The sequence below is a fragment of the Faecalibacterium sp. AF28-13AC genome (genome assembly GCF_003478405.1).
In the GTDB taxonomy this organism is placed as follows: Bacteria; Bacillota; Clostridia; order Oscillospirales; family Ruminococcaceae; genus Faecalibacterium; species Faecalibacterium prausnitzii_E.
In genome coordinates this window covers 1-57,671 of the sequence record NZ_QUFG01000010.1, presented here as the reverse complement: position 1 = coordinate 57,671, position 57,671 = coordinate 1, and the positions used below count along the sequence as shown (strand labels likewise).

At 61.0% G+C, this 57,671-nt stretch carries 49 protein-coding genes and 3 tRNA genes (1 of these 52 running past the window's edge); 28 read left to right on the top strand and 24 right to left on the bottom strand.

The genetic code is table 11. From position 1 onward, the window contains the following. From gyrA to dnaA, 7 genes are all read right to left on the bottom strand, one after another. Positions 1-2,334 carry the 5' portion of a DNA gyrase subunit A gene (gene gyrA / locus DWY95_RS13525; RefSeq protein ID WP_118553901.1) on the bottom strand. It extends 240 nt beyond the left edge of the window, so the window shows 2,334 of its 2,574 coding nt (coding positions 1-2,334); the start codon lies at positions 2,332-2,334; its stop codon lies off the left edge, out of view. A 155-nt stretch (positions 2,335-2,489) separates the two neighbouring features. Then, a complete protein-coding gene (gene gyrB / locus DWY95_RS13520; protein WP_097791272.1) occupies positions 2,490-4,484 on the bottom strand; it encodes a DNA topoisomerase (ATP-hydrolyzing) subunit B in 1,995 nt (664 codons plus the stop codon). 144 nt (positions 4,485-4,628) lie between these two features. Continuing rightward, positions 4,629-4,880 carry a DUF370 domain-containing protein gene (locus DWY95_RS13515; protein ID WP_118553900.1) on the bottom strand — a complete coding sequence of 84 codons (252 nt, stop codon included), beginning with the start codon at positions 4,878-4,880 and terminating at the stop codon, positions 4,629-4,631. Between the two features lie 45 nt (positions 4,881-4,925). After that, a complete protein-coding gene (locus DWY95_RS13510) occupies positions 4,926-6,047 on the bottom strand; it encodes a DNA replication/repair protein RecF (protein WP_118553899.1) in 1,122 nt (373 codons plus the stop codon). Between the two features lie 3 nt (positions 6,048-6,050). After that, positions 6,051-6,266, bottom strand: coding sequence for an RNA-binding S4 domain-containing protein (locus DWY95_RS13505; RefSeq protein WP_097791275.1), 216 nt, complete (start codon positions 6,264-6,266; stop codon positions 6,051-6,053). A 10-nt stretch (positions 6,267-6,276) separates the two neighbouring features. Further along, positions 6,277-7,383, bottom strand: coding sequence for a DNA polymerase III subunit beta (gene dnaN, locus DWY95_RS13500; protein WP_097791276.1), 1,107 nt, complete (start codon positions 7,381-7,383; stop codon positions 6,277-6,279). 401 nt (positions 7,384-7,784) lie between these two features. Then, positions 7,785-9,107 carry a chromosomal replication initiator protein DnaA gene (gene dnaA / locus DWY95_RS13495; RefSeq protein WP_005929139.1) on the bottom strand — a complete coding sequence of 441 codons (1,323 nt, stop codon included), beginning with the start codon at positions 9,105-9,107 and terminating at the stop codon, positions 7,785-7,787. Positions 9,108-9,485: 378 nt separating this feature from the next. Here dnaA and rpmH point away from each other — a divergent pair, with 378 nt between their 5' ends. From rpmH to serS, 12 genes are all read left to right on the top strand, one after another. Next, positions 9,486-9,620, top strand: a complete 135-nt coding sequence (gene rpmH, locus DWY95_RS13490; RefSeq protein ID WP_005924258.1) for a 50S ribosomal protein L34 — start codon at positions 9,486-9,488, stop codon at positions 9,618-9,620. Between the two features lie 241 nt (positions 9,621-9,861). Continuing rightward, positions 9,862-10,263 carry a ribonuclease P protein component gene (gene rnpA, locus DWY95_RS13485; RefSeq protein ID WP_118553898.1) on the top strand — a complete coding sequence of 134 codons (402 nt, stop codon included), beginning with the start codon at positions 9,862-9,864 and terminating at the stop codon, positions 10,261-10,263. Beyond that, entirely contained in the window at positions 10,260-10,565 is a 306-nt protein-coding gene (yidD, locus tag DWY95_RS13480) for a membrane protein insertion efficiency factor YidD (protein WP_097791278.1), read from the top strand. The genes rnpA and yidD overlap by 4 nt, the downstream gene beginning before the upstream one ends. 87 nt (positions 10,566-10,652) lie before the next feature. Further along, on the top strand, positions 10,653-11,735 hold the full coding sequence (locus tag DWY95_RS13475; RefSeq protein WP_118553897.1) for a YidC/Oxa1 family membrane protein insertase: 1,083 nt from the start codon (positions 10,653-10,655) through the stop codon (positions 11,733-11,735). Positions 11,736-11,740: 5 nt separating this feature from the next. Beyond that, positions 11,741-12,865 carry an RNA-binding cell elongation regulator Jag/EloR gene (gene jag / locus DWY95_RS13470; protein ID WP_118553896.1) on the top strand — a complete coding sequence of 375 codons (1,125 nt, stop codon included), beginning with the start codon at positions 11,741-11,743 and terminating at the stop codon, positions 12,863-12,865. Positions 12,866-13,023: 158 nt separating this feature from the next. Next, the gene (gene mnmE, locus DWY95_RS13465) at positions 13,024-14,394 is read left to right on the top strand and encodes a tRNA uridine-5-carboxymethylaminomethyl(34) synthesis GTPase MnmE (RefSeq protein WP_118553895.1); all 1,371 of its coding nucleotides are present in this window, start codon (positions 13,024-13,026) and stop codon (positions 14,392-14,394) included. A 2-nt stretch (positions 14,395-14,396) separates the two neighbouring features. Continuing rightward, positions 14,397-16,274, top strand: a complete 1,878-nt coding sequence (gene mnmG, locus DWY95_RS13460) for a tRNA uridine-5-carboxymethylaminomethyl(34) synthesis enzyme MnmG (protein ID WP_118553894.1) — start codon at positions 14,397-14,399, stop codon at positions 16,272-16,274. Between the two features lie 163 nt (positions 16,275-16,437). Next, positions 16,438-17,145, top strand: a complete 708-nt coding sequence (gene rsmG, locus DWY95_RS13455) for a 16S rRNA (guanine(527)-N(7))-methyltransferase RsmG (protein WP_118553893.1) — start codon at positions 16,438-16,440, stop codon at positions 17,143-17,145. Between the two features lie 157 nt (positions 17,146-17,302). Beyond that, complete coding sequence (locus tag DWY95_RS13450; protein WP_118553892.1) at positions 17,303-18,097, top strand: ParB/RepB/Spo0J family partition protein; 795 nt, start codon at positions 17,303-17,305, stop codon at positions 18,095-18,097. A gap of 271 nt (positions 18,098-18,368) precedes the next feature. Further along, positions 18,369-19,220: a ParA family protein gene (locus DWY95_RS13445; RefSeq protein WP_118553891.1), complete on the top strand. Its 852-nt coding sequence runs from the start codon at positions 18,369-18,371 to the stop codon at positions 19,218-19,220. A 4-nt stretch (positions 19,221-19,224) separates the two neighbouring features. Further along, the gene (locus tag DWY95_RS13440) at positions 19,225-20,100 is read left to right on the top strand and encodes a ParB/RepB/Spo0J family partition protein (protein WP_118553890.1); all 876 of its coding nucleotides are present in this window, start codon (positions 19,225-19,227) and stop codon (positions 20,098-20,100) included. Positions 20,101-20,176: 76 nt separating this feature from the next. Beyond that, positions 20,177-21,508 carry a serine--tRNA ligase gene (serS, locus tag DWY95_RS13435; protein ID WP_097791287.1) on the top strand — a complete coding sequence of 444 codons (1,332 nt, stop codon included), beginning with the start codon at positions 20,177-20,179 and terminating at the stop codon, positions 21,506-21,508. A gap of 276 nt (positions 21,509-21,784) precedes the next feature. Here serS and DWY95_RS13430 read toward each other — a convergent pair. From DWY95_RS13430 to DWY95_RS13395, 8 genes are all read right to left on the bottom strand, one after another. Beyond that, positions 21,785-21,856 (bottom strand) — tRNA-Glu (locus DWY95_RS13430). Positions 21,857-21,947: 91 nt separating this feature from the next. Continuing rightward, positions 21,948-22,024 (bottom strand) — tRNA-Met (locus DWY95_RS13425). A gap of 170 nt (positions 22,025-22,194) precedes the next feature. After that, positions 22,195-22,863 carry a hydrolase gene (locus tag DWY95_RS13420; protein ID WP_118553889.1) on the bottom strand — a complete coding sequence of 223 codons (669 nt, stop codon included), beginning with the start codon at positions 22,861-22,863 and terminating at the stop codon, positions 22,195-22,197. A gap of 108 nt (positions 22,864-22,971) precedes the next feature. Beyond that, positions 22,972-23,628, bottom strand: a complete 657-nt coding sequence (locus DWY95_RS13415; RefSeq protein ID WP_118553888.1) for an HAD family hydrolase — start codon at positions 23,626-23,628, stop codon at positions 22,972-22,974. Continuing rightward, positions 23,625-25,004 carry a PH domain-containing protein gene (locus tag DWY95_RS13410; RefSeq protein WP_118553887.1) on the bottom strand — a complete coding sequence of 460 codons (1,380 nt, stop codon included), beginning with the start codon at positions 25,002-25,004 and terminating at the stop codon, positions 23,625-23,627. Before DWY95_RS13410 ends, DWY95_RS13415 begins: the two co-directional genes overlap by 4 nt. Continuing rightward, positions 25,001-25,432, bottom strand: a complete 432-nt coding sequence (locus DWY95_RS13405; RefSeq protein WP_118553886.1) for a PH domain-containing protein — start codon at positions 25,430-25,432, stop codon at positions 25,001-25,003. Before DWY95_RS13405 ends, DWY95_RS13410 begins: the two co-directional genes overlap by 4 nt. Continuing rightward, on the bottom strand, positions 25,429-26,094 hold the full coding sequence (locus DWY95_RS13400; RefSeq protein ID WP_118553885.1) for a TrkA family potassium uptake protein: 666 nt from the start codon (positions 26,092-26,094) through the stop codon (positions 25,429-25,431). Before DWY95_RS13400 ends, DWY95_RS13405 begins: the two co-directional genes overlap by 4 nt. Before the next feature lie 61 nt (positions 26,095-26,155). Beyond that, entirely contained in the window at positions 26,156-26,569 is a 414-nt protein-coding gene (locus DWY95_RS13395) for a TrkA family potassium uptake protein (protein WP_118553884.1), read from the bottom strand. 248 nt (positions 26,570-26,817) lie between these two features. Between DWY95_RS13395 and DWY95_RS13390 the strand changes: the two genes are divergently transcribed. Together DWY95_RS13390 and DWY95_RS13385 are read left to right on the top strand one after the other, a co-directional pair. Further along, positions 26,818-27,648, top strand: coding sequence for an undecaprenyl-diphosphate phosphatase (locus tag DWY95_RS13390; RefSeq protein WP_097791294.1), 831 nt, complete (start codon positions 26,818-26,820; stop codon positions 27,646-27,648). Between the two features lie 162 nt (positions 27,649-27,810). Beyond that, entirely contained in the window at positions 27,811-28,935 is a 1,125-nt protein-coding gene (locus DWY95_RS13385) for a DUF362 domain-containing protein (protein ID WP_118553883.1), read from the top strand. Positions 28,936-28,988: 53 nt separating this feature from the next. Here DWY95_RS13385 and DWY95_RS17430 read toward each other — a convergent pair whose 3' ends face one another. Next, complete coding sequence (locus DWY95_RS17430) at positions 28,989-29,591, bottom strand: hypothetical protein (protein WP_243082788.1); 603 nt, start codon at positions 29,589-29,591, stop codon at positions 28,989-28,991. 257 nt (positions 29,592-29,848) lie between these two features. Between DWY95_RS17430 and DWY95_RS13375 the strand changes: the two genes are divergently transcribed. The 3 genes from DWY95_RS13375 (at position 29,849) to gluQRS (ending at position 33,892) form a co-directional block, all read left to right on the top strand. Then, positions 29,849-31,390, top strand: coding sequence for a PTS transporter subunit EIIC (locus DWY95_RS13375; RefSeq protein ID WP_243082785.1), 1,542 nt, complete (start codon positions 29,849-29,851; stop codon positions 31,388-31,390). Between the two features lie 250 nt (positions 31,391-31,640). Continuing rightward, the gene (locus DWY95_RS13370; protein ID WP_118553881.1) at positions 31,641-32,951 is read left to right on the top strand and encodes a M18 family aminopeptidase; all 1,311 of its coding nucleotides are present in this window, start codon (positions 31,641-31,643) and stop codon (positions 32,949-32,951) included. Next, positions 32,948-33,892: a tRNA glutamyl-Q(34) synthetase GluQRS gene (gluQRS, locus tag DWY95_RS13365; RefSeq protein WP_118553880.1), complete on the top strand. Its 945-nt coding sequence runs from the start codon at positions 32,948-32,950 to the stop codon at positions 33,890-33,892. The genes DWY95_RS13370 and gluQRS overlap by 4 nt, the downstream gene beginning before the upstream one ends. A gap of 50 nt (positions 33,893-33,942) precedes the next feature. Here gluQRS and DWY95_RS13360 read toward each other — a convergent pair whose 3' ends face one another. The 3 genes from DWY95_RS13360 to DWY95_RS13350 form a co-directional block, all read right to left on the bottom strand. Next, a complete protein-coding gene (locus DWY95_RS13360) occupies positions 33,943-34,596 on the bottom strand; it encodes a phosphatase PAP2 family protein (protein ID WP_243082783.1) in 654 nt (217 codons plus the stop codon). 274 nt (positions 34,597-34,870) lie between these two features. Then, the gene (locus tag DWY95_RS13355) at positions 34,871-35,647 is read right to left on the bottom strand and encodes a hypothetical protein (RefSeq protein ID WP_118553879.1); all 777 of its coding nucleotides are present in this window, start codon (positions 35,645-35,647) and stop codon (positions 34,871-34,873) included. 83 nt (positions 35,648-35,730) lie between these two features. Beyond that, on the bottom strand, positions 35,731-37,086 hold the full coding sequence (locus DWY95_RS13350; RefSeq protein WP_118553878.1) for an MATE family efflux transporter: 1,356 nt from the start codon (positions 37,084-37,086) through the stop codon (positions 35,731-35,733). Between the two features lie 220 nt (positions 37,087-37,306). On the opposite strand from DWY95_RS13350, the gene DWY95_RS13345 reads away from it, so the two are divergent. The 6 genes from DWY95_RS13345 to DWY95_RS13320 all read left to right on the top strand — a co-directional run bounded on the left by DWY95_RS13345 (position 37,307) and on the right by DWY95_RS13320 (position 46,182). Further along, positions 37,307-38,962 (top strand): putative manganese-dependent inorganic diphosphatase, encoded by a 1,656-nt coding sequence (locus DWY95_RS13345; protein ID WP_118553877.1) that lies wholly within the window; start codon positions 37,307-37,309, stop codon positions 38,960-38,962. 269 nt (positions 38,963-39,231) lie between these two features. After that, positions 39,232-40,662 carry a Wadjet anti-phage system protein JetA family protein gene (locus tag DWY95_RS13340; protein ID WP_118553876.1) on the top strand — a complete coding sequence of 477 codons (1,431 nt, stop codon included), beginning with the start codon at positions 39,232-39,234 and terminating at the stop codon, positions 40,660-40,662. Next, positions 40,646-41,251, top strand: a complete 606-nt coding sequence (locus DWY95_RS13335) for a DUF4194 domain-containing protein (RefSeq protein WP_118553875.1) — start codon at positions 40,646-40,648, stop codon at positions 41,249-41,251. The genes DWY95_RS13340 and DWY95_RS13335 overlap by 17 nt, the downstream gene beginning before the upstream one ends. Further along, positions 41,248-44,583: an SbcC/MukB-like Walker B domain-containing protein gene (locus tag DWY95_RS13330; RefSeq protein WP_118553874.1), complete on the top strand. Its 3,336-nt coding sequence runs from the start codon at positions 41,248-41,250 to the stop codon at positions 44,581-44,583. Before DWY95_RS13335 ends, DWY95_RS13330 begins: the two co-directional genes overlap by 4 nt. Then, a complete protein-coding gene (locus tag DWY95_RS13325; protein WP_118553873.1) occupies positions 44,580-44,819 on the top strand; it encodes a hypothetical protein in 240 nt (79 codons plus the stop codon). Before DWY95_RS13330 ends, DWY95_RS13325 begins: the two co-directional genes overlap by 4 nt. 13 nt (positions 44,820-44,832) lie before the next feature. Next, the gene (locus DWY95_RS13320; RefSeq protein WP_118553872.1) at positions 44,833-46,182 is read left to right on the top strand and encodes an MATE family efflux transporter; all 1,350 of its coding nucleotides are present in this window, start codon (positions 44,833-44,835) and stop codon (positions 46,180-46,182) included. Positions 46,183-46,228: 46 nt separating this feature from the next. Here the strand turns inward: DWY95_RS13320 and DWY95_RS13315 are convergent, their stop codons facing one another. Next, positions 46,229-46,768 (bottom strand): histidine phosphatase family protein, encoded by a 540-nt coding sequence (locus DWY95_RS13315; protein ID WP_118553871.1) that lies wholly within the window; start codon positions 46,766-46,768, stop codon positions 46,229-46,231. 10 nt (positions 46,769-46,778) lie between these two features. Continuing rightward, complete coding sequence (locus DWY95_RS13310; protein ID WP_118553870.1) at positions 46,779-46,985, bottom strand: hypothetical protein; 207 nt, start codon at positions 46,983-46,985, stop codon at positions 46,779-46,781. Between the two features lie 176 nt (positions 46,986-47,161). Here DWY95_RS13310 and DWY95_RS13305 point away from each other — a divergent pair, with 176 nt between their 5' ends. The 4 genes from DWY95_RS13305 to DWY95_RS13290 all read left to right on the top strand — a co-directional run bounded on the left by DWY95_RS13305 (position 47,162) and on the right by DWY95_RS13290 (position 52,999). Beyond that, complete coding sequence (locus DWY95_RS13305; protein ID WP_118553869.1) at positions 47,162-48,082, top strand: LysR family transcriptional regulator; 921 nt, start codon at positions 47,162-47,164, stop codon at positions 48,080-48,082. Positions 48,083-48,379: 297 nt separating this feature from the next. After that, the gene (locus DWY95_RS13300) at positions 48,380-49,885 is read left to right on the top strand and encodes a carbon starvation CstA family protein (RefSeq protein WP_118553868.1); all 1,506 of its coding nucleotides are present in this window, start codon (positions 48,380-48,382) and stop codon (positions 49,883-49,885) included. 434 nt (positions 49,886-50,319) lie between these two features. Beyond that, positions 50,320-51,825 carry a carbon starvation CstA family protein gene (locus tag DWY95_RS13295; RefSeq protein WP_118553940.1) on the top strand — a complete coding sequence of 502 codons (1,506 nt, stop codon included), beginning with the start codon at positions 50,320-50,322 and terminating at the stop codon, positions 51,823-51,825. A 157-nt stretch (positions 51,826-51,982) separates the two neighbouring features. Beyond that, positions 51,983-52,999, top strand: coding sequence for an ATPase P (locus DWY95_RS13290; protein WP_097791313.1), 1,017 nt, complete (start codon positions 51,983-51,985; stop codon positions 52,997-52,999). Positions 53,000-53,191: 192 nt separating this feature from the next. Here DWY95_RS13290 and DWY95_RS13285 read toward each other — a convergent pair whose 3' ends face one another. Beyond that, entirely contained in the window at positions 53,192-54,559 is a 1,368-nt protein-coding gene (locus tag DWY95_RS13285) for an MATE family efflux transporter (protein WP_118553867.1), read from the bottom strand. 255 nt (positions 54,560-54,814) lie between these two features. Between DWY95_RS13285 and DWY95_RS13280 the strand changes: the two genes are divergently transcribed. Continuing rightward, positions 54,815-54,888 (top strand) — tRNA-Arg (locus DWY95_RS13280). A 191-nt stretch (positions 54,889-55,079) separates the two neighbouring features. Here the strand turns inward: DWY95_RS13280 and DWY95_RS13275 are convergent. Then, a complete protein-coding gene (locus tag DWY95_RS13275) occupies positions 55,080-56,477 on the bottom strand; it encodes a S41 family peptidase (protein WP_118553866.1) in 1,398 nt (465 codons plus the stop codon). 27 nt (positions 56,478-56,504) lie between these two features. After that, positions 56,505-57,281: a type III pantothenate kinase gene (locus DWY95_RS13270; protein ID WP_118553865.1), complete on the bottom strand. Its 777-nt coding sequence runs from the start codon at positions 57,279-57,281 to the stop codon at positions 56,505-56,507. Positions 57,282-57,671 lie beyond the last annotated feature (390 nt).

Below are 57,671 nucleotides of genomic sequence, written 5' to 3'. Positions count from 1 at the left end.
GATGATGATGCCCTCCTGACTGCTCAGCAGGATATCGTCCACATCATCGACGATCTTGACGGCTGCGACCTTATCCTTGGAGGCATCGTAGTTGCGGATGCCCTTGCCGCCGCGGGCCGTGATGCGATAGGTGTCGATCTCGGAGCGGCGGCCCTTGCCGTTTTCGGTCACGGTCAGGACAGTCGCGCCCTCGCGGCAGATGCAGACGCCGACGACCTCGTCGCCCTCGGCCAGCTTGATGGCTCGGACGCCGTGGCCGCTGCGGCCCATCGGGCGGGCATCCTCCTCGTTGAAGCGGATGGCCTGGCCGTTGCGGGTGGCAACGATGAGCATATCGTGGCCGGTGGTCAGGCGGGTCCAGGCCAGCGCATCGCCCTCGTTCAGGGCAATGCCGATCAGGCCGGAACGGCGGATGTTGGCATACTGTTCCAGCGGGGTGCGCTTGATGAGGCCCTGCTTGGTGACCATCGTCACGAAGCCGCCCTCCTGTTCTGCGTCCTTGCTCTGGCAGATCATGTTCGTGACTTTTTCGCCTTCCGCCAGCTGCAGCAGGTTCACGATGTTGGTGCCCTTGCTGGTGCGGCTGCCCTCGGCGATGGTGTAGCCCTTGATGCGGAACAGACGGCCCCGGTCGGTGACGAACAGGACATAATCGTGGGTGGAACCGACGAACATCTCCTGCACGATGTCTTCTTCCTTGCGGGTCATGCCGGAAATGCCGCGGCCGCCGCGCTTCTGGGCCTGATAGGTGGCCTTGAGCTGGCGCTTGATATAACCGGCCTCGGTCAGGGTATAGACGCACTGCTCCTCGGCAATGAGGTCTTCGATGTCCACTTCGCCGTTCACGGTCTCGATCTCGGTGCGGCGCTCGTCACCGAAGCGCTTCTTCATCTCCAGCAGCTCATTCTTGACGATCTCCAGCACACGGGCGTCATTGGACAGGATGTCCTCCCAATCCCGGATCTTAGCCTGCAAAGCACCCAGCTCTTCCTCGATCTTCAGGATCTCCAGACCGGCCAGACGGCCCAGCTGCAATTTCACGATGGCGTCGGCCTGCGGGTCATCAAAGCCGAAGCGCTCCATGATGGCGGTCTTTGCCTCGCTCATGCCGCCCTTGCAGGCGCGGATGGTGGCGATCAGCTCGTCCACGATGTCGGTGGCCTTCTTCAGGCCTTCGAGGATGTGGGCGCGCTCCCGTGCCTTTTTCAGGTCATATTGGGTCCGGCGGCGGACGACCTCATCCTGGAACTCGACGTACTTCTGGATCATCTGCTTCAGGGTCAGGACCTTCGGCACCTTGTGGTCGATGGCCAGCATGATGACGCCCACGGTATCCTGCAGCTGGGTGTACTGGTACAGCTGGTTCAGGACGACCTGGGGGTTGGCGTCCTTGCGCACGTCGATGACGATGCGCATTCCCTTGCGGTTGGTCTCATCGTTCAGGTCGCTGATGCCCTCGATCCGCTTGTCCTTCACGAGGTCTGCAATGTTCTCGATGAGGCGCGCCTTATTGACCATGTACGGGATCTCCGTCACGATGATCTGGGCGCGGCCGTTCTTCTTTTCCTCGATGGTGGCGCGACCGCGCAGGGTGATCTTGCCGCGGCCGGTGGCGTAGGCAGCACGGATGCCGCTGCGGCCCATGATGATGCCGGCGGTGGGGAAGTCCGGGCCTTTGATATGCTCCATCAGACCGGGCAGGTCGATGTCCGGGTCTTCGATATACGCCACACAGCCGTCGATGACCTCGCTCAGGTTGTGGGGCGGGATGTTGGTGGCCATGCCGACCGCGATGCCCTGGCTGCCGTTGACCAGCAGGTTCGGGAAGCGGCAGGGCAGAACGCTGGGTTCCTTCTTCGTCTCATCGAAGTTGGGGTCCCAGTTGATGGTATCCTTATCGATATCGGTCAGCATCTCGACAGCCATCCGGCTCATGCGGGCCTCGGTGTAACGGTAAGCAGCCGGGGGGTCGCCATCCACGGAACCGAAGTTGCCCTGGCCGTCCACCAGCGGATAGCGCAGTGAGAAATCCTGCGCCAGACGGACCATGGCATCGTAGACCGACGCGTCGCCGTGGGGGTGGTAGGAGCCCAGCACCGCACCGACGGTATCCGCCGACTTGCGGTAGGGATGGCTGGGGTCGTTGCCGCGCTCGTGCATGGTGTAAAGGATGCGGCGGTGGACCGGCTTCAGACCGTCGCGCACATCGGGCAGCGCACGGGACACGATGACCGACATGGAGTAGTCCAGGAACGCCGTCTCGATCTCTTTCTTGACGTCGCGGATGATCTTTTTGGTACCGCTGCCCGGTATCATCACAAAATCTTCTTCCATTTTTTCCTCCGTAGGATCAACCCTCTCAGTCAATGCCCTGCGGCATTGACAGCTCTCCCAAAGGGCGAGCTTTTTTGCGTGAGAAGGGAACGTTTATCTTTTGCCGATAAGCTCCCCCTTAGGGGGAGCTGGCGCGTCAGCGCCTGAGAGGGATATCAGACATCCAGCTTTGCATACTGTGCATTCGCCTCGATGAAGCGGCGGCGGGGCTCGACCTGGTCGCCCATCAGGATGGTGAAGGCTTCGTCGGCCTTTTCGGCATCCTCGATGGTGATCTGCACGATGACGCGGTTGTCGGGGTTCATGGTGGTCTCCCAGAGCTGTTCCGGGTTCATCTCACCAAGGCCCTTATAGCGGTTGACCTTTGCACCCGGCATTTCCTGCGAGAGTACGGCCATCTCGGCGTCGTTGTAGGCATACTTGATGGTGCTGCCCTTCTGCACCTTGAACAGGGGCGGCTGGGCAACGTAGACATGGCCCTGCTCGATGAGGGGGCGCATATAGCGGAAGAAGAAGGTCAGCATCAGGGTGCAGATGTGCGAACCATCGACATCGGCATCGGCCATGATGAAGACTTTGTCATACCGCAGCTTGGAGATATCAAATTCCTCGCCGATGCCGCAGCCCAGCGCCAGCACGACCGGCATCAGCTTATCGTTGCCGTAGATGCGGTCGGCACGGGCCTTTTCGACGTTCAGCATCTTGCCCCAGAGGGGAAGGATGGCCTGGATGGCCGAGTCCCGGCCCATCTTGGCCGAGCCGCCTGCAGAGTCGCCCTCGACGATGAAGATCTCGGTGCGGGAGGGGTCTTTCTCGCGGCAGTCGGCCAGCTTGCCGGGCATCCGGCTGGTCTCCAGCGCACTCTTGCGGCGGACCAGTTCGCGTGCCTTTTTGGCAGCGGCGCGGGCGCGGGCGGCCTGGGTGGCCTTTTCGAAAATAGCCTTGGCCACGCCGGGGTTCTCCTCAAAGAACTCCATCAGCTTGGTGTAGACCATGTTGGAGACGAGGGTGCGGATCTCGGTGTTGCCGAGCTTCGCCTTGGTCTGGCCCTCGAACTCGGCCTCCTGCAATTTGACCGAGATGACGCAGATGAGGCCCTCGCGGACATCGGAGCCGGACAGGTTCTCATCCTTGTCCTTCAGCAGGCCGTGGCTGCGGCCGTAGTCGTTGAAGACGCGGGTCAGGCTGGTGCGGAAGCCCTCTTCGTGGGTGCCGCCGTCCGGGGTGTTGACGTTGTTCGCAAAGCTCAGCACCAGCTCGTTGTAGCTGGAGTTGTACTGCAATGCGATCTCGGCCATGCCGCGGTCGGTCTGTCCCTTGAGGTAAATGACGTTGGGATGCAGAACTTCGAGGTTCCGCTTCTCGTTCAGGTAGGTGACGAAGCTCTTGATGCCGCCCTCGTAGCACATGACCTCGGTGCGGTAGCAGGGGTCGCCCTCCTGACCGTCCTCCAGAACGGGGGTGTACAGCTCGCGCTCATCGGTCAGGGTGATCTTGACACCGGCATTCAGGAAGCTCTCCTCACGCAGACGCTTTTCCAGCGTCTCAAAGTTGTAGACGGTGGTATCCTTGAACATCTCCGGGTCCGGCTTGAAGGTGACGCGGGTGCCGGTGACGCCCGGCTCCACGGTGCCGATGCACTTCAGGGGGCCGTCCGGGTCGCCGCGGCGGAAGGTCTGCTCATATTCGTGGCCGTCGCGGCGGACGTTGACGGTCAGCCACTCGGAGCAGGCATTGACGACCGATGCGCCGACGCCGTGCAGGCCGCCGGCCACCTTGTAGCCGGAGTTCTCGCCGCCGAACTTGCCGCCGGCGTGGAGGATGGTATAGACGACGGTGACAGCGGGCAGGCCGGTATCCGCCTGGATATCCACGGGGATGCCGCGGCCGTTGTCGGTGACCTGGATGATGTTGTCCTTCAGGATCTTGACTTCGATGTGGTCGCAGTAACCGGCCAGAGCCTCGTCGATGGCGTTGTCCACGATCTCGTAGACCAGATGATGCAGGCCCCGCTCGCCGGTCGAGCCGATATACATGCCGGGGCGCTTGCGCACAGCCTCCAGGCCCTTCAGGACCTGGATCTCGCTGGCGTTATACTCGTGGTCCGTTGCGGTTTCCGCGTTGGTGCTGGTGATGATTTCCTCTGCCATATCCTTTCTCCCTTTATCGTTAGATTTGAATGGCCTGCTTTTCCGGCATTGCGCTGCAATGCCGGCTCCCCAAAGCGGGAGCCTCCGGCAGGCCGGATTCGTTGATTTCATTTTGCCTTCGGCTCATTTTCACAGCCGGGCTGTTCAGAACGGCGCTTCCGTTCTCTTTTTCATCGCGGTGCTGGACAGCTCCGAAAGATACACGGTATCCACCGGCGCATCGGCCAGCACGTAGCACTGGGGCAGTTCTTCCGAAAGGCTGACCACCGCGCCGTTCTTCTGGGCGTAGTTCAGAAACTCCCGCCCGCGGGGGGAGATGGTGGTCGTCTCCAGATTGAAGATGCCGATGACGTCCCGGTCGTTCAGGACATAGTCGCGCCCCAGATGAATATACATTTCGTATTATCTCCAGTTTCAGCACTGTGATTGCGAGAGTGCCAATTACAGTTTGGTCAGCACCCCACCGTTCATGCGGTAGACCTCGCCGTCCGTCTTGAGGAAGGCGGTATCGTCGCAGCTGGTGACGAAGGTCTGCTTTTCCCGCATCCGGGTCAGCAGATACTGCTTGCGGCCGTCGTCCAGTTCGCTGAGCACATCGTCCAGCAGGAGCACCGGGTGTTCGCCGGTGATGGACGCTGCGGCAGCGGCTTCGGCCATTTTCAGGCTCAGCACCACGCTGCGCTGCTGTCCCTGACTGGCGAACACTTTGGCGGGCTGGCCGTCCAGAAGAAGTTCCAGGTCCTCCCGGTGGGGGCCGCAAAGGCTCTGCCCGGCCCGCAGTTCCTCGTTCTGCCGGGCCCGCAGCAGAGCGGCCAGACCGCCCGGCTCGAACTGGGCCGCATAGCGCAGCTCCATCCGCTCCGCGCCGTGGGAAAGCTCGGCGTAGTTGGCGCAGGCGAGGGGGCCCAGCTGTTCCAGATAAGCCCGCCGCCGCCGCTGGATGGCCTCGCCCTGCGCGGCAAGCTCGGTATTGAGCACTTCCAGCAGGGCCGTCTTTTCAGCGTAGGGCCGTTCCGGCGTGGTGCCGGAATGGCGCAGCAGCGCATTTTTCTGCTGCAACGCCCGGACATAGCGGCGGTAGATGGTCAGATAGCCGGGGTAGAGCTGACACAAGGCAGCGTCCAGAAATTTCCGGCGTCCCTCCGGGGCACCTTTGACAAGGCTCAGGTGTCCGGGGTCAAAGACGACGGCAGGAAAGCTGCCTGCCAATGCCGCCGCCCGTTTGGGCGGGGCACCGTTCACGGCGGCGTACCGCCCCGGCCGGGCGGAATCCGGCATTCCGATGGTCATCCGGACGCGGTTCGGCGTGTCCGGTTCCTGCTCTTCCTGCTGTGCCCGGAGGGTGGACGCTTCCAGCACGGCGAAGGATTCGCCCCGCCGCACCAGTTCGGCGTCCTTGCCGCCCCGGAAGCTCTTTCCGCCGGTCAACAGCCAGATGGCTTCCAGCAGGTTGGTCTTGCCCTGGCCGTTGTTGCCGCAGATGACGGTCAGCTCCCGGCCCGGCGTCAGGCTGGCCGAGGCGATGTTGCGATAATTTTGAACTTCCAGTGAGAGCAGACGCATGGTTTACTGTCCCTGGCCGATGGTCACGCTCTGGCCGTCCAGTTCGACGACATCTCCGGCGCGGCACTTTTTGCCCCGCATGGTGCAGACTTCGCCGTTCACTTTGACGGCACCGTTCTGCACCAGCTCCTTGGCTTCGCCGCCGGTCTCGCACAGGCCCGCATATTTCAGCAGGGCATCCAGCTTGATAAATTCCGTATGGATGAGAATTTTTTGCATATTACGCCTCTCAATCGTTCTTGAAACGGACGGGCAGGACGAGGTACAAAAAGTCGTTCCCCTCGGCGGGCAGGACCTTGACCGGGCTCAGCGGGCCGCTGATCTCCAGCCGGACCTGCTCGGTGCGGGCATTCCGCAGCGCATCCAACAGATAGCGGTTGTTGAAGCCGATCTCCACATCGTCACCTTCGCATTTGGCGTTGAACTCGTCCACGACGCGGCCCAGATTGGTCTGGCAGCGGACCACGACTTTACCCTCTGTAAAACTGATGCGGAGGGGATTTTTTAGACGCTCTGTAATAATCAGGGACGCGCGCTCGATGGTCTCGATAAATTCCTTGGTGTCCAGCGTCACGCGGGTGCGGCTGCCGTCCGGGATGACATTGTGATAGTTGAGGAATTCGCCCTCGATGAGGCGGCTCATGATGGTGTAACCGGCGGTCATGAAGACGACATACCGGCGGTTGGCACAGATGTGGACGGCTTCCTCGTCGTCGTTGGCCAGCAGGTGGGAGACCTCGTTCATGGTCTTGCTGGGCACGATGATCCGGATGTCCTTTACGGCCTTGACCGGGCGCTCGACGATGGCCAGACGGTAGCCGTCCAGGGCCACCACGGTCAGCTTATCGGGCAGGATCTCGAATAATTCACCGGTATGCGCAGGTTTTTTCTCATCCTGACTGACGGCATAGAGGGTGCGGTCGATCATATCGCGCAGTACGCCGGTCGGGATGTTCAGGGTCTCCTCGGCGCCGGTGTTGGGCAGCTCCGGGAAATCGGTGGCCGACATGGACTGGATTTCGAACTGGGCCACGCCGCTCTGGATGGTGGTCTTGCCGTTTTCGGCAGACTGGATCGTGATCTGACCGGAGGGCATCCGGCTGACCATGCTGCTGAGCAGCTTGGCATTCAGCACGATCTCGCCGGGCTCCTTGACATTGGCCTCGATGGTGGTCACGATGCCCATTTCGAGGTCGTAGCCGGTCAAGGTCAGTTGAAAACCTTCGGCTTTCAGCAGGATGCCTTCGAGCACGGGGATGGTGGAGCGGAGGGTGACGGCTTTGGAAACGCCGTCGATGGCTGCGCTCAGCAGGGTCTTATCGCAGATGATGTTCAATCTATCGTCTCTCCTTATTTTGGATTCGTTTGTTCAGGAAGTCTTCCGTATGGGATGGCTGCAAAACCGCCTTCTGTATATTGAACTTGTTGTAGTAATCGTAGTAGGGGGTGGGGAAGATGTTGAAAAGTCGGAAAGTGTCTGGTTTCATGCGGGGCAGGGGTTTTCCACGGGGTTGTGAATGGGTCGTGGAAGAAGTGTTGAATCGTGTGGTCGGCGGTTTCTTTCCACATCCGATGTGGATTGTGGGTGTTAAATGTTGAAAACTCTGTGGAAAGAGTGGAAAGATCCGCCCCTTTGCCACAACATCTTGTTCCAGTTTTCCCCGAAAGGCCCCTTTTTCTCCCATATTTGGTGGTTTGCCGCCTGAAATAGTATGACTTTTGCAGTATTCTTCGGGTTTACGCCTTGACGTTTTTGATGATGTCGCTGACCGTCTCGCGCAGGTGCTGGTCGTTCTTCATGTCCCGCTCCATGGTCTTGAGGGAGTAGACGATGGTGGAATGGTCCCGGCCGGAGAACTCACGGCCGATCTCCTCCATGCTCATGCCGGTGACTTCGCGCAGGATGTAGATGGCGACGCGGCGGGCGGAGGCGACGTTGGCGTTCCGCTTGGTGCCGCGGATGTCGGCGGGGGAGACGTTGAAGGTGCGGGACACCTCGCCCACGATCTTCTCGATGGTCACGGGCACCGGCTGGGTCTCGTTCAGGATGTCCTTGATGGCATTCTGCGCCACGCTGATGACGGGCTGGATGCCCTCCAGCATGTAGTAGGCGTTGAGTTTTTTCACTGCACCTTCCAGCTGGCGGATGTTGTTCTTCAGGTGGTTGGCGATGAACTCCGCCACATCTTCGGGCAGGTCAAGGTGGAGCAGCTCGGCCTTGCGCTTGACGATGGCCACGCGGGTCTCGAAATCCGGCGGCTGGACATCGGCGGTCAGGCCCCACTCAAAGCGGGTGCGCAGGCGCTCTTCCAGGCTCTTGATCTCCTTGGCCGGGCGGTCGGATGCGATGACGATCTGCTTGTGGGCGTCGTGCAGGGAGTTGAAGGTGTGGAAGAACTCTTCCTGGGTGGACTCCTTGCCCGCAATGAACTGGATATCGTCTACCAGCAGCAGGTCGGCCACGCGGTACTTCATCCGGAAGTCCTCGGTGCTGCCCGCGCGGATGGCGGCGATCAGCTCGTTGGTGAACTGCTCACAGGTCACGTACATGATGACGAAATCGGGGTGGGTGCGCTTGATCTCGGTCTGGATGGCCGTCAGCAGATGGGTCTTGCCCAGACCGGAGCCGCCGTAGATGAACAGCGGGTTGTAGGCGCCGGAAGGGTTGGCCGCGACCGCCTGCGCAGCAGCAAACGCAAACTGGTTGGACGGGCCCTTGATGAAGTTTTCGAAGGTGAACTCGTAGTTGCCCTGCGGGGAGGCGGGGTTCGCCTCGTACTGCTGCGCCAGCACGACCTCGTGCGGCGGGGTGCTGGGCACCACGAGGGTGATGTCCACATCAAAGCCCAGCACGGTCTTGAAGGCTTCCTTGAGCAGGCCGAGGTAGCGGTCCGTCACGATCTTGCAGATGAAGTCGTTCCGCACCGAAAGGGTGATGTGGCTTGAGTCCTCGAAGCTGATGGGCTCCAGGCCATCGATATAGAGATTATAGGTCGGCTCGGCCATCTGCGTTTTGCAGTACGCCTGCGCGGCCTCTAAAACGTCCTTGAAAGAATCCATAAAACATCCACTCCATTGAAGTTTTCAACAATGCTGCTGATACCAGGTTAGTATACCACAAAAATCTCCCTACGTCTACATTCTATAATGTAATTTATAATACATAAGAAAAGACGCACCTGCGTCCGTCTGCAAGGCTTGTGTCCAACACCCAAATCAGCCACAAGATATGGTGGAAGAAAAGTTTTCCACGGGGAATGAGTGAAAAAGTTGAAAGATTTTTCACACCCGGTTTTGAAAAAAGTTTGCTGGAAAGCGAAAAAAATGCTTGACAGAAGGGGATAGTGTGCGATATACTGTTGAATTGCAAGCCTGTCCCCATTTTGGGACCAGAATAGACCCCATCACCGGGGACGAGTTTTTACGGAGGATACAACCATGAAGAGAACTTTTCAGCCCAAGAAGCGTCAGCGCAAGGAAGTTCATGGCTTTCTGACCCGCATGAGCACCAAGAACGGCCGCAAGGTCATCAATGCTCGCCGTGCAAAGGGACGCAAGAGCCTGACCGTCTGATCCAGCTGCGTTGAGCAATGGGTCCGGCGCAGAATTGAACATGCGCACAAAAGGCCGCTGATATCGAATTGGCGGTCTTCTTTTTTATTTTCGCGCGGTTTGACTAAAAAATATTCCGAAGATTTGGCACAAAAAACGTCCGGACAGGCTTTTCATGTCGGCGTTTTTTTGCTATACTGATTTTGAACTTTGCCTTTTGGGCAGAGTACCTGATTTTACCAGAAAAGGAGGCGCCGAAGGAGTGCGCTATCGTCCCATCCGCCGCAACAGCGAATATGGCCGCGTGTATGCCCGCGGCAAGTCCTATGTGAACCCGGCGCTGGTGCTGTACGTCCTCAAGACTCGCGGCAAAAAGACCCGCGTGGGCCTGACGGCCACCAAAAAGATCGGCCATGCCGTGCAGCGCAACCGTGCCCGCCGCGTGATGAAGGCGGCCATCGACGAGCATCTGGACTACAACATCGGCGGCTACGACCTCGTGTTTGTGGCGCGGGGCATCACCCCGCACCTCAAGAGCTGGCAGCTCAGCGAAGTGGTGGCCAAACTCTTTGCACAGGCCGGTCTGCCGGACAAGGCCAAACAGCCGGGAGCCCGGCCACCGGCCACGGTTCCGCCGGCTCAGAAGCCGGCCCCGCAGGAATGAGCCTTTCGCAGGGATGCCGGAACGCGCTCTGCGCGCCCATCCGATTCTACCAGCGCTTCATCAGCCCCGGCCTTGGGCGCAGCTGCCGCTTTTCGCCTTCGTGCAGCCAGTACACGCTGGAGGCCATCCAGACCCATGGCTGCCTGAAAGGGCTGCTGCTGGGCGCGGCCCGCATCGCCCGGTGCAATCCGCTGGGCCGCTGGGGGTATGACCCCGTCCCCCCGAAGGGAAGGTGGGTCAGCCCGGAGCGGAAGCTCTCGGCCGCACGGCTCTTCCGGGCCAGACGGAGCCATCGCTCCTGAAAAATCAGCTTCTTGTGACGCACCGAACTGTGGGCGGTGTGTCCTTCTCATAAAAAATTTATCGTCCCGCGCCACAGGCGGGGCAGAATGGACGAAGATATGAATCCTTTATACATCCTCGGCTGGCCTCTCGGCTATGTAATGGAGTGGATCTACAAGCTGATCCCGAACTATGGCTGGGACATCATCCTGTTCACCCTGCTGATCACGCTCGTCAAGATCCCGCTGCAGATCAACCAGCAGAAGAGCATGGCCCGGATGTCCGCCTACCAGCCTCTGGTCGCCGACATCCAGAAGAAGTACCGCGACAAGCCCGACAAGCAGCAGGAAGAGCTGATGAAGCTGCAGGAGCAGGGCTACAAGCCCACCGCAGGCTGTATGCCCATGCTGGTCAACTTCCTGGTCATGTTCGGCGTCATCGAGGTCGTGTACCGCCCGCTGCAGCGCATCTTCCACATCGGTGCCGATGCTCTGACCGCTGCCGGTGAGGCCCTGACGACCCTTGGCATCAGCTTCACCACCGTGACCCGCGACACCAACATCATCGCGCAGGTCATTGCGGGCGAGAGCACTGTCACCAGCTGCTTCACCCCGGACCAGGTCAGCACCATGACCGAGTTCGGCCAGCACATGGATTTCTTCGGCATCGACCTGACCCGTGTGCCTCAGTACAGCCTGGCCGCAGAGAACCTGCCCCTGCTGATCTTCCCCGTCCTGGCCATCGTGACCATGTTCATCTCCACCCACATCAGCATGAAGGCCTCCGGCCAGCAGATGCAGGGCAGCATGAAGCTGACCATGTATATGATGCCGCTGATGTATCTGTTCTTCTGCTTCACGGTCCCCTGCGCATTCTCCCTGTACTATGTCGTCTCCAACATCCTCATGACTGTGCAGAGCATCATCATGAAGAAGATCTACGACCCCGAAAAGGTGAAGGCTGAAGTTCTGGCGGAGATGGCAGCCCGCAAAAAGGAGCAGAAGCGCGGTGTGAAGAGCACCACCATCAAGGTCACGGACGAGAAGACCGGCGAGACGGTCGAGAAGAACATCTCCGCCAGCGAGATGAACAAGCGCCGCTTGGAGTATGCCCGCCAGCTGGACGCAGAGCGCTACAAGGACGAGCGCACCGTTCCGCTGAGTGAGCTGAACAAGAAAGAGGAGGAATAACGGTTATGATCCGTACTCAGGAAGCAACCGGCAAGACGGTTGATGAAGCCCGCGCAAAGGCCTGCGCCCTGCTGGGTGTGCAGGCTGAGGATATGAATGTGAGCTACGAAGTGCTGGAAATGCCGCAGAAGACGGGATTCCTGGGCCTGAAACTGACCCCCGCCAAGGTGCGGGTCAGCGTGGAGGAGCCCGATGCACCCAAGGCTCCGGAGGCACCCGCCGCCGCAGAGGCACCGGCAGCGGCTCCCGTAGAGGAGAAGGTGGAAGTGCCCGCCGCACCCGCTGCGGAGGAAGCTGCTCCGGCCGAGGAACCCAAGGCTGAGGAGGCTGCTCCCGCAGAGGAAGCCGAAGAGGTGGAAGTGCCCATCAACATCGAAGAGAACAGCAAGGTCAAGGCCGCTGTGGAATATCTGCAGGAAGTCATCACCCGGATGGGCGTCAATGACGTGACCTTCAGCGCCGTGCAGAAGGGCGAAGCCACCATCATCCGTCTGGATGGCGAGAAGCTGGGTGCCCTCATCGGCCGCCGCGGCGAGACCATGGAGAGCCTGTCCTATCTGGCAAGCCTGGTGGCCAACCGTCTGGAAGGCGATTACATCAAGCTGGGTCTGGATGTGGCCGGTTACCGCGACAAGCGCGAGAGCGATCTGACCGCTCTGGCGCAGCGCATCGGTGCCAAGGTCCGCAAGACCGGCCGCAGCTTTGCCATGGAGCCGATGAACCCCTACGAGCGCCGCATCATCCACTCTGCCATCGGCAAGATGGAGGGTGTCCGCAGCGAGAGCAAGGGCGAAGGCCGTGACCGCCGTGTGGTCATCTACTCCACGGCACCCGATGCCCAGACCGACAACACCTACGGCGAGCGCCGCCCGCGCGGCAACGGCCGCCGGAACGGTGGAAACCGGAATGGCGGCTATCGCGGGAACCGGAACGGTGACCGCAATGGCAGCAATCGCGGCGGCTACCGCAGCGGACCCCGCCCGGCAGGCAGCCGCGGTGGCCGCGGCTCCAGTGTGCCGGAGCGCACCTATGCGCCCCGCGACGCGGAGGATGCAGCACCCGTAGCACCCAAGCGCACCGAGCGCGTGGACGACTTCGCCGATTTCAGCTTCGGCAAGATCGAGATCTGATCGCTGAGTTTTGAACCATGCTGCCCCTTTCTGGTGGAAAACTGCCGGGGAGGGGCAGCTTTTGTTTTGCACCCAGGCCGCCTGCGAAGAAAAACTTCCCTTTTTCGTCGGTTCGTGGTACAATAAATTTTGATTCAAACCAGCGGGAGGGGACACAGATGCAGGATTCGACCATTGCAGCCATTGCAACAGCACCGGGGGCGGGCGGCATTGCCGTAGTGCGCCTTTCGGGGCCGGAGAGCTACGCCGTGGCGGCGCGGGTGTTCCGCCCCGCGAACCCGGACCGGACCGTGGCCGGGGCCAAGGGCTACACTGCCCTGTTCGGAACATTTCTGGAAGGGGAGGACGCCTTCGATGAGGGGGTCGCCCTCTTTTTCCGGGCACCCCACAGCTACACCGGCGAGGACGTGGTGGAGCTGAGCTGCCACGGCGGCAGCGCTGTGGCCCGGCGGCTGGTGGAAAGCTGCATCGAGGCCGGGGCTGCGCCTGCCGCGCCGGGTGAGTACACCCGCCGCGCCTTTCTGAACGGCAAGCTCAGCCTGACCCAGGCCGAGGCCGTCATGGATCTGGTGTCTGCGGATGGCAGACAGGGCGCCGCGCTGGCCAATGCTTCGCTGGGCGGGGCGCTGGCCAGAAAGATCGCCGCCGAAAAAGAGGCCCTGACCAGCTTACAGGCCCATCTGGCCGCGTGGGTGGATTTCCCGGAGGAAGATGTGCCGGAGCTGGACGAGACCCATCTGCAAGCCGTGCTGGGCAGCGTGAAGGACGAGCTGGATGTCCTCATCCGGAACTACGATGCAGGGGCCGTTCTGCGCGAAGGCGTGGACTGCGCCATCGTGGGCCGACCCAATGCGGGAAAATCCACCCTGCTGAACCTGCTGGCCGGGTTCGACCGGGCCATCGTGACCCCGGTGGCGGGCACGACCCGCGACGTGGTGGAACAGGCCGTCCGGCTGGGCGACATCCGGCTGAACCTCTTCGACACCGCCGGACTGCGGGATACCGAAGACGTCATCGAGGCCGAGGGCATCCGCCGCAGCTGGAAGAAGCTGGACGAGGCTGGGCTGGTGCTGGCCGTCTTCGACGGCTCGGAGCCGCTGACGCGGGAGGACCTTGCGCTGGCCCGGAAGTGTGCGGGCCGCCCGGCCATTGCCCTCATCAACAAGGAGGACAAGCCGACCCGGTTCGACGCGGAGGTCATCGCGCTCGATTTCGCGATGGTGCTGCCGGTCTGCTGCCAGGAGGAGGGGGCACGGAAGCTCATCGCCTCGGCGGTGGCGCGGCTGCTGGGCACGAACCAGATCGACCCCCACGCTGCCAGCCTTTCGGGGCAGCGGCAGCTTGCCGCCGCCACCCGTGCGCGGGAAGCGGTCGCCGGTGCGCTGGAGGCCGCAGCGGGCGGGTTCGGGCTGGATGCCGTATCGGTCTGCGTGGACGATGCACTGGATGCCCTGTGTGACCTGACCGGCGAAAATGCGTCGGAAGCGGTCATCAACGAAGTATTTGAACGATTTTGTGTGGGAAAGTAAAAATGAACCATTTAGGAGATTATGACGTCATTGTGATCGGCGCAGGCCATGCGGGCATTGAAGCGGCCCATGCGGCTGCAACGCTGGGCGCGAAGACGGCGGTGTTCACCATGAGCCTGGATGCCATCGGCAATATGCCCTGCAACCCCAGCATTGGCGGGACCGCAAAAGGGACGCTGGTACGTGAATTGGATGCTCTCGGCGGCGTGATGGGCCTGGCGGCGGACGCCACCTATCTGCAGAGCCGGATGCTGAACAAGGGCAAGGGCCCGGCGGTCCATGCGCTGCGCGTCCAGACCGACCGCAAGCGCTACCACGAATATATGAAACATGCGCTGGAATTGACGCCGGGTCTGGCCATCCATCAGGCGGAGGTCGTCTCCATCGAGGTGGAGGACGGCCATGTGAAGGGGGTTGTGACCCAGCTGAACGGCGAGTATGGGGCCAAATGTGTGGTCATCGCCACGGGCACCAACCTCGGCGGCAAGATCTTTGTGGGCGATGCGTGGTATGCCTCCGGCCCGGACGGAATGCACGCCGCCAATGCCCTGACCGAGAGCCTGAAGGCGGCGGGCCTGCCGCTGCGCCGGTTCAAGACCGGCACCCCGGCCCGTGTCCACCGGCGCAGCATTGATTTCTCTCAGCTGGAATGCCAGCCCGGCGACCCGGACCATGAGCTGCAACCCTTCAGCTTCCTGACCGATGCGCCCATGCACAACAAGGTGGAATGCTGGATCGCCTACACCAACCCGGAGACGCACCGGATCATTCTGGACAACATCCAGCGCAGCCCGCTCTACGGCGGCATGATCGAGGGCGTCGGCCCGCGCTACTGCCCCTCCATCGAGGATAAGGTCGTCCGCTTTGCAGGGAAGGACCGCCACCCCATCTTTGTGGAGCCCTGCGGCGAGAACACCGAGGAGATGTATTTACAGGGTGCTTCCAGCAGCCTGCCGGAAGATGTGCAGAACGCCTTCTACCGGAGCATCAAAGGGTTTGAGAACATCGAGATCATGCGTCCGGCCTACGCCATCGAATACGACTGTGTGGACCCGACCAGTCTGGAAGCAACGCTGGAGAGCAAAAACGTTCGCGGTCTGTACGGTGCGGGGCAGTTCAATGGCACCTCCGGCTACGAGGAAGCGGCTGCGCAGGGGCTGCTGGCCGGTCTGAACGCCGCCCGCAATGCACTGGGCAAAGAACAGCTCATTTTGCCGCGTCATACGAGCTACCTCGGTACGCTGGTGGATGACCTTGTGACCAAGGGCGTCATGGACCCTTACCGCATGATGACCAGCCGCAGCGAATACCGGCTGACCCTGCGGCAGGACAACGCCGACCAGCGCCTGACCCCCATCGGCCGGGACTATGGGCTGGTGCAGGATGACCGCTGGGCCAGATACCAGCACACACAGGCCATTCTGGACGCAGAGCGCCGCCGCCTGCACGAGACGCATCTGCGCACCGCCGATTTGCGGGCCGCGATGGAAGCGGCGGGTCTGGCCCCGGCAGCGGAGGGCGGCATCGCCGAAGAGCTGCTGCGCCGCCCGGAGATCTCCTATCCGCTCCTCGCGGGCGTCATTGGCTGGGGGGAGGAGATCACTCCCATGCTGGCCGAGCGGCTGGAGACGGAGATCAAGTATGCGGGCTACATTGCCCGGCAGGATCGGATGATCCGCGACGTGGCCCGCCATGAAAAGACGCTCATCCCGGAGGGTTTCGCCTATGAGGCCCTGACCGGCCTGACGCTGGAAGCCCGCGAGAAGCTGGCGCGCATCCGCCCGAAGAATCTGGGGCAGGCGGGGCGCATCCCCGGCGTGTCGCCCTCGGATGTGGCGCAGCTCAGCATCGCGCTGGCCGCAGGCCCCCGGAAAGATTGAGAGAGAATGCCAAGGCCTCTTCTAAAAAGGAAAAAAAGAGGTGCGCACCTACGACCTGCTGGACAAACTGGGCATGGAGTATTGGCGCACCGACCTACGTAAAGCTCACCGGGGAATGACCCGTCCGAACACGCGAAACACCTGAAACGAAAAGGAACAAACGATGATCGACAAAAACAGACTGGAAGAAAAGTGTTCCACATGGAACATTGCGCTGACCGGGACCCAGCTCGACCAGCTGGACGCCTTTGCAGAGATCCTGGTGGAGTATAACCAGAAGGTCAACCTGACCGCTATCACCGACCCAGAGGGCATCGAGGACAAGCACTTTCTCGATAGCCTGCTCTTTGCCGCGCAGCCGGAAGTGGCAGGGAAGATGGTGGACGTCGGCGCAGGGGCAGGCTTCCCCGGCATCGTGACCAAGATCTACAAACCGGAACTGGAACTGACCCTGATGGAGCCGACCGGCAAGCGGGTGGAGTTTTTGAAATATGCCTGCGGCCAGCTGGGCCTGACCGGGGTGGAGTTCGCCAAGGAACGCGCTGAGGAAGCAGCCCGCAAGAGCTGGCGGGAACAGTTCGACCTCGCTTCGGCCCGCGCGGTGGCGGCTTTGCCGATGCTGGCCGAATACTGCCTGCCGCTGGTCAAGGTCGGCGGCAGTTTTCTGGCAATGAAGGGCGCTTCCGGTGAGGAGGAACTCGCGGCAGCCCGCGGCGCCATCCGGAAGCTGGGCGGCGCGTATCAGGAGACCCGCACTCTGCATCTGCCCGGCGGCGACACCCGCACCCTCATCCTCTGCAAAAAGATTTCGCAAACTCCGACAGCGTACCCCAGAAATGGTGGAAAAATCGCAAAATCGCCGCTGAAATAACGAAATATCGAAATAAAATTGAAGCACCCTGCCGAACGAAACTTCTGGCAGGGTGTTTTGTTTTCTGGTACACTGGGGATGGAACGAGGCTTGTTTTCCACCTTTTCCTGAGAAATTGTTGAAAACAAGCGCATACTTTGATGAAAGGGGCATTCTTATGTTTGAACGTAGAAGATCCGCTGGAAAGATCGTGCAGCTCCCGGTGGAAGACATCCATCCCTCGCCGTATCAGGCGCGCACGACCTTCGATGAGCAGGAGCTTGCGGGGCTGGCCCAGAGCATCCGGGAAAACGGTCTGTTGCAGCCCATCACGGTGCGGAAGACCGACAGCGGCTATGAACTGATTGCGGGGGAGCGGCGGCTCCGCGCCTGCAAGCTGGCGAAGATGGGGACCATCCCATCCATCGTCTGCAATTTCACCGACCAGCGCACCGCCGCGCTTGGCCTGCTCGAAAATTTGCAGCGGGCAGACCTGAACCCATTTGAGCAGGCGCAGGGCCTGCGGGATGTGATGGTTTTGTGGGACTGCACGCAGGCCGAAGCAGCCAAACGGCTGGGGATGGCACAGCCGACTCTGGCCAACAAGCTCCGCCTTTTGCAGCTGACAGGGGATCAGCGGCAGTTCATTCTGGACAACGGCCTGACCGAGCGCCACGCGCGGGCCGTCCTCCGCCTGCCGGAGAACCGTCGCAGCGAAGCTCTCATCATGATCGCCAAGCGGAAGATGAACGCCCGCGCGACCGACCTTTACATCGACCAGCTGCTGAACGAGACGTCGCAGGGCAAGCACCGCATCTCGATGGTCAAGGATGTGCGCATCTTTGTGAACACCATCGACCACGCCATCCGTCTGATGACCGACAACGGTGTGCCCGCCACCGCCCACCGTGAGGAGCGGGACGGCTACATTGAGTACACCGTCCGCATCCCAACTGCTGCGGCCCAGAAATAGGGAAGGGAATGTTCCATGTGGAACATCCGGAGCCGAAAAAACAACAGCAAAAACGTGCCGGGAAGCGAAAGAATTTGAAAAAATCGAACGGAGGAAGCAAAATCTGCGAATGCGGGGCCGTTTTCGCGTAAAATTATAAAGAATCGGGTTCAAAAAGCCGCGCTGATGTGCTATACTAAAGAATAAAGGGGCCCGCAGACGGGAAAACGGCGGCCCGACCTCGAATGTTCCATGTGGAACAAAAAGTTTTCCTGAGAGGAAGAAAACGCGCGTGGCAAAAATAGTTGCAGTTGCAAACCAAAAAGGCGGCGTGGGCAAAACGACCACGGCCGTCAATCTGTCGTCCTGTGTTGCGGCGCTGGGCAAAAAGGTGCTCATCGTGGATCTGGACCCGCAGGGCAACACCACCACCGGCTACGGCATCCCCAAGCGGAGCGTCGAGCTGGGAACGTATGAGATGCTCATCGGCGAGGCGAGCGCCCGGCAGGCCATCCGGAACACCGAGTTCCGCACCGACGTCATCGGCTCCAACACCCGGCTGGCGGGCGCGAGCCTGGAAATGATCGACCTGCCCGGCCGCGAGAGCCGCCTGCGCAAGGCGCTGGCCGAGGTGCAGAAGGACTATGACTTCATCTTCATCGACTGCCCGCCCAGCCTGGACCTGCTGACGCTGAACGGTCTGTGCGCCTGCGACAGTGTGCTGATCCCGATCCAGTGCGAGTATTATGCGCTGGAAGGTCTGTCTGAGCTCATCAGCACCCTGAAGACCATTCGCAAGAAGTACAACCCCTATCTGGACATTGAGGGCGTGGTCTTCACGATGTTCTCCGGCCGCCTGAACCTGACCATGCAGGTCGTGGAGCAGGTCAAAAAGTACTTCGGGGCCAAGGTCTACAAGACCACCATCCCGCGCACCATCCGCATTTCGGAGGCACCCAGCTACGGCCAGCCCATCAATTTCTACGAGCCGAAGGGCAAGGGCAGCGAGGCATACATGGACCTCGCCATTGAGTTCGTGAAGAACAACCGCCCGCACGAGCCTGTCAAACGGCGCGGCAAGGGCAGCAGTGCACCCGCCGAACCGAAAAACGCGCTGGAAGAAGTAAAGCAGGGGGAAGTATAAGGAGATGGCAAAGAAAAGAGGGGGCCTCGGCCGAGGGCTGGAAAGTCTGTTCGAGGACGTTTCACCCAGCTTTGAGCCCGACAATGCAAAGATCGAGACCCTGCCGCTGCGGGAGATCGAGCCTGACCCCGACCAGCCCCGCAAGACCTTTGATGACGAGACACTGGCCGAGCTGGCCTCCAGCATCGCCGAGCATGGCCTCATCCAGCCCATCGCGGTGCGGCCCAAGGTATCCGGCGGCTACCTCATCGTGGCAGGCGAGCGCCGCTGGCGGGCCTGCCGGATGGCGGGCCTGACCGAAGCGCCGGTCGTCGTGAAGGACGTCACCGACGAGCAGGCCATGGAGATCGCGCTGGTGGAAAACCTGCAGCGCGAAGACCTGGACCCGGTGGAAGAGGCCATGGGCATCCGTGAGCTGATGACTCGCTGCGACCTGACCCAGGAGCAGGCCGCCCGGAAGCTGGGCAAGAGCCGCAGTGCGCTGGCCAACAGCCTGCGCCTGCTGAACCTGCCGGAAAACGTGCTGGAGCTGCTCAAGAGCGGCTTCCTCAACACCGGCCACGCCAAGGTCATCCTGGGCCTGCCTACGCCGGAGCTGCAGGAGCAGGCCGCGCAGATGATCGCCGACCATGAACTGAACGTCCGGCAGGCCGAAGTGCTCTGCAAAAAGCTGGCACGGCCCGCCAAAGGCCCCGCCGAACCGGCCCCCATCGACACGTTGCCGGTGGAGGTGGAGGAGAGTCTGAAAGAGGTGCTGGGCAGCGAAGTCAATGTCGCATACCATGGCGGTAAGGGCAGGCTGACGGTGCATTTCTATTCGGACGAACAGCTCCGGGCCTTTGCAAATCTGCTGGGCCAGTATCAACAATCATGCGATTGAGGGCGGGCTCCCGCCTTTGAACGGCACGGGGACGATGCGCCCCCGCGCGAATGAAATAGAGTAAGGAGAGTAAATCATGCTTGATATCAAATTTGTCCGTGAAAACCCGGACGCGGTCAAGGAAAACATCAAGAAGAAGTTCCAGGACGCCAAGCTCCCCCTCGTGGACGAGGTCGTTGAGAAGGACGCCAAGTACCGTGAGTGCCTGAAGGAGGTCGAATCCCTCAAGGCTGCCCGCAACAAGCTGAGCAAGGCCAACGGCCCGCTGTTCGGCCAGCTGAAGAAGTGCACCGACGAGGCACAGAAGGCTGAGCTGCAAAAGCAGATCGATGCCAACAACGCCGCCGTCAAGGCCGACGCAGACAAGATGGCAGAGTTGGAAGCCGAGGAGGCAACGCTCGCAGCCCGCATCCAGGAGATCATGTACTCCATCCCCCAGATGATCGACCCCAGTGTGCCCATCGGCCCCGATGACACCTACAACGTCGAGGCACAGCGCTTCGGTGAGCCCGTCGTGCCCGATTTCCCCATCCCGTACCATACTGAGATCATGGAGAGCTTCGACGGCATTGATATGGACGCTGCAGGCCGCGTGGCCGGCAATGGCTTCTACTATCTGCTGGGCAACATCGCCCGCCTGCACGAGGCCGTTCTGGCCTATGCGCGTGACTTCATGATCGACAAGGGCTTCACCTATGTCATCCCGCCCTTCATGATGCACGGCAACGTGGTGCAGGGCGTGATGTCCTTCCCGGAGATGGACGCCATGATGTACAAGATCGAGGGTGAGGACCTGTACCTGATCGGCACCAGCGAGCACACCATGATCGGCCGCTTCATCGACCAGACTCTCGACGAGGCAACGCTGCCCCTGACCCTGACCTCCTACAGCCCCTGCTTCCGCAAGGAGAAGGGCGCCCACGGCATTGAGGAGCGCGGCATCTACCGCATCCACCAGTTCGAGAAGCAGGAGATGATCGTCGTCTGCCGCCCCGAAGAGAGCGCCGACTGGTATGAGAAGCTGTGGAAGAACTCTGTGGAGCTGTTCCGCAACATGGAGATCCCCGTCCGTCAGCTGAACTGCTGCTCCGGCGACCTGGCAGACCTGAAGGTCAAGAGCTGCGACATCGAGGCCTGGAGCCCCCGCCAGCAGAAGTACTTCGAGGTCTGCTCCTGCTCCAACCTGGGCGATGCACAGGCCCGCCGCCTGCACATCCGCGTCAAGGGTAAGGACGGCAAGACCTATCTGGCCCACACTCTGAACAACACCTGCGTGGCACCTCCGCGTATGCTGATCGCCTTCTTGGAGAACCACCTGCAGGCCGACGGCTCGGTCACCATCCCCAAGGTCCTGCAGCCCTACATGGGCGGCCTGGAGGTCATGGTCCCGACCCACAAGAAGGGCTGAGAGTTGACCACACGGCTTTCCACAACAATGCAATAAGATGTTGAAAACACCCCGCTTTACCGTTTGCTGACGCAGACGATCGAGCGGGGTGTTTGCTGTTGATGGGGGACGGGGACGATTTCTTCACGGCAGTCTCGCCTCGTAGACATTCCTGGTACGCTGGGACCCGCGGGCTAAGCAACAGCCCATAGCTTACGGTGCTTCGCACCGCCGCCCTGTTCGATTCCCATGCGGGCAAAAAATAAAAGCGTTCAAGCCTTTGCTTGAACGCTTTTATGACCCGTACGGGAATCGAACCCATGTTACAGCCGTGAAAGGGCCGTGTCTTAACCGCTTGACCAACGGGCCTTATAAATACAGAGCTTCGCTAAAACCTCCGACATTCATCATCCACTATTGCGGACGACCGTCCCCCTTATCTTAGCGAAACTCTGTAACTTGGTAGCGGCAACTGGATTTGAACCGGTGACACTTCGGGTATGAACCGAATGCTCTAGCCAACTGAGCTATGCCGCCATATTTTGTTTGCGCACTTGAACGGTGCTTTATTATTATATCCAGAACTCGCCTGTTTGTCAACAATTATTTCTAAAAAAATCAAATTTTTTTCAGATCTCCGGTACAGCCCGAAAAAACGAGCGGCTGCACTGCCGCAGCCGCTCGAACATGGGGCGTTTTCCGTGCCGTCACTCCCGGTACTTTTCCATCATCTCTTTGAACAGGATGGCCGGGGACGGCGGAGTGTAGGTGATGGCGTTGGCACCGGCGGCGATGGTGGCCGAGATGCTCTCGCCGGTCTTGCCGCCGCTGGCGATGATGGGGACATCCGGGAACGCATCGCGGATCTTCTTCACGATGCGGGGCGTGTCGGTGCTGCAAGCCACATTCAGGATGGATGCGCCGGATTCGAGGCGGGCACGGATGTCGGTGTCCGCCTTGGTCACGGTGATGATGACCGGGATGTCCACCACCCGCGAGACGGCCAGCAGATTCAGGTCGGAAATGGGGGAGTTGAGCACGACGCCCATGGCACCCTGGCTCTCGACGTCGCGGGCCAGATTCAGGGTGCGCACACCGTGGGTGGTGCCGCCGCCCACGCCGCAGAACACCGGGATGTAAGAGGCCTTGATGATAGCGTCACTGATGGCCTGCTGAGGCGTGAACGGATAGACGGCGAAGACGGCGTCGGCATCGCAGTTGCGGATGATGGCGAGGTCGGTGGTGAAGACGAAGCTCTTCAGCCGCCGCCCGTTGATGACGATGCCGCTGGCCTGATAGACCTCCTGCGGCATTTTCAGGATGTTGTGGCGCAGGCGGCTCTCGACGTTGGGGGATGCTTTCTTTTCAGCTGCCATAGGGGGATACCTCCAGATGATTCCGGTGTGATTCAAATTTGAATCAAATTATAAGAAAGAAGGCCCCGGAATGCAATGAACTGCCCGTAAACTTTATGAAAACAAAGATCACCCTCTCCGGGCAAATTCCAGAATGTCCATCGGCACGGCGGCCAGCGCATCGGCTCCGGCTGCGGTAAGCTCTGCTTCGCCCCGGAAGCCCCAGAGCGCGCCCATAGCGGGCAGACCGGCGTTGTGGCCGGTCAGGATATCCACATCGCTGTCGCCCACGAAAAGGGTGCTGGCAGCTTCTGCACCGAGGTCCTGCATCAGGGCATAGACGCCGGTGGGGTCAGGCTTGGTGGGCACGTTCGGGCGGTTGCCCCGGACAAGCTCGAACCGACCGGTGCCGAAGTAGTGTGCGATGATCTTCCCGCAGAGCGGGTCTGCCTTGTTGGAAAAGACGGCGGTCTGGATGCCTTCGGCCTTCAGGGCGTCCAGCAGCTCCGGGATGCCGGGATAGGGAGCCGTCTTGTCTTCCTTGTGGGCATCGTACCGGGCCGTGAACTCGGCCAGCGTTGCGGCCAGCCGTTCGGGCGACCGGGCATCGGCGGGCGAAAAGCGCTCCACCAGCTTCGGGATGCCGTTGCCGACCATGTGCTTGAACTGCTCCACCGTAAAGGTGGGCCAGCCGTGCTGAGCGCAGACCCAGTTGCCTGCATCGGCCAGGTCGTCGATGGTGTTCAGAAGGGTGCCGTCCAGATCAAAAAGGATCGTTTTTATCATAAGATTCGACTTCTTTCCAAAAATTCAAAACATTTCTGTGCGTCCCGCCACGGGATGCTGCGCACCGTCAGCCGGACAAAACCGGGGAAGGCGACGGTCAGATCGGTGCGGTCTGCATTGACGGCCCAGGGCGACTGCCGGGCCGTCAGACAGATGTCCGGATGGAAGACGCAGATGCTGTGCAGATAGATGCCCCGCTGCCGCCGCAGGGTCAGACGCCCCTCCCGCAGCCAGACCCCTTCCCGCCGGTAGCCCATCGCGCCGCCCGCCAGCCCCGCCGCAAAGAAAAGGGTGGGGAACAGCAGGGTCACGGTCAGGCCGGGCAGGGTGGAGCGGGAGATGAGGGTGAGCAGGGCGCAGAGGACAAAGGGTGCTCCGGCGGGAGCAAAAAAGATGAGACTGCGCTGTTCTGTCCGGGCCAGAAGGTCCGGCGGCATCCGAAATTCGGGCAGAAGCTCCCGGAAGAGCGCTTCCTCCCCGGAACGGTAAACGAAGAGCGGCAGCTCCGGGGAGCAGCTGCCCGCCGTCACGAAGACCGGCCAGCACCGCATCAGCCGGGCAAAGGGGGAAAGGCGGACGTCGGCAAAGCTGATCTGGTCGCTCTTCACCCGGCACTCGAACCGGTCCAGCCAGCCGCCGCGGCTGCCGATCTGGGTGCTGGTGTGCCAGACCTCGTAGTGCACCGTCTGCACAAAGCTGCGCAGCAGGCTCAGCCCCAGCAGAAAGCCGGAGAAGGCCAGCAGCCAGGCCGCACCGGCGGGCAGCCACCGCGCCGCCAGCCCGGCCAGAAAGTTGATCTGTGCAAAGGCCAGCTCATAGCGGTCCGGGCCCTGCTGCGTCTGCCGGATGGCCAGCAGAAAGAGCGCCAGCGTGGAAAGGCTGTTGGCCCCCAGCAGCCCCAGCGCCGCCCGCTCGCCGCCTTTGGGCCGGTGCAGACTGGGGGCCTCGATGGGGAGCAGCTGGTCGGCCAGATGCTGCGCATCGGCCCGGCGGAGGCAGAGGGTCAGGGTGCGCTGTTTCGGTTCGCCCACAGGGTAGAGCGTCACCCGGCTGGCCCCGGCCAGCCGGTAATAAAACGGCCGCTCGATGGTCAGGGCTGCCAGCGAAGCGCCCCGCACCGTCCGGTCGAACCGGAACAGGAGCTTCCAGTGGAGGCAGAAGGTGCCGCTTTCATCCAAAGACCAGCTGCTCGCGTGGAGGATGACCCAGCTCAGCGCACAGACCAGCAGAAAGAGGATGAGATCCTGCCGGAGCGCTGCCCGCAGCGCCGCCCAGTTGCGCTCAAACAGCACGCGGAGGAGCGGCACCAGATAGAGCACCAGCGTTTTGCGGAGGACCCGCAGGGCGGCAAAGGGGTGCAGACGATGTTCGGTCATGGGGCATCCTCCGCAAGGGCACAGGCCAGCGCCGCCGCCTGTGCTGCGGGCACGGCAGGCACCAGCACCCGTGCGCCGGGAGCCGAGATGACCAGCACCGTGGCTCCGGCCAGCCGCAGCAGCGGCGAGCGGAACTGCTGGACGCCGGTCACGGCCCGGCGGGGCACCACCCGCCGCACCGGAAAGGCGATGCCGGCATAGATGGTCAGGGTGTGTTCCCCCAGCACGGCAGCATAGCTGCAGGCCCGCGCCCGCAGCAGGGCCGTGAGCACGGCCCAGAGCAGGCAGAAGACCGCCCCGGCGGGCACACTCTGCCAGAAGGCGAACGGCGCAAGGAACAGCCCGGCGGCTGCTGCCCAGATGCAGAGCACCGCCCGGCCCTTGGGCGGGATGACCAGCGCCGTGCGGCGCAGCTCCCGCTCGGTCATTTGCCGCTGAGCCCCCACGCCTCGGTCAGCAGGTGGAGGGTGTCATCCTGCGTCAGGAGCAGGATGCGGTCCCACGGCAGCAGGACGGTGTTGCCGTGGGGGATGATGAGCTCGGTGTCGCGGGTGATGCTGACCAGGATGGCATCGCCGGGGATGGGGATGTCCATGATGGCCTTGCCTGCGTAGAGGAAGTTCTCCGGCAGCAGGATCTCGTTCAGGCTGGCCGTGCCGCCGCCCAGCGAGAGCAGCTGGCGGATGGTGTCGGTCTCGATCTCCCGCTCCAGGATGTGGCTCAGGTTGTCAGTGCCGCAGACCACGGTGTCCACGCCGAGGGTGTGGAGCAGTTCCCGGTTCTTTGGGTTGGAGGCACGGGCCACGGTGCGGCCGACGCCGAACTCCCGCTTCGCGATCTGGCAGGCGATGAGGTTGTCCTCATCCGAGCCGGTCACGGCCACAAAGGCGTCGCAGCTGGCCGCGTCGGCGTTGCGCAGGGTATCCATATTGATGGAATCGCCGCAGATGACCGGGATGTCCAGCTGGTCGGCTAGCATCCGGCACTGCGCTTCCACCGGTTCGATGATGACAACGGAATGGTGGTTGGCCAGCAGGCTCTGGGCCAGATACCGCCCCACGCGCCCGCCGCCGGCAATACAAACTTTCATACAAAACCTCGATATTACTTAAAGTTTATCTTTTTGCCGCCGCAAAGCGGCCGGAGAGGCCTTACTTTGCCAGTGCCCGGAACACGGCCTGTTCTGTGAGGATGGTGGGGCAGATGGTCTCCAGCCCGTAGACCTTGTGGTAGAGCACTTGCAGATGCGGGTCCGAGACGCGGCAGATGACCTTTTCGCGCTGGAAGATGCTTTTGGCGATCTGCGCCGCCATCAGGTTCACCGAGTCGTCCTCGCTGACGGCAGCCACGGCGTCGCAGTTCTCGATGCCGCCCTGCTTGAGGACATCGGGGTCGGTGGGGTCGCCCACCAGAGCCGTGCCGCCAAAGTTGTAATCGTCGAAGCTGTCCAGCCGCTTGAGCTGCTCGGAGTCCTTCTCGATCAGGGAGATGTCGTGGCCGATGCGTTCCAGGTCGCGCACCAGGGCGGCACCTACCTGGTCGCAGCCGATGACAAGAATGTTCATGGATGATACCTCGCTGTTTTCAGAACGCAGAAGATCCTGCGTCAAAATGGTCCCACAAAGGGGGAATGGAGCTGCCCCCAGTATAGCATATTTCCCGGCACAGATAAATAGAGAAGCTGTCACCGGGGCGGAACTGTAAAAATTTGAAAATTTCCGTGCGGAAGACCGCATAGTATGGTATACTGAACGGAGAGTCTGAAATCGACAAACGATCAGCGCATCGTTTTGCGCTGCACAGGAGGAACCAAATGTTTTTTGAAATATTGAAAGCCATCCTGATGGGCATCGTAGAGGGCATCACTGAGTGGCTGCCCATCTCGTCCACCGGCCATATGATCCTGGTGGAACAGCTCATCCATTTCAATGCCAGCGAAGAGTTCATGTCCATGTTCCGCGTGGTCATCCAGCTGGGTGCCATCCTTGCGGTGGTGGTGCTGTTCTGGAACAAGCTCTGGCCCTTCGGCATCCGGCACGGCCGGGTGGCGTCCAAGCCGGAAGTCTGGCAGCTCTGGTTCAAGGTGGTGGCTGCCACCCTGCCCGTGCTGGTCATCAGCCCGCTGGACGACTGGTTCGAGGCGCACTTCTACAATTACATCACCGTGGCCGCCATGCTGATCCTGTACGGCGTCCTCTTCATCGTGGTGGAGAACCGCCGCACCGCGCCCCATGTGGCAAAGCTGGAACAGATCACCTACCGGGAAGCCTTCCTCATCGGCGTGTGGCAGATGCTGGCCATCATCCCCGGCACCTCCCGCTCCGGTGCCACCATCGTGGGCGGCCTGCTGCTGGGCCTCTCCCGTGCCTGCGTGGCCGAGTTCACCTTCTATCTGGCCATCCCGGTCATGGCAGGTGCCTCGCTGCTGAAGGTGGTCAAGTTCGCCCTTTCCGGCGCAGCCATCACCGGGTCGGAGGTCGCCGTCCTCGTCACGGGCTGCGTCGTGGCTTTCGTGGTCAGCCTGGCCGCGATCCGCTTCCTGATGGATTACGTCAAGCGCCACAACTTCAAGTTCTTCGGCCTGTACCGCATCGTTCTGGGCGTCATCGTCCTGGCCGTCGCTGCGGTCAGCGCCATTGCATAAAGAAATTCTGCCCCGTATCTGTGCAGTGCGCCTGCCAGCTGCGGGGCATTTTGCGTCCACCGAATTGCACCCATCCACCGGCTGTGCTATACTGAGAAGATAAGAGAGACCCCGGCGGCGGGGAAGCGCCGCATGATTCAACCAAAACAAAAGGAGACTGCAATGGAAGGATCGACTGTTTACTTTACGGATTTTCGCTGTCCGGTGGGCACCAGCCTGACGGATAAGCTGCGCCGCCTGTGCCTTGCGGCGGGCATCAAAACCATCGACATGGACGGCAGGTTCGTTGCCATCAAGATGCACTTTGGCGAGCTGGGCAACCTGGCGTTCCTCCGCCCCAACTACGCCAAGGTGGTGGCAGACCTGTGCCGGGAGCAGGGCGGTCTGCCCTTCCTGACCGACTGTAACACGCTGTATCCGGGCAGCCGCAAGAATGCGCTGGAGCATCTGGCCTGTGCGCAGGAGAACGGCTTCTGGCCCATGACCACCGGCTGTCAGATCCTCATCGGCGACGGCCTGCGCGGCACCGATGAAGTCGAGGTGCCGGTGCCCAACGGCGAATACTGCAAGACGGCCAAGATCGGCCGCGCCATCATGGATGCGGACGTCTTCATCAGCCTGACCCACTTCAAGGGCCACGAGTCCACCGGCTTCGGCGGTGCCATCAAGAACATCGGCATGGGTTGCGGCTCCCGCGCGGGCAAGATGGAGCAGCACGCTTCCGGCCACCCGGCCGTGCAGGAGAGCCTGTGCCGCGGCTGCCACCGCTGCGCCAAGGAGTGCGGCTCCGACGCCATTGTATACAATGAGCAGAACAAGGCTGTCATCGACCAGGACAAGTGCAAGGGCTGCGGCCGCTGCATCGGTGCCTGCAACTTCGACGCCATCTATTCCCAGTGCGACAGCGCCAACGAGATGCTGGACCGCAAGATGGCCGAATACGCTGCCGCAGTCTGCTATGACCGCCCGACCTTCCACATCAGCCTTGTGCAGGACATCAGCCCCAACTGCGACTGCCACGGCGAGAACGATGCGCCCATCCTGCCGGATATCGGCATGTTCGCCTCGTTTGACCCGGTGGCGCTGGACCAGGCCTGCGTGGATGCCTGCCTTGCCGCTGCGCCGCTGCCCAACAGCCAGCTGGGCCAGAACCTTGCAAAGCCGGGCTGGAACTGCCACCACGACCACTTCAAGGATTCTAACCCGAACATCGAGTGGAAGGCAACGCTGGAACAGGCCGAAAAGATCGGCATGGGCACCCGCCGGTACACCCTGAAAAAGGTCTGAGATAACGCAAACGAGCCACGGCGTTTCGCCGTGGCTCGTTCTGTTTGCTGGACTTAATATTCGCTGGATGCCGGGACGAGGGCGTCGATGACGTCCTGCAGGGCCTGCCAGTTCTCTTCCGAGCAGTCGGGCAGCTTTTTGGCGTTCAGACCGGCATCCTCGATGCGGCCGGTCATGCTGGACGTGTCGGTCAGCAGGGCGTTGGCGTCCTCCTTGATGAGAGGCCAGGCGTCTGCAAAGCTGTCCTGCTCATCGGTGGAGAGGCTGTCGTACCATTCGGTATAGGCGTCTTCGATGACATCGGTGGTCTGCATGGCCAGATTGCCGTTCTCGGCCCAGCTCAGCAGGGAATCCGCCGCGATGACCGACTTCAGCGAGCAGCCCGAAACGCCGGGGCCCCAGCCCAGGCAGGGTTCAAAGGCGTCCTGCGTGGAGGCGGGGGAGAAGATGGAGTTGTCGCTCTCATCCAGATTCGGGGTCAGCTTGCCGGTGTTGGCCTGCGTCGTGGAAGAAGGGATGCTCTCGCTGGAAGCAGCGGAGCTGGACGACGAAGCGGCCTCGCCGCCGTCGGTTCCGGACGAAGTGCTGCATCCGGCCAGCAGGCAGGCGAGCAGGGCTGCACACACCAGCAGGGAAAGGATACGGTTGCGGATCATAGCGTGTTCCTCCTTTTATCGGTTCCCGGCCAAAGCCGGGGGAGTCTCTGGGTACAGCTCTAGTATACTGTTCCGCCGCGCGGTTGTCAATTGTCGTGTGCAGGACGAATTTCAACCCGTCCTGTGCAAATTGTACAAACTTTGACAGTAATTTTTGCCTTCGGGCAGGATTGACAATTTTTGCGCTGTCTCGTATAATTCATTCGTAAAATAAAATGGGCTGGCCGGTGCGCCATGCCGGAAAGGAGGACAAACAAGTGCAGAAATTCCTGCAAAAGCTCGAAGGAGTCTCGCAGGCGCTTCTGGACCCGCTGTCTTATCTGACTGCGGCGGGCCTGCTGCTGGTGGTGGGGGCACTGCTCACCAGCGGCCCGCTGCGCCAGCTGCTCCCGGTGCTGAACTGGACGCCGATCCGCCTTGCGGGCGGGCTGCTGTACAACAGCATGATGGTGATCATCAACAACCTCAGCATCTTCCTCTGCGTGGGCATCGCCGCTGCGCGCACCCGCACCGAAAAGCAGGAGGCCGCACTGCTGGCCCTCATGGCCTATCTCGTCTTCCTGACGGCCAACCACACGACGCTGGAGATCCTGGGCCGCCTGGCCGAGTCCGACGGCCTGACCGGCCTTGCCGCCACGGGTCAGACGAGCATCCTGGGCATCCAGGTCATGGACACCGGTGTGACGGGCGGCATCCTGCTGGGCTTTGCCGCTGCGAAGATCTTTGACCGCACCTGCGAAACGCAGTTCACCGGGCTTGTCACGCAGGTGTATTCGGGTCTGCGGTGGTCGTTCCTGTGCATCACGGCTTTTGCAGCGGCGTTCGGGATGGCGGTCTGCTTTGTCTGGCCGCCTCTGCAGGAGGGCATCCGCGCCATGACGGGCTGGATCGCAGCTTCGGGCCATGCGGGCATTTTTCTGTATGGCTTCCTCGAACGGCTGCTCATCCCCACCGGCCTGCACCATCTCATCTATATGCCGTTCCAGTTCTCGGCGTTGGGCGGTTCCATGACGGTGGGTTCGGTGACCTACACGGGGGCCTATATGGTCACGATGGCGGAATACTCCTACGGCCTGCCCCTGACCGATGACATCGTCTGGATGTACACCGGATTCACCAAAACGTTCGGCTATCTGGGCATCGCGGCGGCGTTCATCCTCACTGCCAAAAAGGAGCGCCGGAAGCGCACGGCTGCGGCCATCCTGCCGCTGGCGGTCACAGCGTCGCTGGCGTCCATCACCGAACCGGTCGATTTCCTGTTCTGCTTCGTCTCGCCCGTGCTGTGGGTGCTCCATGCGGCCCTTGCAGGCGGCTTCATGGTCCTGCTGAATGCGCTGCAGGTCCGGGCGTTCACCTCCAACCTGCTGGGTTCGCTGGTGTTCAACCTGAGCGCCGCCCCGCAGCAGACGCATCGCGTCCCGCTGCTCTACCTGCTGGGCGTTCTGGAGATCCTGACCTATGCGGTGGTCTTTTCGGCCATCATCCGTGTGTTCGACCTGCCCACGCCCGGCCGGGCACCGGAGCGGGAAACAGCCGCGCGGCAGATCGACCCGGAAGGCATCCGGCGGCTCCTGGCGGCGCTGGGCGGGCCGGGGAACATCTGCACGGTGGACAACTGCTTCACCCGGCTGCGCATCACCGTGAAAGATCCCGACCGGCTGGATACGGCGGCGCTGCTGGCCATGCCCCATAAAGGGCTGGTGCAGGACGGCCCCTATTTGCAGCTGGTCTGCGGCTTGCAGGCAGCACAGGTGCGCCGGGCCGTGGACCGGGAGCTGGAACAGTGTGCGGTGGTCTGAGTTGCTTTTTGGAAATGCAAGGGATATAATTGGAACGAACCTCTCCGTCATCGCTGCGCGATGCCACCTCCCCTGATAGGGGAGGCATTGGCAGTCGGATGAAACTTGCTGGATACGCCAGAGGCTCCCCTATTAGGAAAGACTCCCCCGGCCGGGGGAGGTGGCGTGTAAACGCCAGAAGGGGAATGGCTGGCGGGCCGAAGGCTCGGCTGAGAGGTTGAGAATAAAATAAACAGAAGGAGAACCCAAGATGCAGAAGTTTGAACTAGAGGGTCTGTTTGATTTTTTGAACAAAGGCGTCAGTGCCTTTCACTCTGCCGCTGCAGCAGCGGCCATTCTGGAGGCCAACGGCTATGAAGAGCGCCCCGAAAGCGCAGCCTGGGAGCTGGTGCCCGGCGGAAAATACTACACCACCCGCAACGGTTCGGCGGTGCTGGCCTGGCGGATGCCCAAAGGGGCGCTGACCGGATGGCATGTCACGGCCAGCCACAGCGATTCCCCCGCCTGGAAGATCAAGGAGCTGGACGGCGGCAAGGACGCCGTGTTTGCCCGCGCCGAGACGGAGGGCTACGGCGGCATGATCATGCCCACCTGGCTGGACCGTCCCCTGAGCGTGGCGGGCCGCATCCTTGTCCGGACGGAGAACGGCGTGAAGAGCATTCTCGTCCATCCGGACCGTGCGCTGGCCTGCATCCCGAACCTTTGCATCCACTTTGACCACGAGGTCAACAAGGGGAAGAACTACAACCCGCAGGTCGATCTGCAGCCCATCTTCGGCGCTGCGGGCACCACCCTGCGGCAGGTGCTGGCCGAGGAGGCCGGCGTCCGGGCCGAAGACATCCTCGACAGCGACCTCATGCTCTGCACCTGTGAGCAGGCCGTGCGCGTGGGCCTGAAGGGCGAGTATTTCATGTCCGGCCGCATCGACGACCTGGAGTGTGCCTACACCACTCTGTGGGGCTTTTTGCAGGGCCGCGGCGAAGAGGAAGGCCGCGGCGACATCTGGGTCATGTTCGACAACGAAGAGGTCGGTTCTTCCAGCCGTCAGGGCGCACAGGGCACCCTCATGGCCGATGTGCTGGCCCGCATCGAAGAAAAGCTGGGCGTCACCCGTGAGCAGAGCATCCGCGCCTGCACCAACAGTCTGCTGCTGAGCGCCGACAACGGCCACGCCACCCATCCCAACCACCCCGAAAAGAGCGACCCGGCCCATCCGGTCACGCTGGGCGGCGGCGTCCTGCTGAAATCCAACGCCCGCCAGACCTACACCACCAGCGGCCTGACCGGTGCGGCCTTCAGCGCCATCTGCCAGAAGGCCGGTGTGCCGGTGCAGTTCGCGTCCAACCGCGCCGATGTTCCCGGCGGCTCCACGCTGGGCAACCTGCTGGGCCACCAGATCCTGATCCCGATGGTGGACATCGGTCTGGCCCAGCTGGCGATGCACTCTTCCATGGAGACCGCCAGCTGCATCGACGCCGAGTACATGGCCAGGGCCGTGGCCGAATTCTATAACACCCCCATCTCTCAGCCGAAGGATGGCGAGTGGAAGCTGGGCCTGTGAGCCCGGTCGTCGGGCGGTTTGCCCCCAGCCCCAGCGGGCGGCTGCATCTGGGCAACCTTGCGTGCAGCCTGCTGGCCTGGCTGAGCGCCAGACATGCGGGCGGGCGCATCGTCCTCCGCATCGAGGATCTGGACGCGGAACGCTGCCCCCGGAAATACGCAGACCTGCTGGAAGAAGACCTGGCCTGGCTGGGCCTTGTCTGGGACGAGGGCGGGAGCCGGGGCGGCCCCCACGGCCCCTATTACCAGAGCGAATGCGCAGAGATCTACACCCGCGCGTATCAGATGCTCGAAGCGCAGGGGCTGGTCTACCCCTGCTTCTGCTCCCGCGCACAGCTCCATGCGGCCAGTGCGCCCCACACCTCGGACGGCAATGTCATCTATCCCGGCACCTGCCGGGATCTGACGCCTGCCCAGATCGCGGAAAAGCGCCGGGTCAAGGCACCGGCCTACCGGCTCAGAGTGCCCGATGAGGTCATCACCTTCCGGGATGGCTGCATGGGCCTCCACAGCGAGAACCTGCTGCGGGACTGCGGCGACTTCTACCTTCGCCGGGCAGACGGCGTCTTCGCCTACCAGCTGGCCGTCGTCGTGGACGATGCCCGGATGGGCGTCACCGAAGTCGTGCGCGGGGCAGACCTGCTCTCCTCCACGGCGCGGCAGCTCTATCTGTACCGTCTGCTGGGCCTGACAGCCCCGCAGTTTGCCCACTGCCCGCTGCTGCTGGCCCCGGATGGGCGGCGGCTGTCCAAGCGGGACGGCGACCAGAGTCTGGAGAACCTCCGGGCAAAATACACCGCCGAAGAGATCGTGGGAAAACTGGCCTACGTCTACGGCTTGCAGGAAGAACCAGCCCCCCGCACACCGGAGAGCCTCGTGGCAGACTTTTCATGGGAAAAAGTCCCCCGGCACGACATCTGCCTGCCGGAAGGATTGTTTTAAGCAGCAAAAAAAGCACCTGCGGCGCAGGTGCTTTTTTTGATGTATGAAACTCAGGGATTCTGCAAAATGCGGGACTCGCTCCGCTCCAGCGAGGAGGCGGCGCTGTCCACTGCCATGGCCAGCAGGATGCCCATGACCACATCAATGCAGCTGTGCTGTTTGAGCAGCACGGTGGAGGCGATGATGGACAGGCACAGCACCGCAGACGCCGGGCGCATCCAGCGGCGGCGGGGCTCTTCGAAGATGCGGCTGCGGTAGTAGGCCATCATCAGAGTGACCGAGTTGAAGACATGGATGGACGGGCAGACATTGGTGGCAGTGTCGGTGGAGTAGAGCAGGCGGACGATCCGGGCGAAGATGTCCGAACCGTAGACGCGATAGGGGCGGAGGTCCAGCCCGTTGGGGAGGATGACATAGACCGCCAGCGCGATGGTCATGCCCGCAAAGAGCGGCAGGCAGAGCCGCCAGAAGTCCGCGCGCGGGGCCTTCCACAGAAGATAGAACAGGGTGAACGGGATCCAGATGAACCACGCCAGATAGGGGATGACGGCATACTTGCAGAAGGGGATGAGGTCATCCAGATGGCAGTGGACCCAGACTTCCGGCACGGTGATGTTGACTTCGAGCCAGTGGAACACCGAGAGATAAAACACAAGATAGAACGCCATGAACCAGATGGGATGGCGGGAAAACCAGTTTCGCATGGAACACACTTCCTTTGTTTGGAGTTGGAAGGCAGAGCCTTCTTAAAGTTCTTAGCAGCGTATCATTATACGCCGGTCATTGCGCAAAAACAAGCCCTAAACAGGACAACTTCTCTAAAATATCTGTGAAAAATTTGTGCGACATGGGAATTTCAGGGAGAGAGAACGGCTCCGGAACCGCCCTCTCTGAAAGGAATACGATCCAGAACCGGATCTTCCTGCAAAAGGGTACAAAAAAACCAGCCGCTTGCGCGGCTGGCCGGGAAAACAGATATTACCAGGGGATGGCAACGACTTCGGTCTCAGCGGGGTCGAACCCGATATCGCTGGCGTGGGAAATGAAGAAAGAGCTTTCCTTTCCGGATGGAATGGGAGTCGTAAGCAGGACAAAGTCAGAAGAAACGACTTTGCCGTTCTTTTTCAGAATGACTGATACACGGGTGCGGTTGCAGGTGTATTTGCTCAGATTGCGCACCGTGCCGGAAATGACCGTATAGTTCAGCCCGGAAGTCGTGGAATGGCCCGTTACGACAGCATGAAGGTCGGAAGAACGGACATTCTCCGCAGAAGGCTGGAAGCTGGAAGCGGTCGTGCTGGGCTGTGTGTGTGCCGCACTGGCCGGAACGCCCTTCTTGCATTTGTAGGTATAGGCAAAGCGGACCGTATCGCCCGGTGCGATGGTCTGGAGCATGAAATACGTGGTCTCCTGCACATTTCCGGCAGCATCCTTCAGGGTGAGGTCGACACGTGCACGGGAAACGCTGTATGCCGTATTGGGGTTGGTCGCCCGGAAAACACAACGCGCAACGTCCTCACCGGCTGCATCGTGATAGGCACTGAACGATTCCATCACAATGGACGGCTGCAATTTCGGGGCGGAGACTCCGCCGCTGTTTGAGTCATCGGGTTCGGTGCCGGAGTTGGTGCTGCCCGAAGAAGAGCCGTTGCTGCCTTCGCTGCCGCCCGGAACATCGGGCGTCGGGCCGCAGCCGGTCAGCAGGCAGCAGAACAGTGCCAGCGTGAGCAAAAGTGCGGTCAGAGAATGTTTCATCAGAGCGCCTCCTTTTCATCCAATCGTTTCCTGCTTTCTATTCTACACGTTTTCGGGCAGGAAAGCAATCCGGAAGCACAGGCTCAGATGACTTTCTTTTCCAGCCAGCTCCCCTTGAAGAAGCGGATGGCAAAGAAGAGGGAGCGGAACAGCCAGTCCAGGAACATGCCGCCCCAGATGCTGAGCAGATTGCCCTGATGCAGGCCCAGGACCATCAGGTAGCAGAAACCCACCCGGAACACCCACATGGAGAAGACGCTGACCGTCATTGTGAAGGTGGCGTCGCCGGCGGCGCGGAGGATGTTGGGCAGGGTGAAGCTGGACGGCCAGATGAACAGCGAGATGATATTGAACCAGACCATCACCTGCAGCGCCATGGCGTTGGACTCCGGGGAGAGGTTGAACCAGGACAGGGTGATCCGGTTCAGGAAGAAGAAGGCCGACAGGTTCATGATCCAGGCACCTGCATAGGCCACCAGCAGGAAGCGGCGGGCGTAGTGTTTGGCCTGCTCTTTTTCGCCTGCACCCAGGCACTGGCCGATGACGGTGAGCACCGCCATGCCGACCGCGTTGGCCGGAACATTCAGGAAGGTGGTGATGTTGCCCGCCACGGCGTTGGCCGCAATGGCCGAGGTGCCGAGAGTGGACGTCAGGCTGGAGACTGACAACTTGCCGATCTGGAACATGCCGTTCTCGATGCCGGCCGGGATGCCCACCCGCAGGATGCGGCGGATGAGGGGCAGGTCGGGCTTCAGATCGGTCAGGTGCTCGATGCGGAGCAGACAGCCGGGCTTTTCCAGCAGGTAGATGACCGCAAAGCAGGCGATCATCCGGGAGACAAGGCTGGCCAGCGCGGCACCCATGACGCCCATCTTAAAGTAGAAGATGAGCACGGCGTTGCCGCCGATGTTCACCACGTTCATCACCAGACTGGACAGCATGCTGATCTTGCTGTTGCCCTGTGCGCGGAAGAGCGCAGCACCGGCGTTGTACACACCGATGAAGGGATAGCTCAGCGCCGAGAGCAGGAAATACGTCTCGGCGTAGCGCATGACGTCGGCGTCAATGGAGCCGAAGATGCCCCGCAGGATGCCGTGCCGCCCCACCGCGACCACGGCGGCGACCACGGCGCTGAGCGAGATCATGATGAACAGGATCTGGGCGGCGGCGGCCTTGGCGTTCTTCGGTTCCCGGTGGCCGATGTACTGGCTGGCGACGACGGCGCCGCCGGTGGCAAGCGCGCTGAGCAGCTGGATCATCAGCACGTTGAACGAGTCCACCAGGCTGACGCCCGACACGGCCGCTTCGCCGACCGAGGAGACCATCAGGGTATCGGCCAGACCGATGGTCACGCTGAGCGCCTGCTCGGCGATCAGCGGCAGCAGCAGGGCGCTGAGCTGTTTGCGGGTAAACAGCGGCTTGGTTGTTGTGGTTGTCATAGTTCCTCCTCTTGCTCTGGGATGTCATGGAACTAAGCATAACGCGGAATCGCAGGAAAATCAAGATGTTGTATCCAAGAACCTCGCAAAATTTTAAGAAACAAAGTGCCGTCGGTTCCCTTTACCCCTGCGGTGGGATGTGATAGAATGAAACTGGACTTCTGTGTGCAGCACAGAAGAAGGTAAATGAATGAACGATTCCATAGAGAGAGGAAAGATTATGCCAAAGGCAGCCCATAAAGTCGTGGTCATCGGGCACCGCAACCCGGACACCGACTCCATCTGCTCCGCCATTGCGTATGCGGAACTGAAAAACAAGACCAGCGACCTTGTCTGCGAGGCGCGCCGCGCGGGCCGGATGAACCAGGAGACTGAGTTCGTCCTGAAAAAGTTCAGCGTGACCCCGCCCCGCATGTGTACGGACGTCAACCCGAAGATCCGGGATGTGGATTACCGCGAGATGCCCGGCATCCCCGGTGCCACCAGCCTGCGCCGTGCGTGGGAGATCATGCGCGACCAGAAGATCGACACCCTGCCCATCACCAGCGCAGAAAACGATCTGGAGGGCATCATCACGGTCAAGGACATCGCGACCGCCAACATGGACGTCTTCGACACCGGCGTTCTGGCCAAGAGCCGGACCAGCTTCCGGAACATCCTCGAAACGTTGGGCGGCACCATGGTGGTGGGCGACGAGAACGCCGTCTGCACCACTGGCTACATCAAGATCGGCACCGCCACCCCCGAAATGCTGGAAAGCAATGTGGAAAAGGGCGACATCGTCATCCTGACCAACCGGTACGAGAGCCAGCTGTGCGCCATTGAGAAGGAGGCCTCCCTCCTCATCATCTGCAACGGCTCCAAGGTGGGCCACACCATCCAGCGCATTGCCGACGAAATGGGCGTCGCCATCATGACGACCCCCTACGATACCTACGCGGCCGGCAAGCTCATCAGCCAGTGCGCCCCCATCTCCTATTATATGACCCGCGAAGACATCCTGAAGTTCACCCTCGTCACGCCGGTGGCGGATGTCATGCGCGTCATGGCCAAGGTGCGCCACCGCTATTTCCCCATCCTCGATGAAGAGGGCAAATATTGCGGCATGGTCAGCCGCCGCAACATCATCGCCCTGCGCAAGCGCCGCATCATCCTGGTGGACCACAACGAGGCCACTCAGGCCGTGGAGGGCTTCGACCAGGCGGAGATCCTGGAGATCATCGACCACCACCGCATCGGCAGTCTGGAGACCAGCGGCCCGGTCTACTTCCGCAATCAGCCGGTGGGCTGCACCGCGACCATCATCACCCAGATGTACGACGAGAACGGCGTGGAGATCCCGGCCCAGACCGCCGGTCTGCTGCTGGCGGCCATCCTGTCGGATACGCTGGTCTTCCGCAGCCCCACCTGCACCCCGGTGGATGTGGCGGCGGCCAAGCGTCTGGCCCAGATCGCCGGTGTGGACATCGACGAGTTTTCCACTGAAATGTTCGAAGCCGGTGAAAAACTGGACGGCAAGACCCCCGAAGAGGTCTTTTTGCAGGACTTCAAGGTCTTCATGTGCGGCGATATCCGCTTCGGCGTGGCGCAGGGCAGCTACATGACCCGCAAAAACCTGCTGGCCGCCGAAAAATTGCTCAAACCCTACCTCGAAGAGGCCCGCAACAAGCAGAATGTGGAGGATATCTATATGCTGCTGACCGATGTGCCCAAGGAGGAGAGCGTCGTCATCTGCGAAGGCCGCTATGCCGCCGAGGTGCTGTCGGACGGTTTTGAGACCCAGCCCGCCGAAGACGGCAGCTGGACCCTGCCCGGCGTCGTCAGCCGCAAAAAGCAGTTCATCCCCGCCATGATGAGCGCATATCAGGAACTGTAAAGCCCCGAACAAACACGAAGCCCCCCGGAAGCCTGCATTCCGGGGGGCATTGTGTTGAGTGGGAGTTCAGCCTGCGATGCCTTTTTCATCTCTTTATAAGAAGCATAACACAAAATCGTGGTGAAATTGTGTAAATTCGGGATGAATTTTCACAGCCTGCGGCGGCTCGTGTGCAGATCGTTCCGGAAGATGCGCCCGGCCACCGGTTGAGAGGGCCTGTTTTTTGTGGTACAATAGAGGCGGAAATTTGCGAAAGAAAGGATCTTTTGATGCAGCTATTTGAACTGGTCTCCCCGCGTCTGTTCCGCCCGCTGGCGGGGCCGAACCGGGCGTTTTATGCCGAGCTGCTCCTGCTGCTGTGGGAGGAGTGCCGCCACACGGCGGATTACAGCATCTCCCGCGCCGAAGCCGTCTCCCGCGCGGAGGATTACTTTGCGGCTCTGGCAAAGCCGCTGGCGCTGGACGCCGACGACGCCGGAGACGAGGCCGAGCAGCCCACCCGCGACCCGCATCTGCTGGCGCTGGGCTTTCTGCTGCGGCTGCGGCGCACCGGCTGGCTGGAAGAGCAGCCCGGCAGCTATGAGGAGGAACCCTCGCTGGCCTTTGTGCCGGAGGTGACGCCTCTGCTGGAAGCGCTGGAAGAGATCCTGAACCCGCGTGTCGTCACCTATACCGGCAAGCTGTACAAGGCCTGGCAGCTGCTGCGGGGCATCGGGGAGGAGAAGAGCCCCTACGAGAATGTCCTGCGGGAGGTCGCGTCCGACCTCGAAGCGCTGAACAAGTCGCTCCGTGCGCTCAATGCCTCCATCGGCCACTACATCGACCGGCTCACCCGCAACCGCACCCCGCAGGAGGTGCTGGAGCTGTTCGACCAGTACGAGGAAAAGGTCGTTGCGGCAGCGTACCACCGGTTCAAGACCAGCGACAACCTGTTCAACTACCGCGCCTACCTCGAAGAGGGGCTGGACGACTGCGAGGCAAACTATCTGCCGCAGCTGGCGCTGGATTATGCCCGCGTGGAGCGCTGTGCGCCGAACGAGGCCGCCCCGGCGGTGCGGACCCTCATCCAGAAGCAGCGGGATGCGCTGGAAGAGATGAGCGGCCTGATGAAGCAGATCGACGCCAGCCACATCCGCTACCGCAAGCGTGCCGTGCAGCGGGCGCAGTTTCTGCTGCTGAGCGACCGCTCGGCGCAGGGCAGCGTCACGGCGCTGCTCCGCCGCTATGCCGAGGAGATCAAGACGCCGGACCAGCTGTTCGAACCGGATGACGGCCCGGTGGCAAAGCATCTGCACCTTTACCCGGTGCAGGTCTTCGGCGAAAAGCCGCTCTACCCGCCCGCCGCGCCCCGCAGCGAGGTGCCGCTCAGGCCGGTGGAGACCGGAACGCTGGACCCGGAACAGCTGCAAAAGGAGCAGCAGCTCCTGCTGGAATACGCCCGGATGGCCGTGACCGAAGAGAACGTGGCCCTGCTGGCGCAGCAGGCCCTTGCCGCCCGCAGACAGGTGGCGGCGTCCACGCTGGCCGACGAATATCCCAGCGACTTTGCCCGCATCATCGGCCTGCACACCTACTCGCAGTCGCCGCGGCGGGACTATGACATCGAACGGACCGGGAAGTGGGTCGAGCGGGGTGGCTTCCGGTTCGAAGAATTTATCCTGATGCCCCGCAAGGAGGAACCCCATGGCCGAAACGAATAAACTGCTGGAAGAGACCGCAAACTATCTGCTCAACCACTGCTTTCTGCTGGGCAGTGTGGAGGACCAGCGGTCGAAGTATCTCTATGTGCAGGACCACCTGAACGAGGTGCGGGCCGTGTTCGCGCCGCTGGGCTATGCGGTCCTGCTCTACCCGGCCCCGCTGCAGGCGGCGGCGCTCGTCAACGAGCACGAGGGCAGCCAGGCCCGGCTGCTGAAATACGAGAGCATCCTGCTGCTGGTGCTGCGCCTGCTCTACCTGCAAAAGCGGGAGAGCCTCTCGGCCAGTGCAGACCAGGTTCTGGTCACGGTGGAAGAAGTGCAGGCCGAACTGCAAAAAATGAACCTGCCCCGGCGGCTGGACCAGCTCACGCTGGAAAAGCTGCTGCGCACCCTGCGCCGGTACAATCTGGCCCGGTCCGTGGGCCGTCTGACCGGGCTGGACAGCCGCATCGAGGTCTTCCCGACCGTGCTGCTGGCGCTGCCGGATGCCGACCTCGCCGATGCCGCTGCCGAGAGCAGCCGCACCCGGAACGAGCTGGCCCTGTACGAACGCCCGGAGGGCGAATCCAGTGCGGAGGATGAAGAATGATCGAATTAAAACGCCTGAAACTCATCAACTGGCACAACTTTGAGAACGTCACCTTCGACTGTGCCCGCCTGACCTATATGATCGGCGTCAATGCCGTGGGCAAGACCACCATTCTGGACGCCATCCGCTACTGCCTGACCACCAACCGCAATTTCAATGCCCTGGGCAATAAAAAGAGCGGCCGCACCCTGCAAGGCTCCGTCCACGCCAAGCAGCGCGGCGAGAACGCCTACCGCCGCCCCGGCCGGACGGTGGCCTATATCGGTGCCGAGTTCTGGGACAGCGCCAAGCGGACGCCCTTCGTCATCGCGGTGCGCGTCGAGTCCGAGGGGCCCATGCAGGAGCTCCACCCCGGCGACCAGACCTGGTACATCTCCGAGGACGGCATCACGCTGGAAAAGCTGCCCTTTCTCGACCCGCGCACCGGGGCCCCCAGCGCCAGAGAGGATTTCAAGCCCGCTGTGGGCCGTCTCTCCTATACCCGCAGCCCCAGCGAGGCGCGGGACCGCATCTGCCGTGCGCTGGGCATCGGCCGCGCATCCAGCCCGCTGGGCAAAAAGTTCAATGAGGTGTTCCAGATGGGCACCAGCATGGACGAGATCCCGAACTTCCGGGAATTTCTGTATCAATACATCCTGCCCCAGCCGGAACTGGATCTGGACGCGCTGCAGGGCGACCGGGTGGAGCTGGAAAACCTCCACGCCGTGCTGGCCGAGGCGCAGACCCGCGCCGCCGCGCTGGAACAGATCGTGGAATACGGCCGGGAAGCCGCATCCAGAGAGACGGACGCCCTGGTCAACCGGGGCGCGGCCCTGCTGGCCCGCGCCGAGGCCGACGCCGGAGAAGACGCCGTCTGGCAGGGGCATCTCGACGCCGGACGCCGCCAGCTGGCCGAGCGGAACGCCGCCTATGAAGCGGCCAAGAACGCCGAGGCCGAGGCCCGCCGGGCCTATCTGGCCGCCCATGGGGCAGCTTCGGCCAGCGGCGAGGGCCGTGCGCTGGACGCCATGACCGAGGAACTGGCCCGCAGGAAGACCGCACTGGATGCCGCCGCCCGGAAGGTGGCGGCGCTGGAACAAACGGCGGATGCCGTCACGAACCTGCTGACGGTGCTGGCCCGCAGTGGCTTCGGGGTCGAAAAGGCGCTCTGGCCGGCCGCTCTGACCGCGGAACAGCTGCCCGCGCTGACCGAAGCGCTGGACCGGCTCGAAAAGCCGCTGGAAGAGCAGTATTTTGCCGCGCGGCAGAACGCCGCCGACCTGGCCCGCGCGCAGGAAGAAAAGCGCGCCGAGCTGGACGCGGTTTCGGGCGGCAAGTGGGTCTACCCCCACGGCGATGCCGCCACCAGAGTCCGCGATGCCGTCAACGCCGAGCTGAAGAGCCGGGGCATGACGCCGGACGCAAAGATCTTCTGTGAGCTGCTGAACGTAGCCGACGAGAGCTGGCAGGACTGTGTGGAAGCCTGCCTCGGCGACCGCCGGTTCGATATCCTCGTCCCGCCCAACCACTACGCCGCCGCCAAGAGCGCCTTTGTGGCGCTGGGCGAAACGGTCGGGCCCATCAGCCTGCTGGATACACCGGGCATCCGCACCGCCAACCGCCGCGCGGAGACCCGCCCGGCTGACAGCCTTGCCGCTCAGGTGGAGAGCGAGAACCCGCTGGCCGCACAGTATGCGGACACCATCCTCCGCCGCATCGTCTGCTGCGAGACGCCGGACACGCTGGAACACTTCCCGGACAGCGCTACCCGTGACCTGCTGCGTCACCATCCGTTCCGGCTGGAACGCCTGCGCCGACCCCAGCGGTATATCGGTCTGGACGCCCGCCGCGCCCGCGCCGGTGCGCTGGAAGAGGAGCTGACGGCCCTCGGTGAACGCCGCCGCGAGGGCGTGCAGACCGAACGGTCGCTGAAGACGGCCTACGACCAGTACCAGAACATCCTGCGCGGCCGCGCACTGGAAACGCTGGCCGGGCTGTGGGAAGGCCGGGACGCCCTTGCTGCCGCCAAGGCCGACTATGCGGCACAGGCCCAGAAGCTGGCCGACTGCCGGGAGAACCCGCTGCTGCAGGAGCTGTATCGGGAAGAGGAGACCCGCGAAGCTGCCTGGGAAGCAGCCCGCAAGGCAGTGGAACAGGCAGGCGGCGATATCCGCGTCTGTGAAAAGCAGCTGGCTTCCTGCGCGGCAGAGCAGGGCCGGGCCGTGGCCGCAGCGCAGCAGAGCGCCGGGGCGGCCCAGACCTTCTTTGAAAAATATCCGCTGCTGGAGCCGCTGGCACAGGAGCGCAAAAAGGGCCTCATGACCGGGGGCCGCACAGCCCGCGCCGCTGCCCAGGCGGCCGAAAAAGCGCAGACCAAACTGGACGACACCCTGCAAAGCTACCTCACCGCCACGCTGGAACCGGCCCAGAAGGCGTACAACGAGCGGTACGTCTGCGATTATCCGCTGGGCCTTGCGGGCATCGAGCAGTACCGCGCCCAGCACGAGAGCCTCGTCCGCATCGACCTGGAGCGCTACGCCGCCCGCCTGGACCAGGCCCAGCGCGACTGCAAGGACCGCTTCCGGAAAGACATCCTCTTCCGGATGAAAGACGACATCTTCAACGCCCGCCGCCAGTTCCGGGAGCTGAACAAGGTGATGGAGCAGCTGACCTACGGCGAAGAGGTCTACCGCTTCGAGCTGGAACCCAGCCGTGACCCGCAGCTGGCCGCGTTCTATCAGGTCATCGTGGACAAGGGCAACCAGCAGATGACCGACACCGACTCGCTGGACAACCTCGCCGCCACGGCCGACCCCGTTTACGAGCGGCAGGTGGATGAGCTGATGGAAAAGATCATGGCCGACGTGGACGAGAACACCCGCGCCCGGCAGGAGGGCCGCAGCACCTCCGGTGCCACCCTGTCCGACTATGTGGATTACCGCACCTATCTGGACTACGACATCAAGGTCACGAACACGGTCTCCGGCCAGCAGGCGTATCTGTCCCGTGTCAGCCGCGATTCCTCCGGCGGCGAGAATCAGGCCCCGTTCTATGTGGCCATCTGTGCTTCGCTGCTGCAAATTTATCAGAAGAGCGAGAACAGCATCCGGCTGGTCCTGCTGGACGAGGCCTTCAGCAAGATGACCAGCGACCGCATCCGCCCCATGATGGAGCTGTTCCGCCGCCTGCAATTGCAGGTCCTGCTCATCTCCACTGTCGAGAAGAGCACGGCCATCCAGCCCTATTGCGACATCACCTATTCTATTGTGCGCCATGGCGACGCCAACGCCATCGCGCCGTTTTACCGGCTGACGGCCCCGCAGCCCGCGCCGGAGAAGGAGACTGAACCATGAGCGATACCCTTGCAAAATTCTGGCTGTTTGCCACCCACTGGATCAAGCTCGACACCTTTGACAACGAGGATGAGCTGAACGACGAACTGGAGCTGCTCCAGCGCCAGAGCCTGCCCACCAAAGTCCGCACGATGAAAAACAAAGAGGGGAAGGAAGAACTCGTCCTCTACGTCAAGCAGGCCGACCGCGATTATGCCCGCTACTGCACCGGCTGGCGCCCCGGCGGGATGATGTAAAAAAGGAGATCTCATGCCAAAGCACCCCATCCAGTTGTCCGATCACTTTACCGATTCCCGGCTGATCCGGTTCGTGCTGCCCTGCATCGGCACGATGCTGTTCACCTCCATCTACGGCATCGTGGACGGCCTGTGCGTCTCGAACTTCGTGGGCAAGACGGCCTTTGCGGCGGTCAACCTCATCATGCCGCTGCCCATGCTCATCGGCAGCATCGGCTTTATGCTGGGCACCGGCGGCAGCGCCATCGTGGGCATCACGCTGGGCGAGGGCGATGGAAAAAAGGCGGACGAACTTTTCAGCCTCTTCCTCAGTTCGGCCCTTGCAGCGGGCATCGTGTTCAGCGCCGTTGGCCTGGTCATCATTGAGCCGGTGGCGGAGCTGCTGGGCGCAAAGGGGGAGATGCTGGACTATGCGCTGCGGTATGGCCGCATCCTGCTGGTCAGCCTGCCGACCTTTATCTTGCAGAACATGTTCCAGAGCTTCTTCGTCACGGCCGAAAAGCCCCATCTGGGATTCGCTTTCACCGTGGGCGCGGGCTGCACCAACATGGTGCTGGACGTCGTGCTGGTGGGGGTGCTCCGCTGGGGCGTTGAGGGTGCCGCTGTCGCGACCTTCCTCAGCCAGATCGTCGGCGGCCTGCTGCCGGTGTTCTATTTCCTGGACCGGAACAACACCAGCCGCCTGCACCTGAGCCGGACGAAGTTCCATGGCCACGTCCTGCGGAATGCCTGCATCAACGGCTCGTCGGAGCTGATGACCAACCTCTCCATGTCGCTGGTCAACATCCTCTACAATTACCAGCTCCTCCGCTTTGCGGGCGAGGACGGCGTGGCGGCTTACGGCGTCATCATGTATGCCGCCTTCCTCTTTGTGGCCGTCTTCGTGGGCTATGCCGTCGGCAGCGCCCCCATCGTCAGCTACCACTACGGTGCCCGCAATCACCGGGAGGTCCACAACCTTTATTCCATGAGCTTCCGCCTCATCGGCGTGGTGGCCGTCGTCATGACCATCGGTTCGATGTTCCTCATCCCGCATGTGGCCCGCATCTTCGTGGGCTACGATGCCGGGCTGCTGGCACTGACCACCCATGCCTTCCGGCTCTATGCGCTGAGCTTCCTCATCATGGGCTTCAACGTCTATGCGTCGTCCTTCTTTACCGCGCTGGGCGACGGTGTGACGAGCGCCCTCATCTCTTTTCTACGCACCCTGTTGTTTCAGGTGGCGGCGGTCTTCGCACTGCCGGCGCTCATGGGGATGGATGGCATCTGGCTGGCCGTCACGGCCGCCGAGCTTGCTGCGCTGGGGGTGAGCGTGTATATGTTCGTGACAAAAGATCGGAAATTCCATTACCGTCATGTGTGACGCGCTAGGACAACGAAAGCCGCCGGGGCCCCGGCGGCTTTCGTTGTCATGCAAATGTATACTCGACGAACTCGCAGTTCCGGATGCCGAAGGCGGCATACTCCTCGTTGGTCATATCGTAAAAGTAAGACCGCACCACGCGGGCGATGCCGTTGTGGGCGACCAGCAGATAGGTCTTGCTCTCGTCGGCCCGCAGCTCGTCCAGCAGGTCGTAGATGCGCTGGGCCAATTGCAGCATACTCTCGCCGCCGGAGTAGCGGTCGGCAAAGTGGGTCTTGGAGACTTTGAACTCGGCCCCATCGCGGGGCGTCCCCTCGTAGCGGCCAAAGCACTGCTCCCGCAGGCGGGGTTCCGGGCGGGCCGGGATGCCGGTGGCCTCGGCGATGGCCAGAGCGGTGTCGGCAGCGCGGGACAGGGGAGAATACAGGATCTCGTCAATGTGGACCCCGCTGTCCCGGACATGGGCCCCCAGTGCAGCGGCCTGCGCCCGGCCGCGGGCGGTCAGCGGGCTGTCGGTCATGCCGCAGATCTTGTTTTCAACGTTCCAGACGGTCTCGCCGTGGCGGGTAAAATATAAGCTGTGCATAGAGGCTCCTTCAGAGTTTGATGAGGGTATGGTGGTCGAGCCGGACGGTGTCGCCTTCGTCGATGCCAAGGCGGGTCAGCGCAGCGTCCGGGTAGGCGATGACCCGGCGTTCACCGGTCTCGTCCTCCAATAAGACATCGCAGCAGACGGGCTGCCCTTCCGGCAGCTCCTCGCAGCCGTACAGCTGCTCGTCGATGCGCAAAACGCGGTATGTCATACGATCTTCCTCGAAAAATACAGTGTTCTCGTTTTACAGATGATTCTCCCGGCAGGGGAGAACGTGGTATTCTTATTATAAAGCCCCGATGCGCTGCCGTCAACTTGACAGCCCGGCGCCGGGGCTGATACAATAGGATAAAATGGTTCCACACGACGCCAAAAGGAGAGAAGAGCTTGAACATTACAGAATTGCGCTATCTGGTCGCCATCATGCAGTGGGGGTCGGTCAGCGCTGCGGCAAAGCAGCTGTATGCGGCCCAGCCCAACATCAGCAAGGCGCTGAAAAATCTGGAAGAGGAGTATCACATCCGCATCTTTGAGCGCTCCTCCACCGGCATGATCCCCACCGAGCAGGGGCGGCGGTTCATCGAGCAGGCCGAGCGGGTGCTGGAAGATGTGGACCGCCTGAGCCGGAGCGTCGAGGAAGAGCAGGAGCGCTGCGCGGAGCTGCGGGTGATGCTGCCCCATGCGACCTATGCGTCCTATGCGGCGGTGGATTATCTGGAACAGGCGGTGCATCTGGAGCGGGTGCATATCCACATCCGGGAGGGCGGCTCGATGGAGGCGCTGGATTTCGTGCTGCGGCGGGGCTATCACCTGGCGCTGCTGCGCTATGCGGTGGAGGACGATGAACACTACACCCACTACTGCGCCCGGCGGGGGCTGAAGATGGAGCCGGTGATGGACTTCGAATATCAGCTGCTCACCAACCGGGACGGCCCGCTGGCCCGGCACGAGGTGCGCGACCTGACCGAACTGAACCAGTATATGGAGATCCGGCACGACGACTTTCAGCTGCCCGGCGAGGAGGGCGGCGACGGTGTGCGCTGGCATGTGAACCAAGCCCGGCGTATCCATGTGTATGAGCGGTGCAGCCAGTTTTCGATCTTGCAGCGGCTCCCGTCTGCGTATATGTGGGCGTCACCCATGCCCCGCAAGGCGCTGGAACAGTATCATCTGGTGCTGAAGAAATGCCCGGCCCAGCGCCAGCAGATGCGGGATGTCCTGGTCTATCCGGACAAGGGTGGCCTGCGGGCGGAGGAACAGGCGTTTGTCGATCTGCTCCACAAACAGGCGGCCCAGACCATGAAATGAGAAGCCGCCGGCAAAGAAGCGGCTAAAGTTTTGGCTCCGGAATTGATAAAAATAGAGAAATGTGGCAAAGAAACGAAACCGAAAATTCGGTTTCGTTTCTTTTTTGCTGGCTTTTCGACAAAAAACAGACCGGACAACGGTAAAAATTCTTAGCAGGTATATCGGATACGATATACCCCTATGCTGGAAAAATATTGTGCAGATGATGAAAAATATGTTACCATGAGGCCAGAGATTGGGAGCTGCCCGGCGGCGGAATGGGGCCGCGGACAGCACCGAAAAAAGGAGGTTTCTGGTATGATCAGTTTCTTGCTCTGTCTGGCGCTCTTGATCGTGGGCTACTTCGTCTACGGTAAGATCGTAGACAACACCTTCGGCCCGGACGACCGCGAAACTCCGGCTGTGCGCATCAACGATGGCGTGGACTATGTCGTGATGCCGCAGTGGAAATTGTTCCTCGTCCAGCTGCTGAACATCGCGGGCCTCGGCCCCATCTTCGGCGCCATGCAGGGCGCTCTGTGGGGGCCGGTGGTCTTCCTGTGGATCACCTTCGGCACGATCTTTGCGGGCGGTGTCCATGACTACTTCTCCGGCATGATGAGCGAGCGCAACGACGGCGCTTCCATCGCCGAGATCACCGGCAAATACCTTGGCCCGGTGATGCAGAACGTGATGCGTGTCTTCTCCGTGGTTCTGCTCATCATGGTGGGCACGGTGTTTGCGGTCGGCCCTGCGGGCCTGATCGTGGAGCTGTGCAGCCAGAGCGGTGCATCCGGCGTGTTCACTTCGCTGCTGTTCTGGCTCATCATCATCCTGGTGTATTACTTCATCGCGACCTTTATCTCCATTGACGCGGTCATCGGCAAGATCTACCCCATCTTCGGCATCTGCCTCATCATCATGGCCATCGGCGTCATCTTCGGTATCTTCACAAACCCTGCCTATACGATCCCGGAGATCTGGGATCACTTCGGCAGCATGCACCCGTCGGGCACCCCGATCTGGAGCTTCATGTTCATCACGGTCGCCTGCGGCGCTATTTCCGGCTTCCACTCCACCCAGTCGCCTCTGATGGCGCGCTGCATGAAGAGTGAGAAGCAGGGCCACTTCGTTTTCTACGGTGCCATGGTCTGTGAGGGCGTCATCGCTCTGATCTGGGCCGCAGCCGGCTGCTCTCTGTACGAAGTCACCGGCGGCCTGAACACCGGTCTGGCACAGGCGCTGGCCATGGGCCAGTCCAAGGCCATCTACGATGTCTGCTCCAAGACCATGGGCGGCGTGGGCATTGCGCTGGCCATGGTGGGCGTCGTCGTCTGCCCCATCACTTCTGGTGATACCGCCTTCCGTTCCGCGCGTCTGACGCTGGCCGACTGGTTCAAGATCGACCAGGACGGCTACGCGAACCGCCTGAAGCTCTGCATCCCCGTTCTGGGTGTCGGCGCCTTCCTGGGCATCGGCAACGCGCTGGGCTTCATCAACTACACGGTCATCTGGCGTTACTTCAGCTGGACCAACCAGACGCTGGCCATGATCGTCCTGTGGGCCGCTTCCATGTACCTCTTCAAGGAAAAGAAGAACTACTGGATCACGGCTGTGCCTGCTACCTTCATGAGCGCTGTGTCCTGTACCTACTTCGTGCTGGCTCCGGAGTGCCTGGGCGGCCTGCTGAACAGCAAGACTGCGGAAGGCGCGACCATCTACAATACGGCGGTCGCATACCCTGTGGGTATCGTCTTTGCCGCTGCGATGCTGGCCCTGTTTATCCACGCCACCAAAAAGGCTGGCGTCAGGAAAGCCGCATGATCCGATGAGATCCTGAGTTCCTCTTCTAATATTTGCCCATTCACAGAAGACCGGCCGCCGGGAAGTCCCCGGACGGCCGGTCTTCGTTTGCAACGGGAGAAACCCGGCTGAATAACAAAAAAGCACTGAAAATCGCGCAAAAATTGCAGGCGTGGTCAAACTGCACAAAAAACAGGCGGAAAGTTTGGGAGCTGCAACTTTCGTCGGTCAAAATCACACAAAGAACGTTTTCGGAAAAGAAAATTTGCCGAGGAGACGCTAAAAATCTTTGCCAAAAGAAACGCCTGAAACCCCACCATATACTTTTTGATATGAGGGCTATGCGGGAAAGATATTGTTCGAGTTATGAAAAATGTGTTAACATGAAGCCAGACATGGACCACGCACGGCAGAATGGGGCCGTGGGCGTGGATCTGAAAAAGGAGGTTTCTGGTATGATTAGTTTCTTACTCTGTCTGGCGCTCCTGATCGTAGGCTATTTTGTCTATGGCAAGATCGTGGACAACACGTTTGGACCGGACGACCGTGAAACTCCCGCTGTGCGCATCAACGATGGCGTTGACTACGTCGTGATGCCGCAGTGGAAGCTGTTCCTCGTCCAGCTGCTGAACATCGCGGGCCTCGGCCCCATCTTTGGTGCACTGCAGGGTGCTCTGTGGGGCCCTGTGGTGTTCCTGTGGATCACCTTCGGCACCATCTTTGCAGGCGGCGTCCACGACTACTTCTCCGGTATGATGAGCGAGCGCAACGAAGGCGCTTCCATTGCAGAAGTTACCGGCAAGTATCTGGGACCTGTGATGCAGAACATCATGCGTGTGTTCTCTGTCGTGCTGCTGATCATGGTCGGCACGGTGTTCGCAGTCGGCCCTGCTGGCCTGATCGTGACCCTGTGCAAGAACAGCGGGATGAGCGGTGTGCTCACCACCACCCTGTTCTGGCTGATCATCATCTTGGTCTATTACTTCATCGCGACCTTTATCTCCATTGATGCCATCATCGGCAAGATCTACCCGGTCTTCGGCATCTGCCTGATCATCATGGCAGTGGGCGTTATCTTTGGCATCTTCACCAACCCCGCCTACACCATCCCCGAACTGTGGGATCACTTCGGCAGCATGCACCCGTCGGGCACCCCGATCTGGAGCTTCATGTTCATCACGGTCGCCTGCGGCGCTATTTCCGGCTTCCACTCCACCCAGTCGCCTCTGATGGCGCGCTGCATGAAGAGTGAGAAGCAGGGCCACTTCGTCTTCTACGGCGCAATGGTCTGCGAAGGCATCATCGCTCTGATCTGGGCTGCTGCCGGCTGCTCTCTGTACGAAGTCACCGGTGGTCTGAACACCGGTCTGGCCGCTGCTCTGGCCGAAGGTCAGTCCGCCGCCATCTACGACGTCTGCTCCAAGACCATGGGCGGTGTCGGCATTGCCCTGGCAATGATCGGCGTCGTCATCTGCCCCATCACCTCTGGTGATACCGCGTTCCGTTCCGCTCGTCTGACTCTGGCCGACTGGCTGAAGCTGGACCAGGACAGCTACGGGAACCGCCTGAAGCTCTGCATCCCCGTTCTGGGTGTCGGCGCCTTCCTGGGCATCGGCAACGCGCTGGGCTTCATCAACTACACCGTGATCTGGCGTTACTTCAGCTGGACCAATCAGACGCTGGCCATGATCGTTCTGTGGGCCGCTTCCATGTACCTGTTCAAGGAGAAGAAGAACTACTGGATCACCGCTGTGCCCGCTACCTTCATGAGCGCTGTGTCCTGCACTTACTTCGTGCTGGCTCCGGAGTGCCTGGGCGGCCTGCTGAACAGCAAGACCGCTGAGGGTGCCACCATCTACAATACGGCAATCGCATACCCTGTGGGCATCGTCTTCGCCGTTGCAATGCTGGCCCTGTTTATCCATGCTACCAAGAAGCACACGGAGAAGAAAGCCGCATAACCCATTCAAGGCGGCATAACCCCCTGTGATCTCAAGACCGGCCGCTGCCCACACCAGCGGCCGGTCTTGCTTTTGGCTAAGAGTGGAAAAGACTCTTGCATTTTGCGAAAAACAGTGGGACAATGGGTACAAACAAAACGCAAAAGAGGGATACACTATGCTGTTCAAACCTGCACAACTGGGTCTGGCAAAACTCGGCGCTGCCGAGCTGGAAGCAGACAAAAAAGCCTGCAAAAAGATCGGCCCCTGCGGCGTCGGCAAAAAGGCGCTGTACCTCAACAGCTTTTACATCGACCGCTGCTATTATCTGCCTTACGGCAGCATCACCCGCGCGTTCAAGCGGGTCGCCATGAGCCAGGGCGGCTTTACCGGCAAAGGGATGTTTGCCTCCATGGCCTATCTGGTGGTGGAGTACGACGGCGGCAAGCAGAAGCAGTGCAACTTCAAGGATGAGCGGGACGTGGACGCCCTGCTGGACGTTCTGGCCAAAGAGCAGCCGCAGATCAAGCGGCTGAGCGCGGCAGGCGAGCAGACCGTGCAGAAGAAGGAGGCCGAAAAGGCCGCCCGCAAGCTGCCGGAGCTGACGAAAGACGCCGAGCACAGCCTGACGGTGCTGCGCCGGGCAAAAGAGTACCTGGAAGCCAAGCCGGAGATTTCGGACGAGCTGAGCGCCGCCGAGCGCCGCAAGCGCGCCCAGCTGCAGAGCAAGCCGGTGTACCGCTATGTCGCATTGGCCATCTTCCTGTTCGGCCTTGTGGCCGCAGCCTACGGCCTCTATGCCATCACGAACCATGTGGGTAATTACGGCATCTACTTTGCGCTGTTCGGCTTTGCGGCCATCTTCCTCTTTTCCAGCTACAACATGCTGCCCACCGCCCGCAACAACCACAGCGCCATCATGAAGCGGGCCGACCGGGCCGAGCAGGCCGCAGCAGACTATGTGAAGCGCTACCCGAACGGTGCGTTCCCGGTGCCGAGCTATTACGCACACCCGACCGTCCTCAAGCAGATGATGGACGCCATCGAAGAGGGCCGCGCCGTCACCGTGCCGGAGGCGCTGGAGGCCGTCAAGGCCCGCCTGAAGGCGTTGAACGCCGACGTTCAGGTCGAGCAGGAGGAATACGACGAGGTCGTCCTCATCAAGGCGATGTTCCTGAACCACCAATACGCATAAGGAATGCAACGAAAGCTCCTCGTTTCCGGGGAGCTTTTGTTGTGCCAAACTTCGGTCTGGATACGCCCGCGCTGCTGGCCCGCAATTACGAGGACTATCAGCGGGTGCTGACGGGAGAAGTAAAGGTGTAATGAAACAAAAAAGGCAGATGCCGCATCGAACGGCATCTGCCTTTTCTTATGTCTGAACGGTTTACAGCGACGCAGGGACCGGCTCCCGGAAAATTTTCATGGCCTGCTTGTAGCAGTGGACGAAGTAGACGATCTCCGCCAGAGCGGTCAGTATCCAGGAGCAGGGGTAGAGCAGATAAAGCGAGGGGATGGTGTGGAAGTGGGCAAAGATGGTGTACACCCAGATGACGCGGAAGACGCAGGAGCCCAGGATGACGATGACGGTGGGCACGACGGTCTTGCCCAGGCCGCGGGAGGCGGCGATGGTGCAATCCATAAAGGCCGAGATGCAGTAGGCCAGACCCATGACGCCCACACGCTTCATGCCGGCGTCGATGACGGCAGGCTCGGTGGTGAAGAGGGCCAGGAACTCGCGGCCGAACACGAACAGGCTGCCGCCCAACAGCAGGCCCACACCAAAGGAATAGCCCAGCGCGATGAAGTAGCTCTTCTTCACGCGGTCGGGCTTGCCTGCGCCGTAGTTCTGGCTCATGAAGCTGGCACAGGCCATGTAGAAGGCGGCCATGCAGTCGTAGATGAGGTTGTCGGCGTTGGCGGCGGCGGAGTTGCCCTTGACCATGAGGGAGTCGAAGGAGTTGACGCCTGCCTGGATGAAGAGGTTGGCGATGGCGAAGACGGCGTTCTGGAACCCGGCGGGCAGGCCCAGCGCCAGAATGCTCCGGGTCATGGCCGGGTCGAGCCGGGCTTCCCGGAAATGCAGGGTGTAGCAGTCCTGCACCTGAGTCAGCGCGTGGAGGATGAGCCCGGCGGAAACGCATTGCGAAATGGCACTGGCCAGCGCCACGCCCATGACATCCAGCTTGCAGACGATGACGAAGAAGAGGTTGAGCAGGATGTTCAGCACACCCGCGATGCTCAGGAAGTACAGCGGCTTTTTGGTGTCGCCGATGGCGCTGAAGATGGCGTTGCCAAAGTTGTAGAGCGCCAGTGCGGGCATACCGAGGAAGTAGACCCGCAGGTAGAGGATGGCACCGGGCAGCAGGTCTTCCTTGGTGTTCAGCAGCCGCAGCAGGGCGGGGGAGCCCAGCAGACCCACGAACAGCAGCACCACACCGGCGATGAGGCTGACCACCAGCGCCGAGTGAACGGTGCGGCGGACGTCATCGGTGTGCCTGGCCCCATAGAAGCGGGCCACCAGCACGTTGATGCCGTTGCTCAGGCCGATGAGAAAACCGGTGAACAGGGTGACGAAGATGCTCGTGGAACCCACCGCACCCAGCGCCGTGGAACCGGCGAACCGGCCCACGACCGCGACGTCCGACATGTTGAACAGCACCTGCAGCAGGTTGGACAGTGCCAGCGGCAGGCTGACCAGAAGGATCTGCTTGGCCAGAGGGCCTTCCGTCAGCGATTTGGTGTTTGACTTCATAACTTGATGATTCCTTTTCCTGATCCGAAACTGTGCCCGCGCACACCGGGGCACAAGCTCTATTATAAGGCCCGGCGGCGCTTTTGCAAGATGAAAAACCCAAAAAGCAGAGGTGAAATTTTAACGCGCCGCCCGATGATTTTTCAGAAGGATGCTCCGGATGCAGAAATTGGGCCGACAAGGGCGAAGATTTCTATTTGCAATTTCTGTCCGGCTGTGCTATACTACCTTATACTGAATCCATTCAGAAGATGTGCGATCGTAGCTCAGCTGGATAGAGCGTTCGGCTCCGACCCGGAAGGCCAGAGGTTCGAATCCTCCCGGTCGCATGAAATCCCCAGTACACTTTCGTGTGCTGGGGATTTTTATTTGCGGCCGGGAGGATTCGAACAGCACGGCCCCGCCGCAGGCGGGGTAAGCAATCAGCCCAGCGGGCTGTTGCTTAGTGCGCGGTTCCTAGACCCGTAGGAACGTCGAACAAGAGGACTGGCGTTCATTTGCGGCCGGGAGGATTCGAATCTCATTTCAGATTCTCCATCAGTTTTGCCGCCAGCGTCTCGGCTTCTTTGGCCGGGACCCAGATATCCGGAGAAAGGCCACGCATTTCTTCAAAATAATCTGCACCCTCCGGCAGCAGATAGACACATACGGATGTCATTATAACCGAGCATTTGCTGTTCGGCAGTTCCACATGCCCACCATTTCCGATCATACATCCATTTGTGTTTTCTCCGATGATCAGGCTGTTTTCCAGATTATAGGCAAGGTCCATTGTGATTTCTGCAGAAGAGGCAGAGCATTTTCCGCTTAAAAGAATCAGAATGTTGTCGTGCGTTTGCCACCGATGAGCTATCGCTACGGATACCGGATTAACAACGTCATAGCGGACTCCATTGCCCTGTACACGCTGGCGGCTGTATCGGGTGATCCACTGATGAGCTACTTCTTCATATCCGCCGACATTGGAGCGCAGATCCAGCATGGAAATCGCAGCATCACTCATTTGTGCCGCCGCAGCATTGACCTCCTGCAGGAAAGAGCCATCAAAGCTGTTGAACTGGAACACCGGGATTCCATCTGTCTGGCGAAGATCGGTATTCTGGTCTTTGGGAAGCTCTTTATAATACTGTCTCCATGCGTCTGCTGTCAATACATCCGTACTGCCATCGGCATAGTGCACGGTCAATTGCTCGTCGCACACATGCTTGTCCCACTCGGTTCCATCAAATTTTGCTTCTTTCAGCAGCACAGGATAGTACACAAGATATCCTTCTTGGGAAATGGAACGTTTGAACAGTGTATCCAAGTCTGGATGGCCGTCTACCGATACGACCGTCTTACCTTTGGAATCCTGATATCCGCTGTCGGTTTTAACGAACATCACCTGCCGGAAAAAGAAGGGGATCTCCTTTTCCGCCGGGAAGTTGTGATTGATATTGAAATGGCCGTCCTTGATAAAGGTGAGGTGTTTCACCAAAACCTCCTGTAAGTCTTTGCAGGTCAGGTTGTCTTTTGCTTGAAGCTCTTGTAAAATCTCTGCTTTTGCCTGATCGAATACAGTGTGCCCGCCAAAATAGTCATAGAAGGCAAAATCATAATAGAAGGCATCGAAGAGATAGTTCACATCTTCTTCGGCTTCTTCCAGACTTAATTCTTTGGCGGCATTGTATTCGCTGTAGGTATCGGTGACGTAATCAAAATATTTCTGTGCATCGGCGGGGTCATCGTAATGCCGCAGATAGGGTGTCGGGTCGGCGGCAGGAGCCGCTTCCCAACGCTGATGCTCTTCGTTGATTTCTGCGAGCAGTTCCGCTTTGGTTGGTTGATTGTCTTTTACAAGCTGTGTGACCTTGGTACAGCCGGAAAAGCTCACGAGCATGATCAGACAGCAGAACAGAGATACGAGTTTGGAATTCATGGTGTGGCACTCCTTTTGATTTTGATATTACCCTTTCCGATTTTTCTGCCAGATGCGGTATAAGCCATCGGTGATGAGGGTCTCGCGGTAGAGAATGTTCGTGTGGCAGGCTTCGCGGATGGTGCGGGGCAGATTGCCGGTGGCGTAGAATTTGAGCTCCGGGCCGAGTTCGGCGCGGAAGCGCTCAGCCAGTCCGTCCAGCAGGCTGGCGGTGCCCAGCACGAAACCGTTCTGCAGGCAGGCAGCGGTGTTCTTGCCCAGAATGGAGGCTGAAGCTGGTGCCGAAAGGTCGATCTGGGGCAGCTGGGCGGTCTTCTGGACCAGCGCCGCCTGCGACAGCTGCGGGCCGGGCAGGATGACGCCGCCCACAAGCTCCTGTTTTTCGTTCACGGCCATGATGGAGATGGCTGTGTCGGCGGAGATGACGGCCAGCGGGCCGGGCGTCTCGGCCAGCGCGGCAACGGCGCCGCACAAAAGCTCTGCACCCAGCTGGGCCGGATTGTCCAGCCGCAGCTTGATGCCGCTCTTCAGGCCCGGACCAACGGTCAGAAAGCGGGCGGAGCAGAGCATCCGCAGCGCCGCCAGGACGCGGCCCGTCAGCGCGGGCACGACACTGCCCAGAATGCCTCCCTCAATGCGCTCGGTCTGGACGCGGTACAGAGAGAGCAGATTCAGCAGATCCATGGCATATTCGTCAATGGTCGCTGCTGCGTCGGAGTGCAGACGCCCGCTGAATTGCAGGGCGTCGTGTTCGTATCCGGCGATGGTGATGTGTGTGTTGCCGATGTTGACCGTCAGGATCATGGTCGGGGGCCTCCTCTGCCTCTATAATGTAATTATATAATATAACAGCGCCCGCAAAACTGCAAGCTCCCCTTGGAAAAGGGGAGCCGGGACGGCCGTGGCCGTCCCGGAGGGGTTCGACTTCCTGCCCGAACGCAGCAATTTGAAGTTTTTTGAAAAAACTTGTAAAAAGTGTTGACATCCACCCCAGTGTATGGTATTATACTTGAGCGCCAAGCGCTGAGACAAAAGAATGACTTCTGAAGCCTCAGCTGAGAAGCGAGAGAAAAGAACCAATAGACGCCGAAAGATTCCAGTCAGTTCTGAGAAATCTGAAGCAGTCCAAGTTCAAAACGTTCGAAACGCTTCGAAAAAAGTGCTTGACAAAAAATCACTTCTGTGATAAAATAA

Excerpts from the sequence above, each read along its gene's own strand:
- gyrB (WP_097791272.1), bottom strand. The coding sequence starts at position 4,484 with ATGGCAGAGGAAATCATCACCAGCACCAACGCGGAAACCGCAACGGAC.
- DWY95_RS13515 (WP_118553900.1), bottom strand. The coding sequence starts at position 4,880 with ATGTATATTCATCTGGGGCGCGACTATGTCCTGAACGACCGGGACGTC.
- DWY95_RS13510 (WP_118553899.1), bottom strand. The coding sequence starts at position 6,047 with ATGCGTCTGCTCTCACTGGAAGTTCAAAATTATCGCAACATCGCCTCG.
- DWY95_RS13505 (WP_097791275.1), bottom strand. The coding sequence starts at position 6,266 with ATGCAAAAAATTCTCATCCATACGGAATTTATCAAGCTGGATGCCCTG.
- dnaA (WP_005929139.1), bottom strand. The coding sequence starts at position 9,107 with ATGGATTCTTTCAAGGACGTTTTAGAGGCCGCGCAGGCGTACTGCAAA.
- rpmH (WP_005924258.1), top strand. The coding sequence starts at position 9,486 with ATGAAGAGAACTTTTCAGCCCAAGAAGCGTCAGCGCAAGGAAGTTCAT.
- yidD (WP_097791278.1), top strand. The coding sequence starts at position 10,260 with ATGAGCCTTTCGCAGGGATGCCGGAACGCGCTCTGCGCGCCCATCCGA.
- DWY95_RS13475 (WP_118553897.1), top strand. The coding sequence starts at position 10,653 with ATGGACGAAGATATGAATCCTTTATACATCCTCGGCTGGCCTCTCGGC.
- jag (WP_118553896.1), top strand. The coding sequence starts at position 11,741 with ATGATCCGTACTCAGGAAGCAACCGGCAAGACGGTTGATGAAGCCCGC.
- mnmE (WP_118553895.1), top strand. The coding sequence starts at position 13,024 with ATGCAGGATTCGACCATTGCAGCCATTGCAACAGCACCGGGGGCGGGC.
- mnmG (WP_118553894.1), top strand. The coding sequence starts at position 14,397 with ATGAACCATTTAGGAGATTATGACGTCATTGTGATCGGCGCAGGCCAT.
- rsmG (WP_118553893.1), top strand. The coding sequence starts at position 16,438 with ATGATCGACAAAAACAGACTGGAAGAAAAGTGTTCCACATGGAACATT.
- DWY95_RS13450 (WP_118553892.1), top strand. The coding sequence starts at position 17,303 with ATGTTTGAACGTAGAAGATCCGCTGGAAAGATCGTGCAGCTCCCGGTG.
- DWY95_RS13440 (WP_118553890.1), top strand. The coding sequence starts at position 19,225 with ATGGCAAAGAAAAGAGGGGGCCTCGGCCGAGGGCTGGAAAGTCTGTTC.
- serS (WP_097791287.1), top strand. The coding sequence starts at position 20,177 with ATGCTTGATATCAAATTTGTCCGTGAAAACCCGGACGCGGTCAAGGAA.
- DWY95_RS13420 (WP_118553889.1), bottom strand. The coding sequence starts at position 22,863 with ATGGCAGCTGAAAAGAAAGCATCCCCCAACGTCGAGAGCCGCCTGCGC.
- DWY95_RS13415 (WP_118553888.1), bottom strand. The coding sequence starts at position 23,628 with ATGATAAAAACGATCCTTTTTGATCTGGACGGCACCCTTCTGAACACC.
- DWY95_RS13410 (WP_118553887.1), bottom strand. The coding sequence starts at position 25,004 with ATGACCGAACATCGTCTGCACCCCTTTGCCGCCCTGCGGGTCCTCCGC.
- DWY95_RS13405 (WP_118553886.1), bottom strand. The coding sequence starts at position 25,432 with ATGACCGAGCGGGAGCTGCGCCGCACGGCGCTGGTCATCCCGCCCAAG.
- DWY95_RS13400 (WP_118553885.1), bottom strand. The coding sequence starts at position 26,094 with ATGAAAGTTTGTATTGCCGGCGGCGGGCGCGTGGGGCGGTATCTGGCC.
- DWY95_RS13395 (WP_118553884.1), bottom strand. The coding sequence starts at position 26,569 with ATGAACATTCTTGTCATCGGCTGCGACCAGGTAGGTGCCGCCCTGGTG.
- DWY95_RS13390 (WP_097791294.1), top strand. The coding sequence starts at position 26,818 with ATGTTTTTTGAAATATTGAAAGCCATCCTGATGGGCATCGTAGAGGGC.
- DWY95_RS13385 (WP_118553883.1), top strand. The coding sequence starts at position 27,811 with ATGGAAGGATCGACTGTTTACTTTACGGATTTTCGCTGTCCGGTGGGC.
- DWY95_RS17430 (WP_243082788.1), bottom strand. The coding sequence starts at position 29,591 with ATGATCCGCAACCGTATCCTTTCCCTGCTGGTGTGTGCAGCCCTGCTC.
- DWY95_RS13370 (WP_118553881.1), top strand. The coding sequence starts at position 31,641 with ATGCAGAAGTTTGAACTAGAGGGTCTGTTTGATTTTTTGAACAAAGGC.
- DWY95_RS13360 (WP_243082783.1), bottom strand. The coding sequence starts at position 34,596 with ATGCGAAACTGGTTTTCCCGCCATCCCATCTGGTTCATGGCGTTCTAT.
- DWY95_RS13355 (WP_118553879.1), bottom strand. The coding sequence starts at position 35,647 with ATGAAACATTCTCTGACCGCACTTTTGCTCACGCTGGCACTGTTCTGC.
- DWY95_RS13350 (WP_118553878.1), bottom strand. The coding sequence starts at position 37,086 with ATGACAACCACAACAACCAAGCCGCTGTTTACCCGCAAACAGCTCAGC.
- DWY95_RS13345 (WP_118553877.1), top strand. The coding sequence starts at position 37,307 with ATGCCAAAGGCAGCCCATAAAGTCGTGGTCATCGGGCACCGCAACCCG.
- DWY95_RS13340 (WP_118553876.1), top strand. The coding sequence starts at position 39,232 with ATGCAGCTATTTGAACTGGTCTCCCCGCGTCTGTTCCGCCCGCTGGCG.
- DWY95_RS13335 (WP_118553875.1), top strand. The coding sequence starts at position 40,646 with ATGGCCGAAACGAATAAACTGCTGGAAGAGACCGCAAACTATCTGCTC.
- DWY95_RS13330 (WP_118553874.1), top strand. The coding sequence starts at position 41,248 with ATGATCGAATTAAAACGCCTGAAACTCATCAACTGGCACAACTTTGAG.
- DWY95_RS13325 (WP_118553873.1), top strand. The coding sequence starts at position 44,580 with ATGAGCGATACCCTTGCAAAATTCTGGCTGTTTGCCACCCACTGGATC.
- DWY95_RS13320 (WP_118553872.1), top strand. The coding sequence starts at position 44,833 with ATGCCAAAGCACCCCATCCAGTTGTCCGATCACTTTACCGATTCCCGG.
- DWY95_RS13315 (WP_118553871.1), bottom strand. The coding sequence starts at position 46,768 with ATGCACAGCTTATATTTTACCCGCCACGGCGAGACCGTCTGGAACGTT.
- DWY95_RS13310 (WP_118553870.1), bottom strand. The coding sequence starts at position 46,985 with ATGACATACCGCGTTTTGCGCATCGACGAGCAGCTGTACGGCTGCGAG.
- DWY95_RS13300 (WP_118553868.1), top strand. The coding sequence starts at position 48,380 with ATGATCAGTTTCTTGCTCTGTCTGGCGCTCTTGATCGTGGGCTACTTC.
- DWY95_RS13295 (WP_118553940.1), top strand. The coding sequence starts at position 50,320 with ATGATTAGTTTCTTACTCTGTCTGGCGCTCCTGATCGTAGGCTATTTT.
- DWY95_RS13290 (WP_097791313.1), top strand. The coding sequence starts at position 51,983 with ATGCTGTTCAAACCTGCACAACTGGGTCTGGCAAAACTCGGCGCTGCC.
- DWY95_RS13285 (WP_118553867.1), bottom strand. The coding sequence starts at position 54,559 with ATGAAGTCAAACACCAAATCGCTGACGGAAGGCCCTCTGGCCAAGCAG.
- DWY95_RS13275 (WP_118553866.1), bottom strand. The coding sequence starts at position 56,477 with ATGAATTCCAAACTCGTATCTCTGTTCTGCTGTCTGATCATGCTCGTG.
- DWY95_RS13270 (WP_118553865.1), bottom strand. The coding sequence starts at position 57,281 with ATGATCCTGACGGTCAACATCGGCAACACACACATCACCATCGCCGGA.